We start from the raw sequence: 56,679 nt of genomic DNA, 5'->3' as shown, positions 1-56,679 counted from the left end.
TCCGCGAGGTCTGCGCTCCCGTAGACCTCCTTGGTGGCGGACGCCGTCTCGGTGCCCGCCGGGGCGTTCGCCTGCGCCCCCACCTCGGCCGCGTCGAGGATCGGCGCGTTGCCGGTGCCGGAGTAGGCCGGGAACAGCTCCGCCACGCGCGACGCGTCGTCCAGCGTGCTGTAGGCCAGCGCCCGGTCGAGCTCGTCGTCGTAGTTGCCGCGCAGGTCCCAGGCCATCGCCTTGAGCCAGGCCAGCGAGTCGATCGGGTCCCACGGCTCGGGCTCGTTCACCTCGACGCTGACGTCGAGCACCGTGTACTCCACGGCCGTCTCGCCCGGGCTGCGGTTCTCGAGGTAGGCGTTCACGCCGTCCGCGTAGGCCTGGAGGTACTGCCGGGTCTCGTCGTCGAGGATGTTGAACTCCTCCTCGGCGACGTGCCGCCAGCCGAAGGTGCGCGTGACCATGTCGGCCTGGATCGCGTCGGGGTTGTTGCCCACCAGCTCCGCCAGCCGGCCCGCGGTCACGTGGCGGCGGTAGTCCATCTCGAAGAAGCGGTCCTGCGCGTGCACGTAGCCCTGCGCGCGGAACAGGTCCTCAGCGGTGTCGGCGTAGATCTGCGGCACGCCCTGGGCGTCGCGGCTCACGCGAACGTCCGCGCTCAGCCCCTCGACCTGCACCTCCCCGGAGTGCTCCGGCAGCGGACGGCGGGCGGTGAGCCATCCGAAGGTCGTCACGGCGACCAGCGCCAGCAGGACGACGACCGTGGTTCCGACCAGGAACTGACGGACGCGGGTGGTGCGAGTCCGACGGCGTTTGGCGGGCCGTGCACCGGTGGACGGGGCTTTTTCGACGGGCTCTACTGGCTCGGCGGGAGTGGTCGCGGACACGCAGTGGAGACTACCGTCCGCCCCAGGGCTTGGGTGAACGCGCTTGGGTGAACAGCCTCGGGAGATCCTGGGACTATCCCCCGCCGCTCGACCGTTACTATTGGCACTCGGAAACCCCGAGTGCCAGGCGACGGTCCTGTGAGCGCGCGACGCCCCGGCCGCCCTGACGTCCCAGAGGAGTGCACGTGCCCACCTACGCGTACCGGTGTGCCGACTGCGGCCACGCGTTCGACATCCACCAGGAGTTCACCGACGAGTCGCTGACCGTCTGCCCGGAGTGCCAGGGCAACCTGCGCAAGGTGTTCAGCTCCGTGGGCGTCACCTTCAAGGGTTCGGGCTTCTACCGCACCGACTCGCGGAGCACGTCGACGAGCAGCACGGTGAAGGCGGGCAAGTCGGAGTCCTCGTCTTCTTCGTCGTCCTCGAGCTCGTCCTCGGACTCGGGCTCCTCCGGGTCGTCGTCGAGCTCGTCCAGCTCGTCGTCCACCGGGTCGAGCGGGTCCAGCTCGTCGAAGGCCGCCTCGGCCTGAGGCGGTCGGTCGACCGGCACGTCTGACGAGCTTCCAGGCGTGCGAGCCCGACCACAGGCGCGGTTTTCGCGCCTTCGTGCACAGGTTGCCCGACGGCGGCCGCGCGCCCCCGTCCGGGCTGCCTAACGTCGGCGGCATGGGACTTCTCGACACGCTCGCCGAACCGGCTGCACGCCACGGCGCACCGCGCGGCAGCGGACAGCGCACGCCGTGGGGCGCACGGGCCGCTCCGCACGACGCCGGCTCAGGCGCCTCGTGGAACCGGGCCGGCACGTCGCACCGGCCGCCGCGCGCCGGCCTCGCCGTCCTGCTGTCCCGGCCAGGCTCGTCTCGTCTGGGCCGACCCGGTTCGCCGGCGTCCCGGCGGGCCCGGCGCATCCTGTGGCGGTGGAGGTTCGCCCTCGCGGCCGCCCTGTTCGGCCTCGCCGTCGCCCTGACGGTCCATGTGTTGCGCCCGCCGCCACCGCCGACGGTCGACGTCGCCGTCACCGCCCGCGCCGTCGCGCCCGGAACCCTGCTGACCAGGGAAGACGTCGCGGTGCGCGCCGTCGCGGCCGACCTCGCCCCGCCCGGCGCCCTGCACTCGGCGCGGGAGCTGCTGGGCCGCGCCGCCGTCGTCGGGCTGCCGGAGGGCGCTCCGCTGCACGCCACCCTCGTGTCCGACGACGGAGTCTCCGCCGCCGCCCCGCACGGCACGGTGGTTGTGCCGGTCCGCCTGTCCGACGACGCCGTGGCCGCCCTGCTGCGCCCCGGTGACCGCGTGGACCTGCTCGCCGGGACGACGTCGGGCAGCGAGCCGGACGGCACGCCCCGGTACCTCGCCCGGGACGCCCGCGTGCTGCCCGTACCCGCCGGACGCGAGCCGAAGGACGCCGGCGGGCTGCTCGGCCCGGTGTCGGACGGCGAGGGGCCGGTCACGCTCGTCGCGGTGTCACCCGAGGAGGCCCCGCAACTGTCGGCGGTCTCCGGCTGGGGCTCGGTGACGGCGGTGCTGGTGCCGTAGACGAACTAGGTGGTCACCGCGGAAGGACGGCCAACAACGGCAGTGCTCCGGCGGAGCGAATGTCCGGTTGCACATGCGCTTAACCGGAATTTCCACCACAATCTCCGTCGAGGTTCCGGCCAACGCCGACCACACCGACTTGAGACACCCAGGGGGATCCATGCGTGACCTGTTCAACGGCTTCAAGGAATTCATCGCTCGCGGGAACGTGATCGACCTCGCGGTCGGCATCGCCATCGGCACCGCGTTCACGGCGGTCGTCACCGGCCTGCTCAACGGCATCATCAACCCGCTGATCGCGGCGATCTTCGGCCAGACGGACATCTCCGGCGTCGGCCATTTCGAGATCAACGGCGCCGACTTCAGCATCGGGATGTTCCTCCAGGCGGTCCTGAACTTCCTCATCGTCGCGGCGGCGATCTACTTCCTGGTGGTCCTCCCGATCAACAAGCTGAAGTCCCTGCGCAAGCCCGCGGAGGAGGAAGTCGTCGAGGAGGCCCTCGCCGAGGAGGTCGTGCTGCTCACCGAGATCCGCGATCTGCTCCGCGTCCAGGCCGGCGCGCGGTCGGGCGCCTCGTCGGACAACAGCCCCAACTGAGCGGGTCCGCCCGGCAGGCTCGAAGCAGATCAGGGCGGTCGGTAAAAGGTCAGGTGATCGGCACCTCGGGGTGCCGATCACCTGACCTCTTGCCGACCACGCGAATTGCCGACCACGCGACGAACCACCGATCTGGCGGGGTTGCCGATCACGCGGCACAGCGTCGGCGGACAGTCGGCCGGGCCTGTCAGCCCCAGTGCGGCGGGACGTCGCGGCGGAGCTGCTCGTCGTTGGAGCCGTGCCCGCCGTCGGACGAGCCGGGGCCGCCGTCGGCTCCCTCGCCCCAGCCGGCCGGACGCTCGTCGGCGCTCACGCCGAGCACGGCCTCCCGCTCGGTCCCGCGCCGCACGGCGCGCCGAGGCCCGCGCCGTCGGGCGGCGACCGCACTCACCGCGGGTGTGGCAGCCGCACTCATCGCGGGGGCGGCGTCGCTCGGCGCCGGACTGTTCTCGGACTCGCTCACACCACCATTGTGACCCCGCTCGCCTCGCGGTCTGTCATCGACGTGAGCCCGCAGCGCGGCAGGTCGGGGCGCCGGCACAAGACAGTGGAGCAAGGCACCGGCGGCCGGCGGACACGTGCTGCCCGGGCCGTGTCACGCAGCGTCGACAATGTCTACTCCCGGCAACAGAGCCCGAGCGCGTGCATCTTTCCCGGCCCGTCCGCTGAGCGAGCGGGGCCTCAGTCGTCCAGGACCTGCGGCACGATCAGCTCCGCCGCCGGCGCCACGCCCCCGGACAGCCCGACCCGGGCGTCCCGGACGGCCAGCACCACGCGGCGCACCCGTTCCGCCTCCGAGTCCGGGTCCAGGAAGGCCGCCGCGGACCACACCTGCGCCACCACCCAGCCCAGCCGTTCGAGCCGCTCGGCGAGCTGCCGGTCGCGCACGCGGATCGAGGGCTCGGCGACATAGGCGGCGTCGTCGGTCAGGACGGCCACCAGCAGCTCGCCCGGCAGGTCGGGGTGTCCCACGGCGAGCGGGATGCGGTCGCCGCCGGGCAGACCGTAGTCGGTCTCGACCACGAGGCCCGAGCGCCACAGCCGCTCCCCCAGGTCCACGACCAGCCGGTCCACGGACCGCGCGACGTCCACGCCGTTGCCGATCTCCACCTGGTCCGCGAGGCCGGAGCGCTCCTGGGCGAACGACAACACCCGCGCCAGCATCTGCGGCCCGGGGCCGCGCAGCCGCTCGGGATCCAGGTCGGAGGCCGGGAAGCACGACACGACGTGCAGCCGCTTGCGCGCCGCGCCCAACGAGCCGAGCAGCATCGCGTCGCCGCCGGCGTCGCCCAGCACGCCGAACCGGTGCAGCACGCGGCCGTGCGGCGTCCGCCCGAACCCGAGGGTGAGCACGATCGTGTCCCGCGCCAGACCGGCCACGCCGGTCACGTCGGCGACCACCACGGGCTCGGGGCGCGAGCCCGCGAAGAACGGCGCCAGCGCCGGGTTGGCACGGACCTCCGCGAGCAGCCGCTCGCGGATCCGGTCGGCGTGGGCGGCCGTGACCGTCACGATGCCGAAGGTCTCCTCGGGCCGGGTCATCGCGTGCTCGATCGCCAGGTCGACCACCCGCTCCACCTCGGCGCTCGTCGACTCGACGGTGCCGGAGACCGGGTCGGGCATGCCCGTCCCGTCCACGAGCGAGAAGTGCACCAGGGCCTCGGTCCGCGGCAGGGGCGCCGGCCGCATGATCCCCTCGTACCCGTGCTCGGCCAGCAGGGCCGTCAGCCGCGGGTCCCGCCGGGCGGGTTCCGGCTGCAGTGTCACGCGGGGCAGCAGCCGCGCGAGGTCGCGCACCGCGGTGCCCGACGCCGACCGCGGGTCGCCGACCACGACGATCTGCCGGCCACGTGCCAGCGCGGGGACCACGACCTCGACCGGCACGTGCTGCACCGCGTCGAGGATCACCAGGTCGGCACTGCGCTCGGGCGGCAGCAGGCGCGGCACCATCGTCGGCGTCGACACCCAGGTGGGCCGCAGCCGCCGCACGGTCGAGCCGTGCCCGGTCACCAGGTCGCGCATCGAACTCAGGCCGCCGCCGACCAGCGTCGCGTACAGGGCCTCGGCGTCCTCCCGCTCGTCGCGCATCGCCGCGCCGAGGTGCGCCCGCACCGCCGCCCGCACGGGCGCCGACAGCGAGTCGACGTGCCGCCGGTCGAGCTCGCGGAACCGGCCCGCGAGGGCGTCCAGGCCGGCACCGTCCTGCCCGGCGAGGTCCGGCTCGACGGCCAGGATCTGCTCGAACACGGACGACCACCACGTCAGCTCCAGCTCGGGGCCCACCAGGTCGGCCTCGACCCGGCGCTCACCGAGGTCGTCGACCAGCTCGCCGAGGCCGGACGCGCGCAGGCGCCTCAGCACCGCCGTCCGCTCGGGGAGCGGGGCCAGGGCGTCCTGCGTCTCGGACAGCGAGGCGAGCCGCTGGACCAGGGCGAACAGGTCGAGATCGAGCAGCTCGCCGCCCGCCTGCGAGGACCGCAGCACCGGTTCGAGCGCCTCGAGGTCGATGCGCACCGCCTCGTAGGTCTCCTCGACGCCCGCCAGCCCCTCGGGAAGGGTGGGCCAGCCGCCGCGCGGGCACTGTGCCTGCCAGACCTCGCGCTGCCGCTGCACCTCGACGAGCGCGGCGTGCATGTCCGGCACGCGCACGCCCGGCCGCACCATCTCGCGGGCCCGCCGCTTCAGCCGGCGCCGCTCCAGCCAGCCCATCTCGGCGCCCTGGTCGGCGCGCTGCTTGCGCGACGCCGTGGCCTGCACCATGTCGGCCGCGGTGCGCTCGAAGACCATCGGCTGGAACACGTCGAGCGTGCCCCGCATGCCGCCGAGCATCGCGAGCTGTTCGCCCCACTGCCGGGCGGTCGAGGCCTCGACCAGGCCCGTCACCTTGGAGACGTATTCGATCTGCTTGCGCAGCTCCGGCAGCGTGTGCTCGCCCAGGCGGGTGACGCGGGCAAGCGCGGCGCGCGCGTCCTCGTCGGTCAGGATGTGCGCGCCGAACCACGGGCTCGACGACGACTTGAGCGTGAACGCCCCCAGCTCGGCCGCCCGTTCGAGGTCGGCCGCGAGCTCGGCCCGACGCTCCGCGCCGAGGGCCAGCACCGACTCGGAGCCGAGCCGCACACGCGTGGCCGGCGCCGGCCGCTCGGACGTGAGCCGGGCCAGCGCCTGCAGCGCGTCGTAGGCCGAGACCCGCCACGGCTCACGCACCCGGTGCAGGGCCTCGATGTAGCCGGAGAGCTGCGCCCGAGACCCGATCAGGGCGTCCCGGACGCGCGCGACCTCGTCGGTGTCGATGCGCTCCTGCGCGGGCGCCATCGCCTCCAGCAGACGGCGCGACGTCGAGGTGCGCCAGGTCGGCACGGGCGCGATGTCCAGCAGCAGCCCGCCCAGGCCAAGCGTGTCCAGCCGGGCGGCCAGCGCGTCCGCAGCGCGGCGGTGCCCCGGCACGTACAGCACGGACCGGCCGCTCGCGTTCGCCTCGGCGACGACGGCGGACAGCGTGCCCGCGACGTCCGACCCGACGGGCGCGTCCACGAACAGGTGGCTGCCCGTCGCGAGCGCGTCCACGACGTGCCGCTGGTGCGGGTCCAGGTCGCCGACGCCGCGCTCGTGCGCCGGGTCGGCGTCCCCCACCCGTGACTCGGGGAGCTCCACCTTGCCGAGCTTGGTCACCGACGCGTCCACGCCGCCCAGCGCCGAGACCACCTCGTGGTCGCCCAGGCCGGACGCGAGCTCGTCGAGGTCGTCGACGAGCACCTGACCGGGGTGCACGAAGGTGCCCACGAGCACCCGCCGGTCCAGCCGGAACTCGCCCAGCACCGCGGAGCCGAGGCTCGCGACCCGGTCGAGCACGTCGGTCGGGTTGAAGCCCGCGAGGGTGAACGTCGCCTTGGCCAGCGCGACCGGGTCGAGCAGGGCACCGTGGGCGCGCAGCGTGCGCGCCACCACGGGGTTGATCTCAGCCGTGGGGTCGAGCGTGATGTCGTAGTCGCCCTCGCCGTCGCTCCGCGGCGTCAGCATGACCGGCCGCAGGATCACGGGCGCGCGCACCACGCGCGGCTCCTGGTCGTCCTCGTCCGACGCCGGGGCGGCGCCGCTCGCCGGCATCGCCAGCGTCACGATCGGCACGGACCCGGTCAGCGCCGGCGCGTCGGCCGGGCTGTCGGCCGAGTCCCCGCCCGCCTCTGCGGCGGACGAGGCCGACCCCGTGCCCGACGGGCCGAGCACCCGGGTCAGGGCCTCCATGTCGTCCGAGGTGGCGTCGGTGCCGCCCGCTGTGGGCCCCTCCGTCCAGGTCGCGACGCCGATCGCGAGGTAGGTGGGCGAGACCCCGTAGCGCTGCGCGTGCTCCGCGGAACGTGCGGCGACGGCCCGGGCCCGACGGCGGGCGGTCGGCAGCGCGCCGGCCTCGCGCACGAGGTTGGACAGGCGGGTGGGCCGGCCCGCGAAGAGCTGGGCGACACCCGACGGATGGGCGGCCGACAGGTCGATCACGGCCTCGCCGAGCAGTCCGACGTCGGCCAGGGAGGAACCCCCGGCGAGCCGGACGAGCCCGGCGCGCCACTGCGCGACCGACTCGGCCATGGGGTCCCGGACGGCGTCCGGCGTGGACCCCGGGGCCTCCGACGCGGCCAGCTCAGCGGCTGGGTCCACGTTCTCGTCCTTCAGCGCGGCCGAGAGCCCCTCGGACAGGTCGACCGAGATCTCGGGAGCGGCTGCGGTCTGGCGGCGTGCAGCGTTCACCCCAGCAAACTAACCGCGCGGCGTCCGCAAGGGCCGGACGCCACGCCGCGCGACACGCCGCACCACCGCCGTCCCCGGCGTGTCCGGCCCAGAAGTCACCCGGGTGAGCTGTGCGTCCGAACCTCGCGACGGGGTGGTCCGGGGCATGCAAAAGCCCCTCCGGCAGGGGGTCCGAAGGGGCTCAGCAGGTGCACCGAAGTCCACCGGGGTAATGACGGTGCGCACCGCGCAGGGGGCGGGCGATGCGCACCGTCTTGTGAGAGTCTGCACCTGTTCCAGGCGGACGTCAACACCGACTCGGACGATCGTCCAGGTTGCGGAAAACAGGTCACAAGAACGTTGTCGAGGTGCAAGTTTTCGCCTCGCGCGGGACCCTGCCAACCGCGACATCTCGCCGTTCCGGGGCCCTTCGGTCGGATCCGAAAAAAAGCCTGGACGGCGCCTCCTAAACTCGATCGTTTGTGAGCGCTCTCGTCGAGGCAGTCTTCCCCCGCAGGCTCGGCCGGCCGTTCCGCTGGCTCGTCTCCGCGTCGTGGACCAGCAACATCGGCGACGGCATCGCGCTCGCCGCCGGGCCCCTGCTGGTCGCGTCGCAGACCGACAGCGCCTTTCTCGTCGCCCTCGCCGCGATGCTCCAGCGGCTGCCGTGGCTGCTGTTCGGCCTCTGGGCCGGGGCGCTGGCCGACCGGCTGGACCGGCGCCGCGTCGTCATCGTCGCCAACGCGTTCCGGGCCCTGGTCATCGCCGTCCTGTGCGTCTTCATCGGGACCGGCACCGTGAGCATCGGCATGGTGCTCGCCGCGATGTTCCTCTACGGCACCGCCGAGGTCTTCGCGGACACCACCCAGCAGACACTCCTGCCCACCCTCGTGGCGCCCGCCGACCTCGGTGCGGGCAACCAGCGCATGCAGGCCGGATTCCTCGGCGCGAACCAGCTCATCGGCCCGCCGCTGGGCGCCTTCTTCTTCGCCGCGGGCATGGCCTGGCCGTTCGTGATCCAGGTGGTCTGCGTGCTGCTGGCGATCGTGCTCGTCTCCCGCATCGTGGCCCCGCCCGGCGTGTCGTTCGTCAACGTGCGCGACGCCGACACCCACGTCCGCAAGGACATCGCCGAGGGCCTGCGCTGGGTGTGGCACCACCCGCCCGTGCGCACGCTGTGCCTGGTCATCCTGGTCTTCAACATCACCTGGGCCGCCCCGTGGGGCGTGCTCGTGAAGTACTCGCTGGACCACCTGCACATGAGCGAGGTCGGCTACGGCCTGCTCACCACGGCGAGCGCGGTGGGCGGCGTCGTCGGCGTGCTGGCGTACGGCTGGCTGGAGCGGCACGTGAACCTGGCGACGCTCATGCGCGTCTGTCTGACGCTGGAGGTGCTCACCCACGGGGCGTTCGCGCTGACCACCACGGGCTGGGTGGCGATCGTGATCATGTTCGAGTTCGGCGTCTACGCCTTCGTCTGGGGCACGCTGTCCACGACGGTGCGGCAGCGCGCGGTGCCCAAGGCGTTCCAGGGGCGCGTCGCGTCGATCAACATGATCTGCGTGTTCGGCGGTCTCGTGATCGGGCAGGGCATCGGCGGCGTCATCGCCGAGCACTGGGGCCTCGTGGCCCCCTGGTGGTTCGCGTGTGCCGGAGCCGGGATCACCCTCGCGCTGGTCTGGCGCTCCCTGGGCCACGTGGCGCACGCCCAGGCCGCTGACTAGCAAAACGGCCGGCTCCCCCTCCCCTTCGAGGCCCGGGTTTCTTCTCTTTGGAGCGGTCCAAAGAGAAGAAACCCGGGCCTCAAAGGTGATCAGCTGGCAGCCGGGGCGGCCCCGGGCCACCGCAGGCTCAGCGGGCCTTCACGATCGGGATCGAGCCCGTCTCGGTGAACTCGCGCATGCGCTTGCTCACGGTCGACCGGCTGACGCCGACCTCCTCCGCGATCTCGCGGTACGTGCGGCCCTTGGTCCGCAGGTCGATCATGCGCTCGGCGTCCTGCGTACCGAGCTGGGTGTTCCGGCGCGGCGCCCGGCGCCGGGGAATCCCGTCGCGGACGTTCGCCGTGGCGCGGGCCGCCGCCTCGGCCGGCTCCACCGGCGCCTCCTCGGCGGCCAGGCCGTCCTCGTCGGTCGCCGCCTGGTCGAAGACCCCGTCCGGCTGCGGGGCCCGCTCCCGCACCTCGTCGCGCGGCGCCGCCAGGCTGGCGTACGCCACCCGGCGCTCCGCACCCTCCGGGACGCCGGCACCGGCGTCGGCAACTGCACCAGCACCGTTCCAGCCGCCGGGAGCGGCCTCCGCCCCGACGTCGCCGCGAGGTTCACCGGCGAACTCGGCCGCCACCGCGTCCGCGGCCCAGCGCTCGTAGTCGAGCGCTCCGACCTCCGAGCGCTCCCCGGTGTCCATCGCCTCGTCGACGAGGATCCCGGTGAGCCGCTGCCGGTCGGCCAGGTGCAGGCGGGCGACGTCGGCGGTCCCGTCGCCCACGGCCGCGAGCGCCTCGCACCAGGCGGCGACCTGCGCGCGCATCTCGGTGGGCGGCACGGTGCGCAGCGCCACGGAGCGGGCCCGACGGCGGCCGGCCTCGGCGCGGGCGAGCCGGCGGCGGGCGGTGCGCGAACCGTCGTTCAGGCTCTGTGCCCGGAACAGGTCCTCGGTGGTGAGGAACAGGGCGTGCATGCGGGCGGACTGGCGCAGCGCGGACCAGGACGTGCCGGTCGCCAGGTGGCGGTCGCCGATGAGGGCGAGGTGCCACATGAGCGCGGCGAGCAGGGGCACGATGAACCGGAACACGACGGCGCCGACAGGGTGGCCGATGTACGCCTCGTGCCAGGCGGCGAAGACGCCGGAGGCCGACGAGAGCGCCCAGGTCAGGGCGAGCAGGGTGCCGCCGGGCCGGTTGTCGCGGGCGGCCTCGCGGGCCAGGAGGGCGACGGTCACCAGCGAGAGCTCGAAGACGCCGGCGGTAGCGTAGGCGGTGCCCTGGCTCATCGCGAGCACGTCGATGCCGAACTGGACCATCGCCAGGTAGGCGGACCCGGTCGAGATGAGGGCGACGGACACCGCGCCCGTGAGCACCAGGTTGCGGGAACGGCGCGTGGGAACGGTCGTGACGGGGAACGCCCGGTCGGCGGGGGCCACGGTGATCTCTCCTTCGTCAGGTGCCTGTCGGACTGGATCCCGCGGCGGGACCGAACAACAGTTCGGATCGTCATACGGGCGGGCACGAAGATATCGGACAACTGTGACAACCCGGTATCGTCGGTCGCTCGGCTGCGCGTGCCACCGGCGCGGGGCACGATGGGCACGGCGCCGGGACCAGGCGCGTGGCGCGGACGCACGGGGAGAACACATGTCGCAGAGGACCTGGATCTGGGTGGCCGGCGTCGTCGCCGTCGTGCTCGTCGGGACGGCGGCCTGGTTCGGGTTGCGGGCCGGGCTCGATCCGGCCGAGGCCGCGCCGTCGGCGAGCCCGTCGGCGTCCGCCAGCCCGACCACCGCGAAGCCGACGCCGAAGGCGGCGGGCTACTCCCTCGCGGCCCTGCCCACGCCCGCCATCGACAAGCTGCTCCCCGGCGACCTGCCGCACACCAGGCTCGACACGCTCCGGGGCCTGCCCGGTTCGGTCGCCGAGCCGCGGAAGGCCCGGATCCCGGTCTGGGCGGCGCCCGACGTGACCAAGGCGCCGGTGCTCGCCCTCGAGTCCGACTACTACGACGCCGACGGCCGCTGGCTCGTGCTGGAGCGCCGGCCGGGCTGGGTCAAGGTGCTCGTCCCGTACGGGCGCGGCGCGCTGCCGTCGGACGACCCGGACCGGGTCAACGGCGTCTCGGGCTGGCTGCGCGGGAGCGACGTCGTGCTGGAGAAGGAGCGGCGCTCGGTGGTGGTCGACCTGTCGGACCGCACCGTGACCGTGAACCATGACGACGGCTCGCGGGACGTGCTCCCCGCCGGCGTCGGCGCGCCCGAGACGCCGACGCCGCGCGGTCTCACGCAGGTCTTCACCGTCACGGAGGCGGTGAACACCGGGATGTCGGTGTTCCTGTCGATGCAGAGCGAGTCCCTCGACGGCTTCTACGGCACCGACTACGCCGCCACCGCGCTGCACGTGGGCGAGGGCCAGGGCGGGACGGTCAGCAACGGCTGCATCCGGCTGACGAGCGCGGACTTCGAGCACCTCGCCGGCCTGGACCCGGGTGTACCGGTCCTGGTCCGGGCCTAGCGAGGCGTCCGCTTCACCGGCCGGTTCACCGTCCGGCTCAGCCCGCCGGGCAGTCCTCGTCCGCCGCCTTGCGGAAGCACCCCACGAAGTGGCCGGGGGCGTGCTCGACCAGCCCGAGGTCGTCAGCCGTGCCGCTCACCGAGCCCGCCTCGGCCTCCTCGCCCAGGGACCGCCCCTGGGCCGCGAGCGCCTCGTGGTACAGGCACCGTCCCGCCAGGCGCGCGGACCGCTGGGACTCCTCGGCCTCGACCTCCTCCCACGTGCGGTCCAGGTGCGGCACCGAGGCCAGCAGGTCGCGGGTGTAGGGGTGCAGCGGGTCGTCGAAGACGGCGCTGGTGACGCCGCGCTCCACGACGCGCCCCTTGTAGAGGATGACCACCCGGTCGGAGACGTAGTTGCCGAGCGAGAGGTCGTGCGTGACGAACAGGATCCCGAGGCCGCGCGACTTGAGCTCGCCCAGCAGGTTGAGCACGTCGATGCGGGTCGAGGCGTCGAGCATCGAGATGATCTCGTCGGCCACGAGCAGCTCGATGTCGAGGAGCAGGGCGCGCGCGATGAGCAGGCGCTGGAGCTGACCGCCGGAGAGCTGGTGCGGGAACTTGCCGAGGATGTCGCCGGGTTCGAGGCTGACCGCCCCCAGTGCTTCCTCCAGGCGGCCGCGCCAGTCGGCCTGGGACACCCGCGGGAAGTAGGAGCGCCGCAGCGTCTCGAACGTCCGGTCCACCTTGTAGATCGGGTTGAACGAGCTGAACGGGTCCTGGAAAACGCCCTGGACCTTGCGGTAGTAGTCGCGCCGGGCCCGGAACCCGAGCCGGGTGACGTCGCGCCCGTCGAACGTGATGCTGCCGCCCGTGGAGTCGAGCAGGTGGAGCACCATCTTGCCGATGGTCGACTTGCCGCTGCCGGACTCCCCGATGAGCGAGACCACCTCGCCCCGCTGGACGTCGAGGCTGACCTGACGCACGGCGTGCAGGTCGGAGGTGCCGAAGGTGCCGGTCTTGTAGACCTTGTCGAGCGCGTCGATCGTCAGCATCAGCTCACCGCCCAGCACGCGACCTGGTGCCCCTCGGCGACCTCGCGGAAGGGCGGGGCCTCGGCGCACCGGTCGTGCGCGAGGGGGCAGCGGTCGCGGAACCGGCAGCCGGCGGGCGGGTCGAGGAGCGACGGCGGCCGGCCCTCGATGCCTTCGAGCCGCTGCTCCTCGTACCGGTCGCCCACCTTGGGCAGCGCCCCGATGAGCATCTTCGTGTACGGGTGCAGGGGCGCGTCGATGATCGTCCGGGCCGGCGCCTTCTCGGCGAGGTGCCCGGCGTACATCACCAGGATCGTGTCGGCCACCTGGAACAGCACGGAGATGTCGTGGGTGATCACGATCATGGACCGGACGAACCCATGGTCGCGGAACTCGACGAGCGCCCGGGCGACGGCCTTCTGCGAGGACACGTCGAGCGCCGACGTCACCTCGTCGCCGATCAGCAGCGACGGGTTCAGCAGCGTGGACAGCACGAGCACCACACGCTGCTTCATGCCGCCGGACAGCTCGATCGGGTAGCGCTTCAGCACGTCGGTGTCGAGGCCGACGAGCTCCAGACGCCGTTCGAGCTCCGGCAGCACCTCCGCGTAGCGCACGTTGTGCGCCGCGAGGAGGTCACGGATCATCCGGCCGATCTTGCGGGTCGGGTTCATCGCCGACATCGCGTACTGCGGGATGAGGGACACCTCGCGGTAGCGGTGGCGGCGCATCGCGCCGTCGTCGCCGATGGGGAGCTTCTCCCCGTCGAGGGCGACGGTGCCGCCCACGTGCTCCATGCGGGTGTCGAGGCGGATCAGGGCCTTGCCGAGCGTCGTCTTGCCGCAGCCGGACTCCCCGGCGATGCCCATGATCTCGCCGTCGGCCACCTCGAAGCTGACGCCGTCGAGAGCCTTCACCGGGCCGCGCAGGGTGCGGTAGTGGACCCTCAGGTCGGTCACGGAAAGGGTCATCACATCTCCCGCAGCTTGGGGTTGAAGACCTCGTCGAGGCCGACGTTCATGATGTAGAGCGAGCCCACGATGAGCGTGATCCCCAGCCCCGGCGGGATGAACCACCACCACAGCCCCAGATGGAGCGCGCTCCACTGCACGGCCTGGTTCATCATCAGGCCGAGCGACATGGCGTTCGTGGGCCCGAGCCCGATGAAGTCGAGCGACGCGGCGGTCAGGATGGACCCGCCGAACAGCAGCACGAACGTCATGAACAGGTAGGAGTACATGTTGGGCGCCACCTCGCGCCGCAGGATCGTGCCCACCCCCACGCCGGACAGCCGCGCCAGGTCGATGAAGTCCCGCGAGCGCAGCGACAGGGTCTGCGCCCGCACCGCGCGCGCCACCCAGGGCCAGCTGAACACGCCGATGTACAGCGCCTGCATGGGCACGCTGCGCACGCCCAGGTAGGCGTTGATGATGATGAGCACCACGAAGCCGGGGATCACCAGCACCACGTTGGTCAGCATGTTGAGCAGCTCGTCGATCAGGCCGCCGCGGTAGCCCGCGACGAACCCGATGGTCATCCCGATGACGGCGGCCACGCCGCCGCCCAGCAGGCCCACGAGGAACGTGGACCGCAGGCCGGCGACGAACTGCGCGAAGACGTCCTGCCCGAACGTCGTCGTGCCGAACGGGAAGTCCGCGGACGGCGGCGCCATGGGCGGCCCCGCGTAGTCCATCGGCGCGAACCTGAGGAACAGCGGCCCGAGCAGGCCCAGCAGCAGGAACGCGAGCACCACCACCGAGCCGATCACGACCTTGGGATTGCGCAGCGCGAAGTACAGCGTCTCGCGTGCGTCTCCCCCGGGCTTGCGGCCCGACGGCGCCGGGGTCGCCCCCGGCTGCTCGGTCGCCTCGGTCCCGGGTCCCGCCGTCGTCGGTGTCGCCGTCATGAGGTGGCCCCCGTCAGTCCGGTCCGCGTGCGGGGGTCCACCAGCACGTAGACGATGTCGATCACGAAGTTGGCCAGGAGCACGCCGATCACCACGAACAGCAGGGTGCCCTGCAGCAGGAAGAAGTCCTGGTTCTGGATGGCGGACAGCACGAGCTTGCCCAGGCCCGGGTAGGCGAACACGATCTCCGTCACCAGGGCGCCGCCCAGGATCGTGCCGAGTTGCAGCGCCAGGCCCGTGATCTGCGGCAGCATCGCGTTGCGGAACGCGTACTGCCGCACGAGCCGCTTGGGCGCGCCGAGCGCGGACAGGTAGTTCGCGTAGTCGGACTCGAGCTCGTAGATGATCAGGTTCCGCATGCCGATCGCCCAGCCGCCCAGGGACACGAGGAACAGCGAGAGGAACGGCAGCACCCAGTGCTGCAGCAGGTCGCCGGCGAACGCCCACGACCACTGCGGCACCATCCCGAAGTCGTAGCCGCCCGCCACGGGGAACCAGCCGAGCGCGACGCCGAGGCCCCACGCGAGCAGGATCGCCAGCCACATGTACGGCATCGCCGTGATCAGGTAGCCGACGGGCAGGGCCACGTTGTCGAGCCAGCGGCTGCGCGCCGCCATGGCCCCCACGCTGTTGCCGATCACGAAGCTCAGCAGGATCGCGGGGATCATGATGCCCAGCGTGTAGGGCACGGCGTCGAGCACGACCTGGCTCACGGGCGCGGGGAACAGCCACACGCTCGTGCCCAGGTCACCGCGGAACAGCGCGGCCCAGTAGTTCAGGTACTGCTGCCAGAGCGGCAGGTCGAGCCCGAACGTCCGCTCGTAGTACGCGGTCATGGCCGCGATCGTCTCGGGGTGCTGGACGGCGGCGCGCGCCACCATCCGCTGGACCGGATCCCCCGGCATGAGCCGGGGGATCAGCCAGTTCAGCGTGACCGCGACGACGAACGTCAGGCCGTAGATCACGGTCTTGCGAGCGAGATAGCCGCGCATACGTCAGGAGGCCGGCTCGAGGGCGAGCAGCGTGTTGATGCCACCCATCTGCACGTACCCGTTCCACATGATCGGGAAGTACGCGTCCTCGCGACCCTCCTTGGGCCAGTTGGTCCACTGCGACTCGTTGTACTGGGCCCACGCGCCGTTGTACCAGAGCGGGATCGCCGGCAGGTCGGTCATGAACTTCTCCTGGACCTTCGACAGCGTCTCGGAGAACTCGGGCGTGCCGCTCTCGGTGCGCGAGAGGTCCTCGACGAGGTCCCACGCCTCCTTGTCCTCGTAGCGGCCGAAGTTGCCCGCCAGCATCTGCTCCTGGATCGGCTGGTAGAACGCGTAGTTGTAGTAGGTCCACGGCGTGTTGCTCACACCCGCGTTGCCGTTGATCACCAGGTCGAAGTCGCCGGTGGCCCGCGCGTCGTCGACGGCGCCCGCGTCGGGGAAGTCGGCGGTCACCTTGATGCCGACGGCGGAGGCGTCCTCCGCGATGACGCGCGCGGCCTCCATCCAGTCGGTCCAGCCGGCCGGGACGATCAGCTTCAGGTCGATCGCCTCGCCGTCCGGCGTCTCGACGAACCCGTCGCCGTCGGTGTCCTCGTACCCGGCGTCGGCCAGGATCGACTTGGCCTCGTCCGCGTCGAAGGTGAAGCCGTGCTCGGCCACGACGTCCTCGTCGTAGTACTCCTCGAACGCCGGCACCAGGCCGGACGGGTGCGCCTTCGCCACGAGACCGCCGTAGGCGTTCGTCACGATCTTGTCCACGTCGATCGAGCGCGCCAGGGCCTGCCGGAAGTCGACGTCGTCCATCGGCGGGCGCGTCTGGTTCGGGATCAGGTTGGCGGACGCCGCCGCCAGCATGTACGGCTCACCCTCGTAGTACGTGCTGACCTGGCCGGTGTCGACGAGCTGGTTGACGCCGGGCAGGAAGTTGTTGCTCAGGTCGAGGCCGCCGGACAGCATCAGGCCGAGCGCCACCTCGTTGGAGGTGTTCACGACGTCGACGATGTACTTCATCGGCATCTCGAGGCCGAGCTCGCCGCGCGCCCACCAGTCGTCGTTGCGCTCCCAGACCATGCGGTCCTGGGCGACGGCGGAGAACTTGAACGCGCCGGAGCCGATCGGGTCCTCGTTCGGGTTGGACAGCAGCTCCTCGTCCGACCAGTCGCCCATGATGTGCTCCGGGACGACCATCGTGCTGTAGAGCCAGTTGTCCCACTCCTGGTAGCGGGGGTCGGAGAACGTGAACTCCACCGTGGTGGGGCTGGTCGCCTCGACCTTGTCGAGCCAGGTCCACAGGTTGCTGTACGGCACGGCGTCGACCTTGCCGAGCTCGGTGGTGAAGACGACGTCGTCGGCGTCGAGCGTCTCGCCGTCCTGCCAGGTCAGGCCCTCACGGAGGGTGAGCTCGTAGGTCTTGTCGCCGGTCCACTCGCCGCCCTCGGCGAGCCAGGGCGTCAGCTCGAGGGTGATCGGGTCGAACTGGAACAGCGGCTCGTAGAGCAGGCCGCGCGCACCGGTGGCGTGCCCGGAGCTGGGGATCGGGTTCCACGACGTGGGCGGGCCCCACTGGGTGCCGCTCGTGAAGAGCGTCTCCTCGCGGGGGTACTCGGCCACGAGGGCGTTGGCCGAGTCCATGCCCTCCGCGGACGCGTACGGGTTGGACGTCGTGGGTGCGCTCCCACCGCCGCCGGAACAGCCGGCGAGCAGCACGCCCGCCGCGGTGGCAGCCACCAGGGCCAGCATGCCCCGGGACCTGGTCTGTCGAAGGAACATCGTCGATCCTCTCCGCCCGCACGGCCGTCGTGCGGACCAGGCGCGTCGTCGCGCCGGGTTGCTGAGCATCGTTGTGGGTCGGAGAGGGATTGGTCAAGGTTTGTCAGCTATGTTGCGCAATCGACACCTACGCCCGACCCGGGCGCTGAGCGCGCCGGGCCGGGCGGCCGGTAGGCTGTGTGCGGCGGTCGGGGCTGCACCCCGGCCGCCGCACGCGGTTCTCCTCCTGGAGAAGCGCGAGCGCCTGTAGCTCAGTGGATAGAGCACCGCTCTCCTAAAGCGGGTGTCGGCAGTTCGAGTCTGCCCAGGCGCACCTACTGCTCGGCGGGCGCCGCCGGGCGGTCGGGCGCCAGGCGCGCAGTACGTGCCTCGGCCCGTTCCCCGCCCCGCACCAGGGTGGCCACCACCATGACGACGAGCCCGGCCAGGGTCACGAGGGCGCCGGCCCACAGCGGCGACGTGTACCCGAGGCCGGCGGCGAGCGTCAGCCCGCCCACCCAGGCACCGAACGCGTTGCCGATGTTGAACGCCGCGATGTTCGCGCCGGAGGCGAGCGTCGGCGCCGCCGACGCGTGCCGCATGACCCGCATCTGCAGGCCCGGCACGGTCGCGAAGCCGACGGCGCCCATCAGCACCAGGCTGATCATGGTCGCGACCTGGCTGGTCGCGGTGAGCGCGAAGACGGCCAGCACCACGGTGAGCAGCACCAGCAGCGTCAGCAGGGTGGCCCCGAGGTTCTTGTCCGCGGCCTTGCCGCCCACCAGGTTGCCCACGAACAGGCCCGCGCCGAACAGGATCAGCAGCCAGGGCACGGTCGAGCTCGCGAACCCGCTGACCTCGGTCAGCGTGAACGCGATGTACGTGAAGGCGCCGAACATGCCGCCGTAGCCGAGCACGGTCACGGCGATCGACAGCCACACCTGCGGCGCGCGGAACGCCGCGAGCTCGCCGCGTAGGCCGGGACCGGGCTGCCCGCTCGGCCCCGCGGCGTCGTCGGGCACGCCTACCCGGGCCGGCACCAGCAGCGCGATGCCGATGAAGGCGAGCACGCCGATGCCGGTGATGGCCCAGAAGGTCGAGCGCCAGCCGGCCGCCTGGCCGAGCAGGGTGCCGAACGGCACGCCGAGCACGTTGGCGACGGTCAGACCGGCGAACATGATCGAGATGGCGGCGGCGCGCCGGTCGCGGGCGACCAGGTCGGCCGCGACGACCGCGCCGATGCCGAAGAAGGCGCCGTGGCACAGGGCCGCGACGACCCGGCCGAGCATCATCAGCTCGTACGTCGGTGCCACGGCGGACACCAGGTTGCCCGCGATGAACAGGATCATCAGGCCGAGCAGGGCCTTCTTGCGGTCCACCCGGGTCAGGGCGGCGGTGAGACCGACCGCACCGACCGCGACGGACAGCGCGTAGCCGGAGATGAGGTAACCGGCGACGGTCTCGGTGACGCCGAAGTCCGTGGCCACCTCGGGCAGCAGACCCATGATGACGAACTCGGTGAGGCCGATCCCGAAGCCCCCGATGGCGAGGGCCCACAGGGCGACAGGCATGACAGCGCTCCTTGAGGTGCGGGGTGGTGCGGGGTGGCCGGCTCGTGCGGGGTGGCCGGTTCGTGCCGGGCCGGCTCGTGCCGGCGGGGTGCTCGTCAGCCGTTGAAGCGGTCCGGGTGCGGGCCGGTGCGCCCGTCCCGGTCCAGGGCGTCGATCGCCGCGACCTGCTCGGCGGTGAGCTCGAACCCGAGGACGTCGAGGTTCGACGCGATGCGGGCCGGCGTGACCGACTTGGGGATCACGACGTTGCCGTGCTGCAGGTGCCAGCGCAGGACCACCTGCGCGGCGGAGACCCCGTGCGCGCGGGCGGCCTCGGTCACGGCCGCCTCGTCGAGCACCGCGCCCTGCGCGAGCGGGCTCCACGCCTCGGTGACGATGCCCAGCCCCGCGTGGTGGGCGCGCAGCTCGCGCTGCTGCAGGGCGGGGTGCAGCTCCACCTGGTTGACGACGGGGCGCACGCCGGTCGCGGCGACGATCGCGTCGAGGTGTGCCGGCTGGAAGTTCGAGACGCCGATCTCCCGGACCAGGCCGGCCTCGCGGGCCTCGACGAGCCCCTCCCAGGCGGCGACGGACTGCCCGCGCCCGGGCGCAGGCCAGTGGATCAGGTACAGGTCGAGGGCGTCGAGGCCGAGCAGCTCCAGGCTGCGCTCCAGGGCCGGGCGCACGGCGCCGCGCGCCATGGAGTCGGTCCACAGCTTGCTGGTGACGAAGAGGTCGTCGCGCGCGAGCCCGGACTCCGCCAGGGTGCGGCCCACGCCCGCCTCGTTGCCGTAGATGGCGGCGGTGTCGATGCTCCGGTATCCGGCTTCGAGCGCGTGGCCGACGGCGCGGGTGGTCTCGGCGTCCGGCACCTGGAAGACGCCGAACCCGACCTGCGGCATGGTCGCGCCCGGGCGGGCGGCGTTGGGGAGGGCGACGGCGGGGGTCTCGACGGGGGAAGACATGAGGGCTCCTTGCTGTTCTCCGAACGGTGCCCACTGTGCGTACGCGGACACCTGGCGGACGCGTTTAGTTGCACGCGCCTCCTAGATAGTTGCACGCGCGCACTAGTTGCACAAGCGCTATAGTTGGAGACAGGAATCACGCCCGACGAGGAGGGCCCATGGGAATCGCCGACGACGCCGTCGAGATCCGTGCCCAGGGCTGGCGAACGCTCGCCGCACTGCACGGCATGATCGACACCGCGCTCGAACGCGCGCTGCAGGCCGAGCACGGCCTGTCCGTCGTGGAGTACACGGTGCTGGACGCGCTGTCCCGGCAGGACGGCTGGCACATGCGCATGCAGCAGCTCGGCCGCGCGACCGCGCTCTCGCCGAGCGCCACGACGCGCCTGGTCAACCGCCTGGAGGACCGCGCGCTGCTCACGCGCGTGCTGTGCCAGGACGACCGGCGCGGGATCTACACCGAGCTCACCCAGGCCGGCGAGAAGCTGCTGGTGGCCGCGCGCCCCACGCACGACCGCGCGCTGCACGAGGCACTGCAGGAGGCGGAACAGGTGCCGGAGCTGGCCGGCCTCGTGGGCACGCTGGGTGGGGTGGGCGCGGGGGTCTGAGCAGGCCCACCCCCGGAAGCGCGCCGAATGCGACGGCGGGATCCCGCCAGCACCACGGAGTCCTGCGGCCGAGGCTTGAGCCATGACGAACACGTACGACGACAACTCCCCGATCGCCCTGGTCACCGGAGCGAACAGAGGACTCGGCCTCGCCGTGGCCAGAGAGCTGGCAGAGGCCGGCGCCACCGTGCTGGTGGGCGGGCGTGACACCGCACGGGCGGCGGCCGCGGCGACGACCCTGCGCGAGGCGGGGCTCCCCGCCCGGCCGGTGACGCTCGACGTGACCGACCCTGCCCAGGTGACGGCCGCCGTGGAACACATCGAGCTCCAGTACGGCCGCCTGGACATCCTGGTCAACAACGCTGGCATCCTGCCGGAGGCCACCGCACCCGACCAGGAGCACCCGCTGGACCTGACCATGTTCCGCTCGACGTTCGAGACCAACCTGTTCGGCGCTGCGGCGGTCACACAGGCGATGCTGCCGCTGCTGCGGCGGTCCGCCGCCGGGCGCATCGTGAACGTCTCGACCGCGATGGGCTCGCTGACCGAGCAGCTCGACCCGCGGTCGCCGTACTTCGGCCTGGTGCTGCCCGCCTACCAGGGCTCGAAGGCCGCGCTCAACGCCCTGACCGTGTCCCTGTCCAAGTCGCTGGCGGACACACCGATCCTCGTGAACTCGGTCTGCCCGGGCTGGGTCCAGACCGACCTGGGTGGTCCGGACAACCGGGCGGCGGCGCCGACGTCGCCCGAGGAGGCGGCACCGGTCGTGGCGCGCATGGCCCTGCTCGGGCCGGACGGCGCGACCGGGACCTTCGTGGACCAGGCGGGTCCCCTCGCCTGGTGACCTGATCGGACGGGCACGCCCACGGTGCGCCCGTCCGCAGGGACGGACGCGCCGTGGGCCAGGTCCGGTCAGAGGACCGCGCGGAGGAACTCCTGGGTCCGCTCGTGCTCCGGCGACGTGAAGATCGCCTCCGGGTGCGCCTCCTCGATGATCTTTCCGCCGTCGAACATCAGCACCCGGTTGGAGACCTCCCGGGCGAACTGCATCTCGTGCGTGACGATCAGCATGGTGATGTCCGTGGTCTCGGCGATGTTCCGGAGCACCCCGAGCACGTCGGCGACGAGCTCCGGGTCGAGCGCGGAGGTGACCTCGTCCAGGAGCAGGATCTCCGGCTCCATGGCCAGCGCCCGCGCGATGGCGACGCGCTGCTGCTGCCCGCCGGACAGCTGGGTGCAGCGCGCGTCGCGCTTGTCGGCCAGGCCCACCTTCTCCAGCAGGTCCTCGGCCCGGGCGACCGCCTGGGCCTTGGGGATCCCGAGCACGTGGACCGGGGCCTCGATGATGTTCTCCAGCACCGACATGTTCGGGAACAGGTTGAACTGCTGGAACACCATCCCGACCCGACGCCGCACGAGGCTGCGCCGCTTCTCCGAGATGGCGACGCGCTTCCCGCCGCGGATCTCGTGCGTGTACGGCTGCCCGTCCACGAGGATCAGGCCGTCGTTCGCCTCCTCCAGCGTCATGAGCAGCCGCAGGATGGTGGTCTTGCCGGAGCCCGACGGCCCGATCAGCGTGACGCGGTCCCCCTTGGCGACCGTGAAGTTCAGGCCGTCGAGCACGACGTTGTCGCCGAAGCGCTTGCCGACGCCCTGGAACTCGATCGCAGGGGTGGTGTCGTTGTCAGGCAAGGCGGTTCTCCATTCGGCGGACGAGCAGCGAGGTCGGGTAGCTCACCAGGAGGAAGAGCAGGCCGGCGAGGGTGATCGCCTCGATGTAGCGGAAGTTCGCACCTCCGTACGCCTGCGCGGCGGCGTACATCTCGACCACGTAGATGAAGGCCAGGAACGGCGTCTCCTTGAACATCGAGATCGCGTAGTTCCCCAGGCCGGGCAGCGTGTTCCGGATCGCCTGCGGCAGGATCACCGCACGCCACGTCCGGCTCCTCGGCAGGTCGAGCGCGACCGCCGCCTCCCACTGCCCCCCCGGCACCGCGTCGATGCCGGCCCGGTAGACCTCTGACATGTACGTGGCGTAGTGGATGCCGAGCACCACGCAACCGACGGCGAGCGACGGGAACTGCGTGAACATCAGGTTGGCGAACACGAGCTGCACCAGCAGCGGCGTGGACCGGATGAACTCGACCAGGAAGCCCACCGGCATGGTGACGGCCCGCACGCGGGACCGCCGCACGACGGCGACGACGAGTCCCAGCACCGCGGCGATGATCATGCCCACCACGGTCGCCAGGACGGTGATGCCCAGGCCCTTGACGAGGTCGGGGAACACCGCGGCGGCGTGGTCCCAGCTCCAGAAGTCGTTCATGACCGCACCTCCGTCCCTGCGGTCCGCGCGGGGGTCAGGCGCAGGATCTCGCGCAGCGACGGTCCCTGACCGACCTGGTTCTTGGCGCGGGCCTCGAGCGCGTTCATGATCAGCGTGAGCGCGTAGGCGAACACGAAGTAGAGCAGCAGGCCCACCGTGTAGGCGAACACCGTGTCGGTCGTGCCCTTGCGCAGCTCCCCGATGAAGAAGTTGAGGTCGTGCAGCGTGATGTAGGCCGCCAGCGCCGAACCCTTGACGAGCTGGATCAGCAGATTGGTGAACATGGGCATCATCAGAGGCCAGGCCTGCGGGAGGATCACGCGGCGCAGCCGGTGCACGCCACCCAGGTCGAGGGCCGTGGCCGCCTCCCACTGACCGGTGGGCACGGAGTTGATCGAGCCGCGCACCACCTCGGCGGCGTAGGCGCCGTAGTTGAGGCCGAGCGCGAGGATGCCGCAGGCCAGCGGGTCGAGCTCGACGTAGAAGGGCGGGAGCGGCAGCACGTAGTACAGCCAGAAGATCTGCACCACGAGCGAGGTGCCGCGGAAGAACTCCACGACCACCCGGGACGGCACCCGCGCCCACCTGGTCCGGGCCCGGGAGCCCAGCCCGAGGATGAACGCGATGATCAGCGCGAGTGCGGCACCGGCGATCGTGAGCTCGAGAGTGACGAGAATCCCTTCGCCGAGCTGCGGCAGCAGATCGACGAGTACGTGCATGTTGTCGGACACGTGCCGGGTCAGCCGTCCAGGCCGAGCTCCGGGGCCAGGTCCTTGGCCAGCGACTCGAGGTCGCCCTCACAGAGCTTCTCGGCGGTCAGGCCCTCGACGGGACGCTCGGCGGCAGTGAAGCCGAACGGGCCTGCGATCTCCATCCAGCGGTCCTCGTCGGAGACGATCTCGGCGAGCTTCTCGTTGTAGGCGTCGCGGAGGTCCTCCTCACCCTTCGGGAAGACGGTCGCACCGGCACCGATCTGGGGCACGCCGTCGATCACGGCGACGAAGGAGTCGGTGACCTCGACGTCGGCGTTCGAGCGGGCCACCAGCGCGTTGAGCGAGATGGCGGTCAGCGCCGACGCGTCGGCGCGCCCCGAGGTGACGGCGTCGAGCGCGTCCTGCGGCGAGCCGACCTTGACGGTCTCGATCCCGAGGGACTTGGTGTAGCCCTCCTCGATGGCGCCGCTGAGCACGGCGAGCTTCACGCCGGCGTCCTTGGCGGACTGCATGTCCGTCAGGTTGTCGGGATTGCCGGTCGGCGTCAGGAACGCGGTCGTGTACATGATCTCGGGCTCGGAGAAGATGGCCTCCGAGCAGCGCTCGGGGAGGATCGACATCCCCGCGCTCACGGCGTCGTACCGACCCGCGGTCAGGCCGGGGATGAGCGAGTTCCACTCGGTCTGCACGCCCTCGACGGTGTCGATGCCGAGCTCGCCGAAGATCGCCTCGTTGAGCTTGATGGTGGCTCCGGTCAGCTCGCCGCCGTCCTCGTAGGAGTACGGCTCCTCGCCGTTGAACGCGACGGTGATGGCGCCGTCGTCCTGGAGCTGCTGCAGGGCGCCACCGGCATCCTCCGGGGCTGTCGACGTGCACGCGGCCAGCGCGACCAGGGTGAGTACGGACCCTGCGGCGACGACGGCTCGGCGGAGCGGGCGGACGCTTGATCTAGACATGGTTCCCTTCACGCCACCCGGCGGATATGGCAAAGGCCGGGTGGGCTGGAGTTCACGGACGACTCGCCACCGTAGCGGGATGGCGACGTTCAGACAATCTAGCGTTCGACATTAGGATTGTCTACAATCTGCAAGTTCACCCGGCCGGCGCCACCCCTGCTACCGCCGTGGCCACACAGATGTCCGCGCACCGGCGATGATGGTCGTCATCGACGTTGCGCTCACGGAAGGAGCACTGATGTCCCACCCGCCACGGGCCTCCCTGGCGACCGCGCCGTCCTTCTCGCGTGTGACGCGTCCCTCGACCGTCGACCTGATCCAGACCGAGCTGCGCAACGCGGTGTACGCGGGCGTGCTCGCCGTCGGCTCGCCGATCCGGGAGGTCGAGGTCGCGACCCAGCTCGGCGTGAGCCGCGGGCCGCTGCGGGAGGCCGCCCAGCGCCTCGTCCAGGAGGGGCTGCTGGTCGCCACTCCCGGCCGCGGCATGCGCGTGGCGACCATCTCCCGGGAACGGCTGCCGGCCCTCTACGAGGCCCGCAAGTCGGTGGAGATCACCGCGGCCCGCCTGCTCGTCCGGTCGGGGGACGACGCCGCGCTGGCCACCGTGCGTCGGGCCCATGACGAGCTCGTGGACGCGAACCGGACGGGTGACGCGCGCCGCGTCGGCGGCGCCGACCTGAACCTGCACTGGGCGCTCGTCGCCGCGACGGGCAACCCGTGGCTCACCCGCTGGATGACCACGCTCATCGTCGAGGTGCGGATGGCCACGTTCTCCGTGAGCGACGAGTACGTGGTGCGCAAGGACACGGCCGACGCACACGCGGTGATCGTCGAGCGCCTGGCGGCGCGCGACGAGGACGGCCTGGTCACGGTCATCACCGAGATGCTCGACGGCGCCGTCGCCCGGCTGCTGGGCCGCGAGGACGAGCCCGTCGAGACGCTGGAGGAGCCCGCCGACGCGCCGGCGATCACGCTGGGCCCGATCGACGCCCCGGACGAGCTGTAGGGGTCGAGCCGCCTCGCTGGTCGAGCCTGTCGAGACCCGGCCCGCTGGTCGAGCCTGTCGAGACCCGGCTCCCCGGACGACCGCCTAGACCCAGGCCGCCGGGTCCGCGAGGACGGCACGGAGCACCTCGCGCGCCCCGCCCGTGAGCGCGGCCTGCGGACCGGCCTGCGCGGCCCGCACCTCCAGGTCCACGAACGGCGCCGCGAGCACGCGGTCGGCCAGCACGGCCTCGACGTCGGCCCGGAGCCACGGCAGCAGCTCGGTGTAGGCGCCGCCCAGCACGATGGTGGACACGTCGAGGAGGTTCACGAAGTCCGCGAGCGCCGAGCCGAGGGCCCGGCCGGCGGGTATCGCGGCGGCTCCTGCCTGGGTGCCCGCGGCGGGTGTGGTGGCGTCCCGCTCGGTGAGCAGGGCGACGAGCGCGCCGAGGGGCGCGTCCGGGGGCAGGCCCGCGGCGCGCATCATCGCCTCCTTGCCGGCGTACTGCTCCAGGCAGCCGAACGCGCCGCAGGAGCAGCGCGGCCCGGCGGGGTCGACGACGACGTGCCCGATCTCGCCGTTCCAGCCCCGCTCCCCCAGGAAGAGCGCCCGGTCGACGACGATGGCGGCGCCGATGCCGACGTCGCCGGAGACGAAGACGAACGAGTCCGGGGCCGCGACGTCGGAGCCGCCGGCGAGCTCCGCGAGCGCGGCGAGCTTGGCCTCGTTGGCGATGCGGACGGGCAGCTCGCCGAGGCCGAGCAGCGGGACGGGGTCGAGCGAGGACCAGCCCAGGTTGGGCGCGACCTCCAGCAGGCCGGTGCGCGGGTCCACCAGGCCGGGAAGGGCGAGCCGCGCGCCCGCGACCGTCATGCCGGCGGCGGCGACACCGTCGGACACCTCGCGGGCGAGCTCGCCGAGCTGCCGCAGCACCACGGCCGGGTCGCTGTCGTGGAGCGCGCCGGGGACCACGCGGTCGACCACGACGTCGCCGGTGAGATCGAGCACACGCACGCCGAGGTAGTCGACGTTCACCTCGAGCCCGAGGCCCACCACGGACCGCGGCGCCGGGACGAGCGGGACGGCGGGCCGTCCCGCGCGGCCGCCGGTCACGGCGGGCAGCTCACGCACGAGCCGGGCGGCCACGAGCTGGTCCACCAGCGTGGACACCGTCGCGCGGGCCAGACCGGTCGCGGCGGCCACCCCCGCGCGTGAGAGTGGTTCCGGCACCTCGAACACGGCGCGGGCGACGAGCTCCAGGTTGTGCTCGCGCAGGGAGTGCTGTCGGGCCGCGACGGAGCCCGCTCGCGTCGTGGTCTCGTGTGCGGTCCCGGCGGTGGTCACGCCTTGACTGTAGCCGAGGCTCGCGTAATAGTTCATCCGTACAACAAATGCGGCGCCGCATGCCGGGGCCGCCCTCGACGAGGAGACCCCGTGAGCGACATCAAGTACTCGTTCGGCCTGTGGACCGTCGGCTGGCCTGCCGCCGACCCCTTCGGTACGGCGACCCGCCCCGACCTGGACCCGGCCGAGTCGGTCCGCAAGCTCGCCGACCTCGGCGCCTGGGGCTTCACGTTCCACGACAACGACGTCTACCCCTTCGGCTCGGACGACGCCGAGCGTCAGAAGCACATCGACTCCGTCAAGAAGGCCTCCGCCGACACCGGCCTGGTCTGCGAGATGGTCACCACCAACACGTTCACGCACCCCGTGTTCAAGGACGGCGCGTTCACCTCCAACAACCGCGACGTGCGCCGCTTCGGCCTGCGCAAGGTGCTGCGCAACGTGGACCTGGCGGCCGACATGGGTGCCTCCACGTTCGTCATGTGGGGTGGCCGCGAGGGCACCGAGTACGACAACTCGAAGGACCTCAACGCCGCGCACGCGCGCTACGCCGAGGGCATCGACACCGTCGCCTCGTACATCAAGGAGAAGGGCTACGGGCTCAAGATCGCCCTCGAGCCCAAGCCCAACGAGCCGCGCGGCGACATCTTCCTGCCGACGATCGGCCACGCCATCGCGCTGATCGACTCGCTCGACAACGCCGACATCGTGGGCCTCAACCCCGAGGTGGGCCACGAGCAGATGGCCGGCCTGAACTACACGCACGGCATCGCGCTGGCGCTGCACGTCGGCAAGCTCTTCCACATCGACCTGAACGGTCAGCACGGCCCCAAGTACGACCAGGACCTCGTGTTCGGTCACGGCGACCTGCTCTCCGCGTTCTTCACGGTGGACCTGCTGGAGAACGGCTTCCCGAACGGCGGCCCCCGCTACGAGGGCCCGCGCCACTTCGACTACAAGCCCTCGCGCACCGAGTACCTCGACGGCGTGTGGGAGTCGGCCGCGGCCAACATGAAGACCTACGACCTGCTCGCCGCCAAGGCGAAGCAGTACCGCGAGGACCCCGAGGTCCAGGCCGCCTTCGAGCACGCCGGGATCTTCGAGCTGGGTCAGTCGACGCTGGCCGAGGGCGAGTCGTTCGACTCCTTCCTCGCCGAGACCGACCCCGACGTCGACGCCCTCGCCGAGCGGGACTACGGCCTGGTGCGCCTGCACCAGCTCGCCCTGAACCACCTGATCGGCTGACCTGCCCGATCGCATGCCGCCGGCTCCCCTTTGAGGCCCGGGTTTCTTCGCTTTGAGCCACGTCAAAGCGAAGAAACCCGGGCCTCAAAGGGGAGTCCCAGCCAAGAGACCGACGCGGTAGCGTGTCAGTCGCCTTCCCTCTCGAACCACCCCCTGGAGCACCGATGCCCCTCGTCGCCGGTGTGGACACGTCCACGCAGTCCTGCAAGATCGTCGTGCGCGACGCCGAGACCGGCGCGCTGGTCCGGACCGGTTCCGCCAAGCACCCCGACGGCACGGAGGTGGACCCGCAGCACTGGTGGGACGCCTTCCAGGAGGCGGCGGCCGCCGCGGGCGGCCTGGCCGACGTCGCCGCGATCTCCGTGGGCGGCCAGCAGCACGGCATGGTCACCCTCGACGCCGACGGCAACGTCGTGCGCCCGGCGCTGCTCTGGAACGACACCCGCTCCGCGCCGTCCGCCGAGGCCCTGATCACCGAGCTGGGCGACGGCAGCCGTGACGCCGGCGCCCAGGCCTGGGCCGACGCCGTCGGCTCGGTGCTCGTCGCCTCCCTCACGGTCACCAAGCTGCGCTGGCTGCACGACAACGAGCCTGAGAACGCGGCCCGCGTCGCCGCCGTCGCGCTCCCCCACGACTGGCTGTCCTGGCGCATCGCGGGCTACGGCCCCGTGGGCGACCCGACGGCGCCGCTGGGCCCGCAGCTCGACAAGCTGTTCACCGACCGCTCGGACGCCTCGGGCACCGGGTACTACGACGCCGCCGTCGGCGAGTACCGCCCCGACCTGCTGGAGCGCGCCCTGGGCCGCACCGACGTGGTGCTGCCGCGCGTCGTGGGCGTGGCCGAGGCGGGCGCCGTCGCGCACCCGACGATTGCGGGCTCCGACCTCGACCCTTCGACAGGCTCAGGGACCGGTTGCCTCATCGGGCCCGGCGCGGGCGACAACGCCGGCGCCTCCCTCGGGCTCGGCATGACGCCGGGCGACATCGCCATCTCGATCGGTACGTCGGGCGTGGTGTCCGCCGTCGCGCCGAAGCGCACCGCGGACGGCACCGGCGCGATCAACGGCTTCGCCGACGCGACCGGCAACGCGCTCATGCTCGCCGTCACGCTCAACGCCGCGCGGGTGCTCGACGCCGCCCGCGAGGTGCTCGGCGTCGACTTCGACGAGCTGGCCGAGCTCGCGCTGCAGGCCCCGCCCGGCTCCGACGGCCTCGTGCTCGTGCCGTACCTGGAGGGTGAGCGCACGCCCAACCGGCCCGACGCGACCGGCACGCTGCACGGCATCCGCCTGGCCACCTCGACCCGCGCCCACCTGGCCCGCGCCTACATCGAGGGCATGCTCTGCGGGCTCGCCGACGGCCTGGACGCGCTGCGCGCCCAGGGCGTCTCCGTGGAACGCGTGATGCTGATCGGCGGGGCGGCCCAGTCCCCGGCCGTGCAGCAGATCGCCCCGCAGGTCTTCGGGCTGCCCATCGGCATCCCCGAGCCGGGCGAGTACGTGGCCGACGGCGCGGCGCGCCAGGCGGCGTGGACGCTCGCGGCGGCCCCGGGCGGGGCGGACGCCGTCGCCGCGCCGGCCTGGTCGACGACGATCGCGACCACGCTGGCGGCCGACCCGAAGCCCGTGGTGCGCGAGCAGTACGCGGCGGTACGCGACCTGGTCTGACCTGTTGGCGTGCCCGGCCGACCGGGGAAACCACCACGAACCCGGGGTGTGTTGCGCTGCGTGGACAAGATCGACGCAGCGCACACACCCCGAATTCGTACGGTCACCCGGGAGAGCCGGGGCGGGTGTACCGCAGGTGCCGGAACCGCAGCCCGGAGGACGACGTCGTCCACTCCGTCGCGGAGGCGAGCGCCCACTCCGGGCCGATCTCCGGGGCGAACACGTCGCCCTCGACCTCCGTGTTGATCTCGCTGACCTCCAGGACGTCGGCGACGGGCATCGCCTCGTGGTAGACCTGCGACCCGCCCATCACCCAGATCTCGTCCCCACCCGGTGCGTCGGCGGCGACCGTGAGCGCCTCGCCGAGCGTCCCGGCCGCCACGACGCCGTCGCCGGCGTCCGGCACCCCGTGCGGGCCGCGCGACGACACCACGATGTTGGTCCGGCCCGGCAGCGGGCGCCTGGGCAGCGACTCCCAGGTGAGCCGGCCCATGACGACGGGGTGCCCCGCCGTGGTCCGCTTGAAGTGCGCGAAGTCCTCCGGCACGTGCCACGGGATGTCGCCGCCCGCGCCGATGACGGGCCGGCCTGCGGCGTCGCGTGCCTGTCCCCAGATGAGCCCGATCATCAGACGGCGATCGGGGCCTTGATGGTGGGGTGCGACACGTAGCCGAGCACCTCGACGTCCTCGTACTCGTAGTCGAAGATCGAGTCGCGCGGGGCGAGCCGCAGCGACGGGTACGGGTACGGGTCGCGCGCGAGCTGCGTCTCGACCTGCTCCACGTGGTTGTCGTAGATGTGCACGTCGCCGCCGGTCCACACGAACTCGCCGACGTCGAGCCCGGTCTGCGCCGCGACCATGTGCGTGAGCAGCGCGTAGGACGCGATGTTGAACGGCACCCCCAGGAACAGGTCCGCCGAGCGCTGGTAGAGCTGGCAGCTCAGCTTGCCGTCGGCCACGTAGAACTGGAACAGGGCGTGGCACGGCGGCAGGGCCATGTCGTCCACCTCGGCCGGGTTCCACGCCGTGACGATGTGCCGCCGCGAGTCCGGGTTGGTGCGGATCTGCTCGACGACCTTGGCGATCTGGTCCACGTGCCCGCCGTCGGGCGTGGGCCAGGAGCGCCACTGGACGCCGTACACCGGGCCCAGCTCGCCGGACTCGTCGGCCCAGTCGTCCCAGATCTTCACGCCGCGCTCCTGCAGCCAGCGCACGTTGGAGTCGCCGCGCAGGAACCACAGCAGCTCGTACACGACCGACTTGAGGTGCACGCGCTTGGTGGTGATCAGCGGGAACCCCTGCGCCAGGTCGTACCGGATCTGCCGCCCGAACACGCTGCGGGTACCCGTGCCGGTCCGGTCGCCCTTGCGGGTCCCGGTGGCGAGCACGTCGCGGAGCAGGTCCTCGTACGGGGTGTCGATCTCGGTCATGGGGGCAAGCCTACGTCCGCCGCCGCCGGGCATCCCGGAGCGGCACGGGGTCAGCCCTGCTTGGCCCGGAGCTCCTTGAGGTGGGCCCCGCGCCGGCGGTAGAGCACGGTCATCGTCACGATCACGAGCGCCACGACGCCGCCGGCCACCGCGCCCCACGCCGACCCGCCGCGGAACGCGGGACCGTTCACGTCGAGGATCCGCTCACCCGCGTGCGCCGCCGCCGACGTGCCCAGGACGATGCCGAGGGTCATCAGGTTCGGCACCGCGAACACCACCGCCGCCACGAGCAGCGCGCTGCGCACCTGCCAGGACCGCCGCGTGACCACCGCCTGCGCGAGGAGCAGCACCGGGACCAGCGTGAACACCGCGCCGACCATCAGCCCCCACCAGGCGCCCGCGGCGAACGACCCGTCCACGGCGTTGCCGATCACCTGCGCCCACCAGCGCGGCAGGAAGGCGTCGAGGAACTGGTAGACCAGCCACACGGCCAGGATCACGCCCGCCACACCGAGCAGCCGCTTGCCGATGTCCCGCCAGTCCGCCGTCCACCGGCCCTTCCCGCCGTCCGGCGTCGTGCTCCCGTTCTCCCCCATCGCAGAATCGTCGCAGCGCAGGGGCCGGTCTGCGCGCCGAACGGTCCCGTCCGCGGGGCGCCCGGGAACGCCGCGGGCGCCGTTCGCGTTGACCACGAGGCCGACCGACCGGGACCCGAAGCGCCCAGCTCCGTGACCGTGTCGGTGACCAGTGGAAGGATTACCCCCATGACGGAGCAGACCACGACCCCGGACGCCGCGCGCAGCGAGGACGCCGTGACCCCCTCGCCCACCGACCCGCTGTGGGTGGAGCGCAACGGCACGCGGACGTACACGGGCTTCTCGGCCCGCGGTGCCCGCGTCGAGATCGGGCCGGCCAGCGCCGGCGCGGTGTTCACGCCGGGCGAGCTGCTGAAGGTCGCGCTCGCGGCGTGCGCCGGGATGAGCAGCGACCGGGCGTTCGCGCGCCGTCTGGGCGACGACTACAAGACCACCATCCGGGTCGAGGACCCGAAGGACATGGCGGAGGACCGGTACCCGGTGCTCACCGAGAAGTTCGAGATCGACCTGTCCGCCCTCGACGACGAGGACCGGGCAAAGCTCCTGACGATCGCCCAGCGATCGATCGACAAGGCATGCACCGTGGGCCGCACGCTCAAGGCGGGCGCCCAGATCCCGGACGCGCAGTTCAACCAGCCGGAGGGCTGACATGACGGACGACAAGAGACTGACCGCGGCCGAGTCCAACGGCCGCGCCACGCCGGGCGACGCCCTGGTCAAGCCGGACGACTCGCTGCAGGTCACCAGGGCCGACTGGCTCAACTACAAGCCGGACGGGCCGCTGGACCACCTGGTCGACAAGGCGGTGACCATCCCGTCGGCGACCATCCACAAGCATGTGGACAAGGTGCGCGCACGCAACCCGAACGCCACGCCCGCGGAGATCATCCGGCTGCTGGAGAAGGAGTACCTGCGGGTCATCCAGACCACGGGCAGCGCGGTGGGCGCGGCCGCCGCCATCCCGGCGGTCGGCACGGCGGCGAGCGTCGCGCTGTCGACGAGCGACGTGGCGACGTTCTTCGCGTCGTCCGCGGCGTTCTCGCTCGCGGTGGCCGACGTGCACGGGATCGACGTGCAGGACGTCCCGCGCCGCCGGGCCCTGCTGCTCGCCACGGTGCTCGGTGACAAGGGCGCGAAGGACGTCGAGGACGCCATCGGCGGTTCAGGCGTCGCCTGGGGCAAGGTGCTGCTCACGAGCATGCCGCGCGGCACGCTCCAGCGCGTGAACAAGGCGCTGACGCACCAGTTCATCAAGAAGCAGATCGCCAAGCAGGGCAGCCTGCTGCTCGGCCGCATCCTGCCGTTCGGCATCGGCGCCGTGGTCGGCCTGGTCGGAGCCCGAGCGCTGGGTCACACCGTGATCGCGCAGTCCCGCGCCGCGTTCGGTCCCCCGCCGGAGCGGTTCCCTCGCGTCATCGAGCAGAAGTAGGCCGTCCGGGGCGCCGTGCGGCCAGGTGTCAATATCCGCCAGCGGACCGGCAGGATTCCGGGAGCCGACCTAGGCTGCGGGTCATGGCGGACACGACGCACGGCGCACTCGCCCCGACGTACCATCCCCTGCCGGTCACGATCGCGCGGGCGCACGGTACACACGTATGGGACACGGACGGCAACGAGTTCCTCGACTTCCTGTCGGGGTACTCGGCCCTGAACTTCGGGCACCTGCACCAAGGACTGGTGGCGGCTGCGATGACGCAGCTGCGCCAGGTCACGCTCACCTCCCGTGCGTTCGACCACGACCGGCTCGAGGAGTTCGCCCAGCGGCTCGTCGAGGTCGTGGGGCCGCTGACGACCGGCGGCGAGGACAGCCTCGTGGTGCCGATGAACTCCGGCGCCGAGGCCGTGGAGACCGCGATCAAGGCGGTCCGCAAGTGGGGGTACGACGTGCGCGGCGTGCCCGCGGACCAGGCGACGATCGTGGTCGCCGGCGGCAACTTCCACGGCCGCACCACCACGCTGGTCGGTCTGTCGGACGACCCGGCCGCCCGGGACGGGTTCGGCCCGTTCGCCCCCGGTTTCGTCCGGGTGCCCTTCGGCGACCTGGCCGCGGTGGCCGACGCCGTGGACGACACGACGGTGGCCGTGCTGATGGAGCCGGTGCAGGGCGAGGCCGGCGTCGTCGTGCCCCCGGACGACTTCTGGCCCGGCCTGCGCGCCCTCACCGCGGAGCGGAACATCGCGCTGGTCGCCGACGAGATCCAGTCGGGCCTCGGCCGCACCGGCACCACGCTGGCCTGCGAGCTCTGGGACGTGCGGCCGGACCTGGTCTGTCTGGGCAAGGCGCTCGGCGGCGGGATCGTCCCGGTCTCGGCCGTGGTCGGCAAGCCGGAGATCCTGGGCGTGCTGACGCCGGGCACGCACGGCTCGACGTTCGGCGGCAACCCGCTGGCCTGCGCGGTCGGCGTCGCGGCCCTCGACCTGCTCTCGACGGGGCAGTACCAGGCGCGCGCGGCGGCGTCGGGCCGGGTGCTCAAGGACCGGCTCGACGCCCTCGTGGACCAGGGCCTGCTGACCGGGGCCCGCTGCGTGGGGCTCTGGGCGGGGATCGACGTGGACCCGTCGCTCGGCACGGGCCGCGAGCTGTGCGAGGCCCTGCTGGAGCGCGGCGTCCTCGCGAAGGACACGCACGACGCGACGATCCGCCTGTCGCCGCCGCTGTCGATCGTGCAGCCCGAGCTGGAGATGGCGCTGGACATCCTCGAGGAGTCTCTGGTGGCGCTGCGGGACGGCGGCCCCGGGGGCGGCCCGGACGAGGGCTCCGACGACGACGGCTCGGACGGGGAGGCCCCGGCGGAGGAGCCGGCCACCGAACCGCCGTCCGACACCGGCAAGGACGCGACGGAGCAGACCGACGCCGCCGTCGAAACCACCCCGTCCACGGACACGGCAGACATCCCGGACGACAAGCCGGACGAGAAGCCGGCCCCGCCGCGAAAGCGACGCCGGTCCAGGCTGTCACCGGCCGCCGGCTGAGCGTAGGCTCCCGGGGGTGACCACCACGACGTCGTCCCACAACACCGCGACACTGCCCGAACTCGCGGAGCTCCAGCAGGCCTACGCCGAGCTCCAGGCCAAGGGCCTGAAGCTGGATCTCACGCGCGGCAAGCCGTCGGCCGAGCAGCTCGATCTCGCCGAGCCCATGCTGGCCCTGCCGGGCGTCGGCGTGCATGCCGACGAGTCCGGCACGGACACGCGCAACTACGGCGGGCTGGACGGCGGCATCACGATCCGCCGCATCTTCGCCGAGCTCCTCGACGTGCCCGTGGAGCAGCTCCTTGCGGGCGGGAACGCCTCGCTCACGTCGATGCACGACGTCGTCGCGTTCGCGGAGCTGTTCGGCTTCCCCGACTCGCCGAAGCCGTGGTCGCGCGAGGAGAAGGTGCGCTGGATCTGCCCGGTGCCGGGCTACGACCGGCACTTCACGATCTGCGAGGCCTTCGGCATCGAGATGATCCCCGTCCCGATGACCGCGGACGGCCCGGACGCCGAGGCCGTGGCCGCGCTCGTCGCCGCGGACCCCACCATCAAGGGCATGTGGGTGGTCCCCACCTACTCCAACCCGGACGGCGCGGTCATCAGCGCCGAGGTCGCCCGCGCGCTGGTCTCGATGCCCGCGGCCGCGCCGGACTTCCGGATCCTGTGGGACAACGCCTACGCCGTGCACCACCTCACCGACGACGAGGTGACCAGCCCGAACGCCATCGCGCTGGCCGCCGAGGCCGGGCACCCGGACCGCGTGCTGCTGTTCGCGTCCACGTCCAAGATCACGTTCGCGGGCGCGGGCGTCGCGTTCCTGGGCAGCTCGCCGGCCAACATCGCCTGGTTCAAGAAGCACCTGTCGGTCGCCTCGATCGGCCCCGACAAGATCAACCACCTGCGGCACGCGATGTTCTTCGGCTCGGCCGACGGGGTGCGCGAGCACATGCGCAAGCACCGCGCGATCCTGGCACCGAAGTTCGAGGCGGTGGTCGAGATCCTGACCGAGCGGCTGGGCGGCTACGGCATCGCGTCGTGGACCGAGCCCAAGGGCGGCTACTTCGTGTCGCTCGACGTCGCGCCCGGCACGGCGGCCCGCGTGGTCCAGCTCGCCAAGGAGGCCGGGATCGCCCTGACCCCCGCCGGGGCGACCCACCCGTACGGCAAGGACCCGCAGGACAAGAACGTGCGCCTCGCGCCGTCGATGCCCCCGCTGGACGAGGTCCGGACGGCGATGGACGGCGTCGCGACCTGTGTGCTCCTCGCGGCCGCCGAGGCCGCGCACGCCTGACCGACCCGCCGACGTGTCAGACCCTCAGGTCACCCGGGTGACCTGAGGGTCTGACTCGTTCCGGGACCGCGCGGTCACTCCGGGCAGTGCTTGTTCACCACGAGCACCGGGCACGCCGCGTGGTGCAGCACGGCCTGGCTGGTCGAGCCCAGCAGCAGCCCGCGGAAGCCGCCGCGCCCGCGCGAGCCCACGACCACGAGGTCCGACGCCGTCGAGAACTCCGTCAGCAGCTCGGCGCCGGTGCCGTCGAGCACGATCCGCCGGATCCGCAGCCCCGGGTTCAGGGCCTCGTACCGGTCGATCAGCACGTCCATGCCCGCCCCGATGTCCGCCAGCACCTGCTCCCGGTCGATCGAGGACGGCAGCCACGCCAGCATCCCGGCGTTGCCCACGGGCACACCCGTGACGGCGGTGAGCTCCGCACCCCACGCGTTGGCCTGCACGATCGCGTGCTGCAGCGCACGCTCGGCCTGCGGCGACCCGTCCACGCCGACGACGATGCGGCGCACCTCCCGGATCTCCGCGACCCCGCCCGCCTCGACGTCCGGGACGTCCGGCGCGGCGGCGGGCTCGTCCGCCCCGAGGTCCGGCGGGGTCCAGGAGACGCCGCGGTTGGTCTCGGCGCGCAGCGGAACCACGACCACCGGGCACTTCGCGTGCGCGGGGAGCGCGGACGACACCGTGCCCAGCAGCCGCTCCGTGAACCCGCCCCGGCCCCGGGTCCCGACCACGGCGAGCCCGTAGTCGGCGGACAGCTCCACCAGCACACCAGCGGCGTCACCGGTCGCGACCTCCGTCGTGGCGCGCACCCCGGCGTCGGCCACACGGTTCTCCGCCTCGACCAGGACCGCCTTGGCGCCCTCCTGGATCGTGGTGTCGTCCAGCGCGGCGTACCCGCCGTCGAGCGACGCGGCGGTGAATGACGGCAGTGAATAGCTGCACACGATGTGCAGCGCCCAGCCCACGCGGTGCGCGTAGGCGGTAGCCCAGTCCAGCGCGTGCAGACTCGCGGCCGATCCGTCCACCCCGACCAGTACGACCTCGGATCGAGTCATCGCCAGTCCTTTCCTCAGCAGTGCATCTTTGCCCTCCAACGCTACCGGCGGGGCGCCCGTCGTGGGTATCCGGAGGCAAAAAGACGGCAGAAAGATGGCAAAGCAGAGCGCCCGCCCGGATCTCCCGGACAGGCGCTCTGCTGCGGTACTGCGTGCCTGCGGTCAGCCCAGGCGGATGAACGTGGGGTTCGACTGCCAGATGGTGCGGAAGTCGACCACGGTGCCCGGCTTGGACGCGTCGATCATGGTGTTGCCACCGGCGTAGATCGAGACGTGACCGGGGGTCCACATCAGGTCGCCCGGCTGGGCCTGCGACGCCGGCACCTGCGTGCCGTAGCCGGCCTGCGCCGACGAGGAGTGCGGCAGCGAGATGCCGAGCTGCGCGTAGACGTACGACGTAAAGCCCGAGCAGTCGAAACCGCTCGGGCTGGAGCCGCCGGAGACGTACGGGACGCCGATGTAACGGCTGGCGATGGAGATCACGGAGTTGCCGATGGCCGACGCCGGGACGTCGACGGACGAGGAGGCGGTCGACACGGCGGTGGCCGCGGCCTCTGCTGCCTCGGCGGCGGCCGCCTCAGCGGCCTCCTCGGCTTCCTGGGCGGCCAGCTCGGCCTGGTAGTCCTCGTTGTCGGCGGCCGAGACCACCGAGACGGCGGACTTCTCGACGCTCAGCTCGGCGTCGGGCGCGACGGTCACGACAGGGGCGTTCGACAGGGACTCGCGGGCCTGGGACGTCAGCGCGTTGAGGTCCACCGAGTTCATCTTGGCGTGGCCGGTCTCCATCGGAGCGGCCTGCGCTGCCATCGCGCCACCGAACGTGGAGACCAGGAGCGCGCCACCCGCGGCGGCGACCGCGGTACGACGACCGACGGCGGCGTTCTGAGCAAGCTCGGTGAGCGGAGTCACGGGGCGTCGCGCAGCACGATGGCGTGCGCGGGTGGTACGTGCGGTCACGTAGTACCTCTCCTTGTACGCCTTCGAGGTCAGCTGTCGGGTTCGGGTGGGAGAAATCACCCGGCCGTGCACTCCCGAAGGATTACCCGGCTTCACCCCGAGGACGCACCCTGGCGCCCGATGGTGGGTCCCCCGCCTCTGTCATGCGGTCGTCTTGGGGCCCCGGCCGGTGACAGAGTTCGGCGTCCGTCCGGAGACTCCCTCGGAATAAACTCCGCGGGAGCGGTCCGAACGTACCCGACGTCACCCCCGATGTCACGTTCCGGCAACGAATGTCATGCCGTGTCGGACACAGGGTGACACCTTTCCGACAAAACTGCCCATTTCATGCCTCTTCGCCCCGGTAGTGGGGCGGCCGGGATCAGGCCGTCGCGACGAAGAGGTGGCGCGCCAGGTCCTCGCCGAGCTCCAGCGCGGTCCCGGCGCCGTCGACGGTCACCGTGTAGGTCCCGTCGCTGAGCTCGGCCGTGATCCGCGAGCCGGGCACAAGGCCGGCGTCGGACAGGCGGGCCAGCAGCTCGACGTCCGTCTGCAGCGGCTCCGCGATCCGGGTGAGGGACGCCGCGAGCGGCTCGCCCTTCACGCCCTTCTTGGCCGCCGCCTCGAACGCGGAGGGCAGCGAGATCACCCCACTGAGGAAGGGGACGTCCGTGTAGGCCTCGCCGAGCTCCGAGAGGCCGGGGATCGGGTTGCCGTACGGGTCGTGGTGCGGGTGGTCGAGCAGGCCGACGAGGCGCTTCTCCACGAGGTCGCTCATCACGTGCTCCCAGCGGCAGGCCTCGACGTGCACGTGCTCCCAGTCGAGCTTGATCACGTCGGTCAGCAGGCGCTCCGCCAGGCGGTGCTTGCGCATCACGCGCATCGCCTTGTCGTGCCCGAGCTCGGTGAGCTCCAGGTGGCGGTCCCCGGTCACGATCACGAGCCCGTCGCGCTCCATGCGCGCGACCGTCTGCGACACCGTCGGGCCGGAGTGCCCCAGGCGCTCCGCGATGCGCGCGCGCAGGGGGGTGATGCCCTCCTCGTCGAGCTCGTAGATCGTCTTGAGGTACATCTCGGTGGTGTCGATCAGATCCGTCACGTCAGCTCCCGTCATGCGCGCAGCCGTCCAGTCGCCCTGGGCTCGGCGCCCCGGGCGTCGGCCCAGGTTCTAGTCTAGTTCTGTGCCACTGACAATCCCGACACACCTGTTGCCCACCGACGGCCGTTTCGGCTCAGGCCCCTCCAAGGTGCGCCCGGTACAGGTCGATCATCTCGTGGCGAACGCCCACGTGCTCGGTACCTCGCACCGCAAGGCGCCCGTCAAGGACGTGGTCCGCCGCATTCGCGAGGGTGTCACGGAGCTGCTCGGCGCGCCCGACGGGTACGAGGTGGTCCTCGGCAACGGCGGCGCCACGGCCTTCTGGGACATCGCCACGCTGTGCCTCGTGGAGCGCAAGGCGCAGCACGCGGCCTTCGGCGAGTTCGGCGCCAAGTTCGCCACCGCCACGTCGCGGGCGCCCTTCCTCGAGCCGTCCCAGGTGATCGAGGCGGAGCCGGGCACGGTCGCCTACCTCGAGGCCGCCGACGACGTCGACACCTACGCCACCCCGCACAACGAGACCTCCACGGGCGCGATGGCCCCGGTGCTGCGCCCGTCCGGGCCGGACGGCGCCGTCGTGCTCACCGACGGGACGTCCGGGGCAGGCGCGCTGCCGGTCGACCTGCGCCAGACCGACGCCTACTACTTCGCCCCGCAGAAGGTGTTCGCGGCCGACGGCGGCCTGTGGCTGGCGGTCCTCTCCCCCGCGGCCGTCGAGCGCGCGGCGCGGATCGAGGCGTCGGGACGCTGGGTGCCGGAGTTCCTGTCGCTGACCACCGCGATCCAGAACTCGCGCCTGGACCAGACCCTGAACACGCCGGCGGTCGCGACGCTGCTGCTCCTCGCCGACCAGGTGGAGTGGCTCCTGGAGCAGGGCGGCCTGAAGTGGTCGGCCGAGCGGAGCGCGACGTCGGCCGAGACCCTCTACTCCTGGGCCGAGGCCCGCCCGTGGGCGACGCCGTTCGTGCAGCGCCCGGAGGAGCGGTCGACGGTGGTCGGCACCATCGATCTGGCCGACGAGATCGACGCCGGACGGGTACTCTCCGAGCTGGGCGCCAACGGCGTCCAGGACGTGTTCGCCTACCGGAAGCTCGGGCGCAACCAGCTCCGCGTCGGCATGTACCCCGCCGTCGAGCCCGACGACGTCGCCGCGCTCACCGCGTGCATCGACTATCTCGTCGAACGCTTCTGACCAGCCTGATCACGTCCGCAATACCCCTTCGACGGGGAGTTCTGCCTATTGTCCGGTACACAGGGACTCTGTAACGTTTCCGCAACAGAGGGAACCATTCTGAGGGGCTGTTCAACAAGATGCCAGTGATCGACCACTTCACCTTCGGGATCGTGACGCCCATCCTGGCGTACGCGATCTCGTGCACCGGCGCAGCGACGGGCCTTGCGTGCACGTCCCGAGCCCGAGCGGCTTCGGGCGGCGCACGTGCGGCGTGGCTCGTCTTCGGCGCCATCGCCCTCGGCGGTACCGGGATCTGGGTGATGCACTTCGTCGCCATGCTCGGTTTCTCCGCCTCGGGCGTGACCATCCGGTACAACATCCCCGAGACCCTCCTCAGCGCGGCGATCGCGATCGTCGTCGTCGGCGCCGGCCTGTTCATCACCGAGCTGGGCAAGCGCAAGCTGCCGGCGATGCTCGTCGGCGGCGCGCTCGCCGGCTCCGGCGTCGCGGCCATGCACTACATGGGCATGGAAGCCATGGAGATGTCCGCGCAGGTCGTCTACAACCCGGTCTACGTCATCGCGTCGGTCGCCATCGCGATCGTCGCGGCGACCGCGGCGCTGTGGTGCACCGTCCACATCCGCGGCACGCTCGCGACCATCGTCGCCACCCTGGTGATGGGGATCGCGGTGACCGGCATGCACTACACGGGCATGGCCGGCGTCTCCGTGGTCAACCCCGTCGACACCGTCCCCGCCGGTGCGTCCACGATGCAGCTGCTCGTGCCGCTCGTGATGGCGGTCAGCGTGGTCACGTTCCTGCTCATCCTCGGGATCGGCCTCTGGCCCACCGAGGACGAGCTGCGCACGCAGGCCGAGTTCGAGAACCGGCTCAAGGCGCACAGCGAGCAGGGGCAGCGGTTCGAGAGCGTGCAGCAGGAGCTCCAGCCGAGCGTCGCACAGTTCGCGCAGTCCGACCGCGCGCGCTGACCCTCGGCCGCCCAGGCTTCGGAGCGCCCGCCCCCACGGGGTCGGGCGCTTCGTCGTTCCCGGCGTCGTTCGGCGCGTCGTTCGGCACGCTCTTCGGCACCGTGCGGTGCGCTTTTCCCGCCGTCGGACGACGCCGTCGGACGCCGCTGGTGTGACCGCACCCACGTACCGTTAGCAAGGCTAATGATCTAGACTGTCGTGGGTGCCGTCGAGCTCCCGCAGGTCCAGCCGAAGCCCGGCGACCGTCGGGGGCGACCTCCGCGTCGCCCTCACCCGAGTATCCCGTCGCCTGCGCGCCGAGCGCGGCGAGGCCGACCTCCCCGAGGGGCAGTTCGGGATCCTGACGGTGCTGCACAAGCACGGCGAGATGTCCCCCGGCTCCCTTGCCGAGCACGAGCGCGTCCGGCCACCGTCGATGACCCGAGCAGTGAACACCCTGGCTGAGCTCGGCCTCGTCGAGAAGGTGGAGCACGCGACCGACAAGCGACAGGTCGTCGTCCGCCTCACCGCGGCGGGCGAGCGCGAGGTCGCCGAGACCCGACGTCGTCGCGACGCCTGGCTCACCAAACAGCTGTCCACCCTGACCGTAGAGGAGAGAGAGATCCTTGCAGGAGCCAGCGAGCTCCTGATCCGGATCGCCGCTCGATGAGCGCAACCTTCGCCAGCCTTAAATATCGTAACTATCGTCTCTGGTTCGCCAGCGCTCTCGTCGCCAACATCGGCACCTGGATGCAGCGCGTGGCGCAGGACTGGGTCGTACTGACCGTCCTCACCAACAACTCCGGCGTCGCCGTGGGCATCGTCACCGCGCTGCAGTTCATCCCGCACATCTTCCTGTCCGCGTGGGCCGGCCTGCTGGCCGACCGCGTCGACCGCCGCAAGCTCCTGATGATGACGCAGGGCGGCATGGGCGTACTGGGCCTCGGGCTCGGTGCGCTGGTGCTGTCCGGCGCGGCCGAGCTGTGGCACGTCTACGTGTTCGCCACCCTGCTGGGTGTGGTGAGCGCCATCGACGGGCCCGTGCGGCAGACCTTCGTCGCCGAGCTTGTGCCCACCAAGCGCCTCGCGAACGCCGTCGGGCTCAACTCGACCAACTTCAACGCGGCGCGTCTCATCGGTCCCGGCGTGGCGGGCCTGCTCATCGCCGCCGTCGGCACGGGGTGGGTGTTCATCATCAACGGCATCGCGTTCGGTGCCGTGATCCTGGCGCTGACCCGGATGCGCGACCTGCGAGTGCAGCCCACCGCCTCGCGCGCCAAGGGCCAGATCCGCGAGGGGCTCGCCTACATCCGCGGGCGCAGCGACATCGTGGTGATCATGGTCGTGATGGGCGTGGTCTCCACGTTCGGCCTGAACTTCCAGCTCACGTCGGCCATGATGGCGCGCGTCGAGTTCGGGCGGGGCGCCGGCGAGTACGGGATCCTCGGATCCGTGCTGGCCATCGGCTCGCTCGCGGGCGCCCTCCTGGCGGCCCGGCGGGAGCGGCCGCGGGTGCGGCTCGTGCTGGGCGCGGCGTTCGCGTTCGCGATCGCCATGGGCGTCCAGGCCGTCATGCCGACGTACCTTGGCTACCTGATCATGTGCATCCCCGTCGGCTTCGCGTCGCTCACCATGCTGACGTCGGCCAACGCGGCGATCCAGCTCTCGGTGGCGCCCGAGATGCGGGGTCGTGTCATGTCGATCTACATGATGGTGCTGCTCGGCACCACGCCCCTGGGCTCGCCCGTGGTCGGCTGGATCGGCGAGACGTTCGGCCCGCGGTACGCGGTGCTCATCGGGGCCGTGGCGACGCTGCTGGTCGCGGCGGTCGCGACCGTCTGGGCGTACCGGACGTGGCACGTGCGCGTCCGCGCGCGGCTCTCCCGCGACCACCGCATCCCGCGGCCGTACCTCCAGGTGGACTACCCCGCGCTGGCGGCGACACCCGCCCCGGAGAAGCAGGCCCTGGCGGCGTAGCCGCCCCCGCGCGGGTGCGGCGTGCACGCCGGCCACCATGGTGCGCTTCTACCCAGTCATCGGGCCCGGAATCAGCGTGATTCCGGGCCCGATGACTGGGTAGGAGCGCACTTCTCCGTTGGGCCGGCCCGCCAGGGTCAGATGCCGACCGCCGCGCGGATCGGGCCCATCAGGAAGTAGACGACGAACAGCGCCGCCGCGACCCACAGCAGCGGGTGGACCATGCGCACCTTGCCGACGGCGATCTTGAGCAGCACGAACGAGATCACGCCCGCCCCGATGCCGACCGTGATCGAGTAGGCGAACGGCATGAGCACCATGGTGAGGAACGCCGGGATGGCGACCTCGAGCTTCTTCCAGTCGATGCCGGTCACCTGGACCACCATGAGGAAGCCGACGATCACGAGCGCGGGCGTGGCCGCCTCGTGGGGCACCACCTTGACGAGCGGGGCCAGGAACGTCGTCAGCAGGAAGGCCACGCCGGTCGTGATGGCGGCGAGGCCGGTCCGGGCGCCGTCGCCCACGCCGGACGCCGACTCGACGTACGCCGTGTTGGACGACACCGAGCCCATGCCGCCCGCGGACGCGGCGATCGAGTCGACGATCAGGATCTGGGTGGTCCGCGGCGGGTTGCCCTTCTCGTCGAGCAGGCCTGCCTCGCCGCCGATGGCGACCATCGTGCCCATCGTGTCGAAGAAGTCGGCGATGAGGAGCGTGAACACCAGCAGGATCACGGCCAGCGGGCCGATCTTCTCGAACGAGCCGAAGAGCGAGAACTGGCCGATGAGCGAGAAGTCAGGGAGCGCCACCACGGAGTCGGGCAGCGCGGGGACGTTGAGCGACCAACCACTCGGGTTGTCGTCGGTGCGCTTGCCGATCTGCGCGACGGCCTCGATGACCACCGCGAGCACCGTCGACGCGATGATCGCGATGAGGATGCCACCGCGCACCTTGCGCACCATCAGGACGGCGGCCAACAGCACGCCGAACGCGAAAACGAACAGCGGCCAGGCGCCGAGCGAGCCGCCCATGCCGAGCTCCGTGGGCGTCGACAGGGAGGCCGGGATGCGCACGAAGCCGGCGTCGTACACGCCGATGAACGTGATGAACAGGCCGATGCCCACGCTGATCGCGATCTTCAGCTCGCGGGGCACGGCCTTGAACACCGCCTCGCGGAAGCCGGTGACCACCAGGATCAGGATGACGATGCCTTCCAGCACGACGATGCCCATGGCGTCCGCCCACGTCATGCCGGGCAGGGCCGCGACCGAGAAGGCGACGACGGCGTTGAGCCCGAGCCCCGCCGCGAGCGCCAGCGGGAAGTTCGCGATCGCGCCCATGAGGATCGACATGATGCCGGCGACGAGGGCCGTGGCCGCGGCGATCGCCTCGAGGTCGCCGCCGTCGGTACCGCCCCCGAGAAACTGCCCGGTGCCGTCGGCCACGTTGCCGAGGATGAGGGGGTTCAGCACCACGATGTAGCTCATGGTGAAGAAGGTGACGAGACCGCCGCGGACCTCCGTCCACACCGTCGACCCGCGTTCGCTGATCTTGAAGAACCGGTCGACGGCGCCTCGCGCCTGGGCCTGGTCGTGAGCCATGGGTCCGATGTTCCCCTTCGTTACCTGGTGTTGCCCGGCTACATGCCGCGCACCGCAGTCTGGAGCATCTTCTCCACGGAGCGCACCTTGGTCAGCACGTATTCGGCACTGAGGTGGTGGAAGTCACGGTAGACGGGGTGACTGACATCACCGACGCGACAGGTCTGCGTGTCGCAGGTCTCGGACCAGACGCCGTCCCACACCTGGACGTCGTACCTGTCCCAGACCTCGGCGCTGATGCGGGGCAGGTCGCCGTTGGAGCGTTCGGCGTCCGCACGCGGCATGCCGCAGTCGCCCAGCGCAGACCAGGGCCGGGTGAGGCACTCGAGCGGGTCGACGTCGAGCTGCGGGTTGTCCTTGACCGCCACCACGGACGGGGAGACCTCGGTGAGGTGCGCGAAGAGCTCGTCGTTCGCCCGTTCCCAGGTGCTGCGCACCTCGTCCTCGGTCATCAGGGTGCCGTCCTCGTGCTGCATGCGGTCGCCGTAGATCTGCGCCTGGCTGACGACGACGGCGTCGGGCCGCAGGTCGTCCACGACACGCAGGGACTCGGCCTGGAAGCCGGCGCACGGGCCGCGGTCCGTGGGCTGCTCGACCTTGACCTCGGCGGCGGGGCAGCCGTGCCGCCAGCGGACGGCGAGCCGCAGGCCGGCGTCCGCCGCGGCAACGTCGAAGGCGGGGATCCAGTGCATGGTGTGGGAGTCGCCGAGCAGCAGCACGGTGGTGTCGGCGTCGACGTCGCCGAGCAGGCAGACCTCGGTGCCCGACGTCGTCTCGGTGGTGTCGGTGCACCCGTAGGACGCGGGCTCGGCGCGGGTCGCGACCGCGCTGGCGTACGGTTCGCGCTCCAGCACGGCGCTGGTCGCGACCCGTGTGCCGACCGTGAGGCCGCCCACCGCGAGGCCGATCACCAGGGTCACCGCGGCGGTGCGGCGCCAGGACCGCATGGCGCTGCTGAACCGGATCGGGTTCTCGACCCAGCGGTAGGTCGCGAACGCCGCGCCGAGGGCGGCGACCGAGGCGAGCACCTTGATCCAGACCGCGTCGTCCTGCACGGCCGCCGTCGTGAGCACCACGAACGGCCAGTGCCAGAGGTACCAGGAGTAGGAGACGTCGCCGAGCCGCTGCAGCACCGGCAGGTCGAGCACGCGGTCCACCCAGGTGCCGGGCGCGGAGACGCTGCCCGCCGCGAGCACGAGCAGCGCGCCGCCCACCGGCAGCAGGGCGACCGTGCCGGGGAACGGGTCGGTCTCGCGCACCACCGCGAACGAGAGCGCGAGCAGCGCGAACCCCGCGGTGCCGAGGAGCGCCCGCAGCAGGGCCGGACGCAGGCGGGAGACCTCGGAGAGCCGGCCCCACGGCAGGGTCGCGACGAGCGCGGCACCCGCGAACTCCCAGGCACGGGTGGGCAGCACGTAGAAGGCCCACTCGGGGACGGCCGCCGTGAGCCACACCGACGTGGCCAGCGAGACCACGAACGTCCCCGCGAACAGGAGCTGCAGCATGCGGCGGGCCGGGATCCGGGTGCGCCGGGCGACGGCGACGGCCAGCAGGATGAGCAGCGGCCAGAAGATGTAGAACTGCTCCTCGATGCCGAGCGACCAGGTGTGCAGATACGGGCTCGGCGTGACGGAGTCGGAGAAGTAGTCCTGCCCCTGGTACGGGAAGAGCAGGTTGGAGACGAACAGCATGGCCGACGCGCCGTGCCAGGCGAGGCGCCCCCACACCAGGGGCGACAGGATCAGGAGGCACGCGGCCAGCGTGACCGTGACGACCAGCGCGAGGGCGGGGACGAGGCGGCGCATGCGCCGGGTCCAGAACTCGACGAGGTCGACGGACCCGCTGCGGTCCACCTCGCGCAGCAGCAGCGAGCTGATGAGGTAGCCCGAGATCACGTAGAAGACGTCGACGCCGGTGAACCCGCCGGGGATCGCGATCCCCGCGTGGTAGACGACGACGGCGAGCACGGCGACCGCGCGCAGCCCGTTGATGTCGGTACGGAAGGCGTGCCCCGTGCCCGGGGCGGCGGGGGCCCGGCCTGCCCCTCCGCGGGGCTCGGAGGGTGGTCCGGAAGGTCGGTCGACGGCGGTCGTCGCCTGGGCCATTTTTCTCCTGCTGTCGTTCCGGGCGGGTGCTCCGCACTCATGCGCGCGTCACACCATAACGGGCGCATCTGGCCAGGTTGCCCCGGTATCGGGGAGGGTCTGAGGAGAGTGCTCGGCTCTCCGGCCGGCTCAGTCGAGGAACAGGTGCGAGCAGACCAGCACCGGCGCCGTGGCGGTGCCACCGTCGACCACGCATCCCATCGCCCCGCGCCGCAGCTCCGCGTTGACAAGGTTCTCCTGGTGCGACGGCGAGTCCAGCCACGCCTGCACCACGGTCTGCGGCGGGTTGGCGGTCCGGCTGAGGTTCTCGGCCACGAGCCCGCCCGGGCAGCTCTGCCGTACGGGCGGCAGCGGGGCGTGGGTGAGCTCCGGCGCGCCGATCAGCGCCGCGGCCCGCTCGACCGCCACCGGCTGCAGGCAGTCGTCGTGCTCCAGCTCGGCCACACCCACCTGCGCACGGGCCGCGTTCACGCCGTCCTCCAGGGCGGCGGCGTACTGCGCCGGGTCGGTGAGGTCGACGTCGCCGGGCGCGGTCCAGGTCGCCTGCGGCGTCGCCGTGAGCTCCGGGGTGGCGTCCCGCCCGGACAGGTCCGAGCAGGCCGTGAGCAGTGCCCCGGCGGTCAGGAGCGAGACGGCGAGGCGGATCGGGTGGGGGAGCACGAGGCGATTCGACACGACGCGCGGGCCGACCACAACCGCAGCCGGCACCGGGGCCCGGGTGCCCCGCGATCAGGCCAGGAACACGTGCGCACAGATCATCACGGGTGCGGCGGGCTCGCCGCCGTCGGGCACGCACGCGATCGCGCCGCGGGTCAGGTCGCCGTTCAGGATGTTGGCGCGGTGCCCCTCCGAGTCCATCCAGCCCTGCGCCGCCTCCGCGGGCGTCCACCCGCCCTTGGCGAGGTTCTCCGCGACGGCCGTGGTCGGGCAGACGTCGAAGATCGGGCCGAGCGGCGCGTGCGCCAGCTCCTGGCCGACCAGCGCCTGGGCCCGCTCCAGCGCCACGTCGTACGCGCAGTCGTCGTGGACCAGCGCGGCCAGGCCGTTCGCCGTCCGGTGGCCGTTGACCGCGTCCTCCAGGGCCTGGGCGTACTGCACGGCGTCGGTCAGGTCGGGGGCCGCGCCGCCGCCACCCGTGCCGCCGGAGCCACCCGTGCCGCCGGAGCCGGCACCTGACCCGTCCCCGGTCCCGGAGCCGGTCCCGTCGCCCGCTCCCGGGAGCGGCTCGCGGTCCTCGCCGCGCGACGCGGAGTCGCTGGGCGCCGGCTGCACGTCCACCGCCGCGGACTCCTGGGCGTGCTCCCCGTAGATGGCCCCCACCGAGGTCGGGTGCGGCGACGGCGCCCGCTCGACGGGCACCGCCACGCCGACCACACCGGGCGCGATCCCCGGCGCCGGCATCGGCTCGGCACCCGGGACGAGCAGCCCGGCGCACGCCGTCAGGCAGAAGCCCACCGTCACGGCCAGCGCGCCACGCGCCAGAAGCCGGGGCACCAGCGAACCGGGCGCCGAGAACCGGGGCGTCAAGGCCCCACGCGGAGCGCGCCCGGGCGGAGCCACGGACGACGTCGGACGGGGTGCTGGGGACACAAGCCGGGACAATACCGGCAATCACGATGGTAGGGAATGCCTGAAAAGTCTTATCAGTACCGACAATGGCCGGGCACGCGCCATCACCGCTCACACAATGCGCCAAACCCGCCCGGATGAATTCCTTGCCGCATATCCTGCGATCGGCCGATTCGGGTCGCACGCGGTACATTCATCGCATATTTTTGCGGGGCACACAGCGACCACTTGTCAGTCGAGCAGCTGAGGTTTCCCCACATGTCCGGAACGAGTACGACTGGCGCGCCCTGGAACGACCATCGCCTCGCCTTCGTGGGCGGGCTCCACCGCAGCGGCACCACCCTTGTCGCCCGCATCATCAGCTCCAGTCGCGACGCCTCCGGACTCACCGGAACGGGCGCCCCCATGGACGAGGGACAACACATTCAGGACGCTTATGTCGGCGGTCTGGGTAATACGTCCCAATGGTCGTTTCATCCGCAGGCGCACCTGACCGAAGAAGACGCACAACGCACCCCGGAGGCGGCGACCCGTCTCTGGCAGAGCTGGTCGCCCTACTGGGACCTGGACCGCAGGGTGCTCGTCGAGCGGTCCACGCCCAACCTCACGAAGATGCGCTACCTCCAGGAGGTCTTCCCACGGGCGCGCTTCGTGGTCGTCACCCGGCATCCCGTGGTGCAGGCGCTGGCGGTGCGCAAGTGGGCCACCCGGACCAGGGGCCGGTTCACGTACGGGTTCCCGCGGCTCGTCGAGCACTGGGTGCACGCCCACGACGTCTTCGCGCAGGACGCGCTGCACATCGAGAACCTGCTGGTGCTGCGGTACGAGCACCTGATGCGCGAGCCCGCGCGGGAGCTCGACCGGGTCGCGCGGTTCCTGGACCTGGAGCTCCCGGGAGGCGGCGTCCGTGCGGTCGACACGGACCGCGGCCACCGCTACGCCGAGCTGTGGGAGACCGGCGGCCGCGGCCACCTGGCGGGCCGGGTCCGCAACCACCTCGCGCACATCGGGTCGCGGCGCGGCACGCCGCGGGGCGACCTGGTGCGCGACGTCACCGACGTCGCGCTGCTCCCCCGCTACCGCAGCGTCGTCAGCGAGCACCTCGGCGAGCGGATCCGCGCCCACGGCTACGACCTGGACGTGCTGGACCGGGCGGCCCCGTGGGCCCCGGCGCAGGTGGGCCCGACGGCGGACGCCGCCCGATGACCGGCGCTCCCCGCGTCGTCTTCGTCACCGGCCCCGAGCGCAGCGGCACGAGCACGCTCGCCGGTGCGCTGCGCCAGTTCGGGCTCACCGTGCCGCGCCCGGAGGTCGAGCCGGACGCCGCCAACCCCCGGCGCCCGTCCGAGTCCCGGTGGGTGGTGGACCTCCACGAGGCACTGCTCCAGGCGGCCGACGTGCAGGCCACGGACCCACGTCCCCTCGCCTGGCACCTGGTGGACCGGGCGGGCACCGAGGCGGACGCGTCCGGCGGGATCGCGGCCTGGCTCGCCGCCCGCACCGCGGAGCACGGCGACCTGGTGATCAAGGACCCGCGGTTGCTCTGGTTCCTCGAGCACTGGCAGCGGGCGGCGGCCGCCGCGGGCGCCACGGCGTCGTGCCTCACCGTGCTGCGCCCGCCCGGGGAGATGGTGGGCAGCATGGTCACGGACCACCGGGACTGGCTGGTGGACCGGCTGGCCGGGTGGGTCAACGTGATGCTGGGCACCGAGCTCGCGACCCGGGCGACCCCGCGGTCCTTCGTGCGCTACTGGGACCTGATCCACGACTGGGACGGCCCGGTGTTCGACGCCGCCACCGCGCTCGACCTGCCGATGATCGACCCGCACGACACGAGCGCCGTCGAGCGGGTGGACGCCTTCATCGACCACACGCTGCACCGGGTCGAGGTGCGGTGGGACGACATGCCGGTCCCCGCCCCGCTGCGGGCCCTGGCGGACGACACCTGGGCCGCCCTCGACTCCCTTCCCGACCACGACGACGCCGTGACCCGGGCGGAGTTCGACCGGCTCCGCGCGCTGTACCCCTACGTGCACCGGAAGGTGACGGCGTCGCCCGCGCGGCGGATCGCGCGGATCGTGCCGCCCGCGGTGGTCCCGCCGTCGGTCCGGGCGAGCGTGGCGGGCATGCTGCGGCGCGCGCCGTACGCGGGCTGACGACGACGCCGGCTGACGACGGCCTTGCCTGCCGGCGCGGCGCTGGTCACATGGCGAAATAACCGCCGGATCCCACCGCCCTGAGGGGCTGGTTCGCCCGGCGGCGCCCTGGCGAACGACGTAATCTCAACGGAGATGAAGCCTGTTCAGATCCCCTCGGTTCGGTCTCGTTGCCGCACGATGCCGTGGTGACGGCAGGCGCCGCCGGGCCTGGCCTCGGCAGCCGGGCGGCGCGCGGCGGCGTCGTCACCCTCACAGGCCAGGCCCTGCGCTTTCTGGTCCAAGCCGTGGCGCTGGTCGTCCTGGCCAGGCTGCTGCCGCCGGACGACTTCGGCATGGTGGCCATGGTGCTGGTCATCGTCGGCATCGGCGAGCTCGTGCGGGACTTCGGCCTGTCGAACGCCGCGGTCCAGGCCCCGTCGCTCTCCCGGGCGGAGCGGGACAACCTCTTCTGGCTGAGCCTGCTGCTCGGCGTCGTGCTGGCCGCTGCCGTCGCAGCTCTGGCGCCGCTCGTCGCCGTGCTCTACGGCCAGCCCGAGCTGCAGGAGGTTACGCGGTGGCTCGCGATCACGTTCGTCCTCAACGGGTTCGCGGCGCAGTTCCGCGCGGGTCTCACCCGGGACCTCAGGTTCGGCGCGGCGGCAGTCGTCGACGTCGTGGGGCCGCTCGCCGGACTGTCGACGGCGATCCTGATGGCCGTCGGCGGCTGGGGCTACTGGGCGCTGGTGGGCCAGGAGCTCGTCAAGGCTCTCGTGCTCGGCGTCGGCCTGGTCGTGGCGGCACGATGGTGGCCGGGCCTGCCCCGGCGCGGCGTGTCGGTCCGGCCGTTCGTGCGCTACGGCAGCTATCTCATGGGCACCCAGATCCTGGGGTACGCGAGCCGGAACATCGACACGCTCGTCGTCGGGGCACGGTTCGGAGCGGCGATGACGGGCCTCTACAGCCGCGCGTACCAGCTCATGGCACTCCCCGTGACCCAGCTGAGCTACCCGACGACGAAGGTGGCGCTGCCGGTCCTGTCCCGGCTCAACGACGATCCCGACCGCTACCGCACATACCTGCTCCGCGGCCAGCTGCTCCTGCTGCACGCGGTGGTCCCGCTGTTCGTGCTCACGGGGGTGCTCGCCGAGCCCGTGATCCGGCTCGTCCTGGGTGCTCAGTGGGACGAGGCCGTGCCGATCTTCCAGGTGCTCGCCATCGGCGGTGTCTTCGACGGGGCGGCGCTGGCGACGATGTGGGTGTTCCTGTCCACGGGCACGACGCGGGCGCAGCTGTTCCTCGCCCTGACCACCCGGCCGCTCATGATCGTCGCGGTGCTGGTCGGGTCGCACTGGGGCGTGGTCGGCGTGGCAGCCGGCTACGCCGTCTCCACCGCGCTCTGCTGGCCCGTCGGGCTCGTCTGGATCGCCCGGGCGACGACGGCCCCGGCCCGGGACCTCTTCTGGAACGGGGCACGCGCGATCGCGGTCCATGCCTGTGCCGGAGCAGTCGTGTGGTGGACGCTCGGCCGGACGGGCCTGCCCGCCCCCGTGGTCCTGGGCCTCGGGGTGCTCGTCATGGCCGCCTGGTTCGCCCTGGTCTGCTGCGTCTGGCCTCTGCTGCGCCGGGACGCCCGGGACCTCTGGGCGACGAGACGACAGCTCGCCCGGGTCGCACGCCCGGCGACGACGAGGAGTGTGCTTGCGCCATGACGATCGTCGACCGCGCGCGTCGTCTGCGCCGCCTGCTCGGCGCACGCGCCTACCCGGTCCGGTGGGCCGACCTGCTGATCGCGCGGGCGGCCGGGCTCGGGCGCGACGCCCGCGGGCACGAGCGCGCCCACGTCCTTGTCGCGCCCCCTCGAGCCGCGAACATCGGCGACCAGGCCATGGTCGAGAGCTTCGCCGCGCTGCTCGACGGCCCGCTCGTCGTGGTCGATCGTGAGGACGCCCGGGCCCTGCCTGACGTCCCCGCCGCAGGTCCCGTGCGTCTGGTCCGGCTCCCCGCACTGCTGTACGGGCTGGGACCGCGCCACCTCGTCGACGTGTGGCGCTTCGGCAGGCTGGTCGCGGACGCACGGTCGGTCTCCGTCTTCGGCGCCGACACCATGGACGGCGCCTACGCCGCGCGCTCGTCGGTGATGCGGTCCCGTTGCGTGGAGATCGCCGCCCGGGCAGGCCGGCCGGCCCGGGTGCTGGGCTTCAGCTGGAACGCTGCTCCCCGCCGCGCGGCCCTGCGTGCGCTCCGCGCCGCCGACGCCGCGGGCGCGCGCCTGATGTCCCGGGACCCGGTGTCGGCCGCCCGGCTCCGTGCGCACGGGTTGCGCCACGTCGAGGACGTGGCCGACCTCGTGTTCGCCGACGAGCGGCTGGAACCCGGTCCTGCGGACCGGCTGCTGGCCGGGCTGGGGCCCCGGCCGGTCGCGCTCGTCAACGCCAGCGGCATGATCGGGTCGTGGTTCGACCAGGTCCCGGACTACCGGGAGATCGTGCAGCACCTGGTCGACGCCGGCATGTCCGTCGTCCTGGTCCCCCACGCACACCGGGTGTCCGGCGACGACGTCGCCATGGGCGCCGCGGTGGCGGGTCTGTTCCCCGACGAGCGGGTCGTCGCCATCCCCGAGCTGTGGAGCCCTGCGGCGGTCCGGGCCCTCGCGGCCAGGGCGTCCGTCGTCGTGAGCGGCCGGATGCACCTGTCCGTCCTCGGTCTCTCGCAGGGGGTCCCCGTCGTCGTCATGTCGACGCAGGGCAAGGTCGCCGGCCTCCTGCGGCTGTTCGACCTCGAGGACAACGCCATCGAACCGCGTGCGGGCATGGGCGGGGCGGTCAACGACGTGGTGAAGCGGGTGCTCGTGGAACGCGACCAGGTGGCGGGGGCCATCCGGGGACGCCTGCCCCAGATCCGGGAGCTCGCGCGGAGGAATGCCGCGGACCTGTGAGGACGCCTAGCCGACCCGGCCCAGGACGTGCCGGTACACCTCCGCGTGGCGCTCCCCCACCGTGGCCCAGTCGCGGTCCCGGAGATCCGGTGCCGCGCCCAGGGCGACGATCTGGGCGGCCCGGTCGATCGCGGCCTCCAGCACCTGCGGCGTGAGCTCGCCGTCGAACAGCAGCACCCAGTCGGGCCCGGCTTCCTCCTGGAGCGCCTCCGACGCCGGGGTGCGCGGCACCAGGATCGGCCGGTCGAGCGACAGGGCCACCAGCGCGACCCCCGAGTTGTGCAGCTCGCGGTAGGGCAGGACGACGAGCTGAGCCGCGGCGACCTCACGGGCGAGCTCGTCGTCGGGCACGAACGCGAGCGACAGGCTCACGCGGGAGTCTCCCGCGGCGCGGGCCTCGACCGTGCGACGCATCACGTCGTCGACGGGCCTGCCCACGACGCGCAACGAGAGGTCCGCACGCGGCGACGCCCGGAACGCCTCGATCAGGCCCTCGACACCTTTGTACGGCCGGATCAGCCCGAACTGCAGGACGCGGCCCGGCACCGGCGGCCCCTCGATCGCCGCGAACCGACCGCGGTAGTGGCCGTGCAGGATCACGGATCCCTCGGCCCCGAGCGGCAGGACCGTCGTCGGGTTGAGCGCGATCCAGTAGGCGCTGCGCCGGTCGACCGCGTCGAGGAGCCGACGCTCCGCCGGGTCGCCCGACTCGTGCGGGGCGAGGTTGTGCGCCGTGCGCACCACCGGCGTGCCCGTGACACGGAGGCGGAGCAGCAGCAGCCGGGTCAGGCCCCGCTTCACGAGCGAGCCGAGCCGGGTCCGGTGCCGGACGAGGAACTCCGGCCAGTGGACCTGGAACACGTCGTACGCGCCGAGGAGCGCGCGGGGCCACGAGAAGGTCCGGACCGACACCTGCGGGGGTGCTCCGGCGATCATCTGGTCGACGTACCTGGTCCGCCCGTCCGGCGGACGGAGGGTGTGCAGCACCCTGATCGCGGTGCGCGGCTCCACGGGGGCGGACGAGCTCACCCGTCGTCCTCCGTGTCGCTCCGGCCGACCGGCGCGCCCACGGTCACGGACGTCCCTCGCTCGACCGGCAGCAACCGACGCCGGGCACCCTCGACCGCTTCCCCGGCAGGCGTCGCCGTGCCCGCGTCCCGCCCCGGACCGGGCCACAGGCGGGACCGGACGTGCCGGGGCGGTGCGCCGCCGACCTCGTCGACGGGCGGCGCACTCGGTTCCGACCCGTAGCCGTAGTAGCGGTAGTCCCCCTGCTCCTCGAGGGGCAGCCGGTTGACGATGACGCCGTGCGCCCCGGTGCCGGCCTTCGCGAGCGTGTCGAGCGCCTCGGCCAGCTGGTGCCGGTGGGTCAGGCCCGCGCCGACCACGATCACCGCCCCGCCGGCCAGCTTCGCGAGCACGGCCCCGTCCGTGACGGGCAGCAACGGCGCGGTGTCGATGATGACGGCGTCGTAGCGCCGCTCGAGCTCGCGCAGCAGGTCCGCCATCGCCGGGGACCCGAGCAGCTCGCTCGGGTTCGGGGGGACCTGTCCCGAGGCCAGGACGCTCAGATTTCGGTTGCCCCAGGTCTGGACGGCGTCGTCGAGCGTCGTGCGACCGATGAGAACCGTCGTGAGGCCCACGGCTCCTTCGAGACCCAGGTACCTCGAGACCGACGGGCGACGCAGGTCGGCATCGACGACGACGACCCGGGAGCCCATGTCCGCCAGCGTGATCGCCAGATTGATGCTGGTGGTCGACTTGCCCTCACCCGGCAGGGCCGACGAGACGACGAAGGTCGACGAGCTGCCGCCGGCCTCGAGGAACTGCAGGTTCGTCCGCAGCCTGCGGAATGCCTCGGCACGCGGGCCCTGGGGACTGCCCTGGATGATCAGCGGATGCTCGACGGCCTCCTCCTCGAAGGCGATCGCCCCGATCACCGACGCGTCGGTCAGCGCGTCCACCTGCGCCACCGAACGGATCCGGGTGTCCAGCAGGTCACGCAGCACGGCGACCCCGACCCCGACCAGCAGGCCGAGTGCCAGCCCGAGCGCGAGGTTGAGCGCCACGCGGGGCGAGACCGGTTGTGTCGGCACGACGGCTTCCCGGACGGTGCTGATCTGGACGGGCGACTCCTCTGCCTCCCCCGTCTGCTCCAGCTCCTGCACCACCGCGGCCAGGCTCTCGGCGACGGCGTCGGCGACCCGGGCGGCGCGATCGGGTGACTCGTCCGTGACGGTCAGGGTGATGAGCACCGTGTCCGGCGGCTGATCGACGACGACGCCGCGCGCGAGCTCCTGCGGCGTCACCCCGAGGCCGAGCTCCTCGATGACCGGCGACAGCACCCGCGGACTGGTCGCGAGCGCCGCGTAGGACTGCACCTGCCGACCGGTGTAGGCGCTGCCCTGCACGAGGTCGTCCACCGACGCCCCGCCCCGCACGGACACGTACACCTGCGCCACCGCCTGGTAGGTCGGTGTGGCCAGCACGGAGGCCAGCGCGGCGACGCACAGGCCCACCACGACCGCCGCGGCGATCGAGAGCCACCGCTTCCGCAGGATCCCGATGTACTCCGTCAGTCCCATGGGCAAGCCCCCTGGTAATCGGGTCGAGATGAACAGGTGAAAAGGAATGAATGCGCAGCGAGCATATGGAGAGTAACCCGCTGTTCTCCGCCGCGCGCCCTGAGCGAGCATCATGACCCGACCCTTATTAGGGTGGCGTCCATCTGGTTGCGGAGGGATATTTACGGCTCGCCGCACCCCATGATTAACGATGCATTTCTCAGAGGTTCCGCAGACCGAAAACGGAGGTGTCGAATGGGTCCCGCTCCGAGCGACACCCGCCGCGTGTC

50 protein-coding genes, 1 tRNA gene, 1 pseudogene and 1 riboswitch (2 of these 53 running past the window's edge) are annotated in these 56,679 nt (G+C 72.1%); of the genes and pseudogenes, 24 read left to right on the top strand and 28 right to left on the bottom strand.

Going from position 1 to position 56,679, the window contains the following annotated elements; all coding sequences use genetic code 11:
- Positions 1–743 carry the beginning of a penicillin acylase family protein gene (locus tag ACZ7LE_RS23305; protein WP_470405729.1) on the bottom strand. 1,792 nt of this gene lie to the left of the window's left edge, so the window shows 743 of its 2,535 coding nt (coding positions 1–743); its start codon is at positions 741–743; its stop codon lies off the left edge, out of view.
- 320 nt (positions 744–1,063) lie between these two features.
- On the opposite strand from ACZ7LE_RS23305, the gene ACZ7LE_RS23300 reads away from it, so the two are divergent.
- The 3 genes from ACZ7LE_RS23300 (at position 1,064) to mscL (ending at position 3,009) form a co-directional block, all read left to right on the top strand.
- Positions 1,064–1,408: an FmdB family zinc ribbon protein gene (locus ACZ7LE_RS23300; protein ID WP_470405597.1), complete on the top strand. Its 345-nt coding sequence runs from the start codon at positions 1,064–1,066 to the stop codon at positions 1,406–1,408.
- Positions 1,409–1,544: 136 nt separating this feature from the next.
- Complete coding sequence (gene cpaB, locus ACZ7LE_RS23295) at positions 1,545–2,411, top strand: Flp pilus assembly protein CpaB (RefSeq protein ID WP_470405596.1); 867 nt, start codon at positions 1,545–1,547, stop codon at positions 2,409–2,411.
- A 160-nt stretch (positions 2,412–2,571) separates the two neighbouring features.
- The gene (gene mscL, locus ACZ7LE_RS23290) at positions 2,572–3,009 is read left to right on the top strand and encodes a large conductance mechanosensitive channel protein MscL (RefSeq protein ID WP_470405595.1); all 438 of its coding nucleotides are present in this window, start codon (positions 2,572–2,574) and stop codon (positions 3,007–3,009) included.
- A gap of 187 nt (positions 3,010–3,196) precedes the next feature.
- On the opposite strand, the gene ACZ7LE_RS23285 is transcribed toward mscL, so the two are convergent.
- Positions 3,197–3,472, bottom strand: a complete 276-nt coding sequence (locus tag ACZ7LE_RS23285) for a hypothetical protein (protein WP_470405594.1) — start codon at positions 3,470–3,472, stop codon at positions 3,197–3,199.
- A 218-nt stretch (positions 3,473–3,690) separates the two neighbouring features.
- Positions 3,691–7,752, bottom strand: coding sequence for a hypothetical protein (locus tag ACZ7LE_RS23280; RefSeq protein ID WP_470405593.1), 4,062 nt, complete (start codon positions 7,750–7,752; stop codon positions 3,691–3,693).
- A gap of 461 nt (positions 7,753–8,213) precedes the next feature.
- On the opposite strand from ACZ7LE_RS23280, the gene ACZ7LE_RS23275 reads away from it, so the two are divergent.
- A complete protein-coding gene (locus ACZ7LE_RS23275; RefSeq protein ID WP_470405592.1) occupies positions 8,214–9,455 on the top strand; it encodes an MFS transporter in 1,242 nt (413 codons plus the stop codon).
- 127 nt (positions 9,456–9,582) lie between these two features.
- On the opposite strand, the gene ACZ7LE_RS23270 is transcribed toward ACZ7LE_RS23275, so the two are convergent.
- Entirely contained in the window at positions 9,583–10,872 is a 1,290-nt protein-coding gene (locus tag ACZ7LE_RS23270) for a winged helix-turn-helix domain-containing protein (RefSeq protein WP_470405591.1), read from the bottom strand.
- Positions 10,873–11,083: 211 nt separating this feature from the next.
- Here ACZ7LE_RS23270 and ACZ7LE_RS23265 point away from each other — a divergent pair, with 211 nt between their 5' ends.
- The gene (locus ACZ7LE_RS23265) at positions 11,084–11,953 is read left to right on the top strand and encodes a L,D-transpeptidase (protein WP_470405590.1); all 870 of its coding nucleotides are present in this window, start codon (positions 11,084–11,086) and stop codon (positions 11,951–11,953) included.
- A 37-nt stretch (positions 11,954–11,990) separates the two neighbouring features.
- Here ACZ7LE_RS23265 and ACZ7LE_RS23260 read toward each other — a convergent pair whose 3' ends face one another.
- From ACZ7LE_RS23260 to ACZ7LE_RS23240, 5 genes are read right to left on the bottom strand one after another with little or no spacing between them, the layout of a single operon-like run.
- Positions 11,991–12,986 (bottom strand): ABC transporter ATP-binding protein, encoded by a 996-nt coding sequence (locus ACZ7LE_RS23260; RefSeq protein WP_470405589.1) that lies wholly within the window; start codon positions 12,984–12,986, stop codon positions 11,991–11,993.
- Positions 12,986–13,924: an ABC transporter ATP-binding protein gene (locus ACZ7LE_RS23255; protein ID WP_470405588.1), complete on the bottom strand. Its 939-nt coding sequence runs from the start codon at positions 13,922–13,924 to the stop codon at positions 12,986–12,988. Before ACZ7LE_RS23255 ends, ACZ7LE_RS23260 begins: the two co-directional genes overlap by 1 nt.
- A gap of 11 nt (positions 13,925–13,935) precedes the next feature.
- On the bottom strand, positions 13,936–14,871 hold the full coding sequence (locus ACZ7LE_RS23250; protein WP_470405587.1) for an ABC transporter permease: 936 nt from the start codon (positions 14,869–14,871) through the stop codon (positions 13,936–13,938).
- Positions 14,868–15,863 (bottom strand): ABC transporter permease, encoded by a 996-nt coding sequence (locus ACZ7LE_RS23245; protein ID WP_470405586.1) that lies wholly within the window; start codon positions 15,861–15,863, stop codon positions 14,868–14,870. Before ACZ7LE_RS23245 ends, ACZ7LE_RS23250 begins: the two co-directional genes overlap by 4 nt.
- A 3-nt stretch (positions 15,864–15,866) precedes the next feature.
- Positions 15,867–17,636 carry an ABC transporter substrate-binding protein gene (locus tag ACZ7LE_RS23240; protein ID WP_470405585.1) on the bottom strand — a complete coding sequence of 590 codons (1,770 nt, stop codon included), beginning with the start codon at positions 17,634–17,636 and terminating at the stop codon, positions 15,867–15,869.
- A gap of 240 nt (positions 17,637–17,876) precedes the next feature.
- Here ACZ7LE_RS23240 and ACZ7LE_RS23235 point away from each other — a divergent pair.
- Positions 17,877–17,949 (top strand) — tRNA-Arg (locus ACZ7LE_RS23235).
- 1 nt (position 17,950) lies between these two features.
- Here the strand turns inward: ACZ7LE_RS23235 and ACZ7LE_RS23230 are convergent.
- Together ACZ7LE_RS23230 and ACZ7LE_RS23225 are read right to left on the bottom strand one after the other, a co-directional pair.
- Positions 17,951–19,186, bottom strand: coding sequence for an MFS transporter (locus tag ACZ7LE_RS23230; RefSeq protein WP_470405584.1), 1,236 nt, complete (start codon positions 19,184–19,186; stop codon positions 17,951–17,953).
- 95 nt (positions 19,187–19,281) lie between these two features.
- Positions 19,282–20,130 carry an aldo/keto reductase gene (locus ACZ7LE_RS23225; protein ID WP_470405583.1) on the bottom strand — a complete coding sequence of 283 codons (849 nt, stop codon included), beginning with the start codon at positions 20,128–20,130 and terminating at the stop codon, positions 19,282–19,284.
- A gap of 158 nt (positions 20,131–20,288) precedes the next feature.
- Here ACZ7LE_RS23225 and ACZ7LE_RS23220 point away from each other — a divergent pair, with 158 nt between their 5' ends.
- Both ACZ7LE_RS23220 and ACZ7LE_RS23215 read left to right on the top strand, forming a co-directional pair.
- Entirely contained in the window at positions 20,289–20,738 is a 450-nt protein-coding gene (locus ACZ7LE_RS23220; RefSeq protein WP_470405582.1) for a MarR family winged helix-turn-helix transcriptional regulator, read from the top strand.
- An 82-nt stretch (positions 20,739–20,820) separates the two neighbouring features.
- Positions 20,821–21,582 (top strand): SDR family oxidoreductase, encoded by a 762-nt coding sequence (locus ACZ7LE_RS23215; protein ID WP_470405581.1) that lies wholly within the window; start codon positions 20,821–20,823, stop codon positions 21,580–21,582.
- 68 nt (positions 21,583–21,650) lie between these two features.
- Here ACZ7LE_RS23215 and ehuA read toward each other — a convergent pair whose 3' ends face one another.
- Genes ehuA through ACZ7LE_RS23195 form a run of 4 tightly spaced genes read right to left on the bottom strand, consistent with a single transcriptional unit; the run spans position 21,651 to position 24,733 of the window.
- Positions 21,651–22,430 carry an ectoine/hydroxyectoine ABC transporter ATP-binding protein EhuA gene (gene ehuA / locus ACZ7LE_RS23210; RefSeq protein ID WP_470405580.1) on the bottom strand — a complete coding sequence of 260 codons (780 nt, stop codon included), beginning with the start codon at positions 22,428–22,430 and terminating at the stop codon, positions 21,651–21,653.
- Entirely contained in the window at positions 22,423–23,064 is a 642-nt protein-coding gene (ehuD, locus tag ACZ7LE_RS23205; RefSeq protein ID WP_377230018.1) for an ectoine/hydroxyectoine ABC transporter permease subunit EhuD, read from the bottom strand. The genes ehuA and ehuD overlap by 8 nt, the downstream gene beginning before the upstream one ends.
- Complete coding sequence (ehuC, locus tag ACZ7LE_RS23200; protein WP_470405579.1) at positions 23,061–23,795, bottom strand: ectoine/hydroxyectoine ABC transporter permease subunit EhuC; 735 nt, start codon at positions 23,793–23,795, stop codon at positions 23,061–23,063. Before ehuC ends, ehuD begins: the two co-directional genes overlap by 4 nt.
- Positions 23,796–23,803: 8 nt before the next feature.
- Complete coding sequence (locus ACZ7LE_RS23195) at positions 23,804–24,733, bottom strand: transporter substrate-binding domain-containing protein (protein ID WP_470405578.1); 930 nt, start codon at positions 24,731–24,733, stop codon at positions 23,804–23,806.
- A gap of 238 nt (positions 24,734–24,971) precedes the next feature.
- Here ACZ7LE_RS23195 and ACZ7LE_RS23190 point away from each other — a divergent pair, with 238 nt between their 5' ends.
- Positions 24,972–25,739, top strand: coding sequence for a GntR family transcriptional regulator (locus ACZ7LE_RS23190; protein WP_470405577.1), 768 nt, complete (start codon positions 24,972–24,974; stop codon positions 25,737–25,739).
- Between the two features lie 84 nt (positions 25,740–25,823).
- On the opposite strand, the gene ACZ7LE_RS23185 is transcribed toward ACZ7LE_RS23190, so the two are convergent.
- Entirely contained in the window at positions 25,824–27,062 is a 1,239-nt protein-coding gene (locus tag ACZ7LE_RS23185) for an ROK family transcriptional regulator (RefSeq protein WP_470405576.1), read from the bottom strand.
- Between the two features lie 90 nt (positions 27,063–27,152).
- On the opposite strand from ACZ7LE_RS23185, the gene xylA reads away from it, so the two are divergent.
- Together xylA and xylB are read left to right on the top strand one after the other, a co-directional pair.
- Positions 27,153–28,307 carry a xylose isomerase gene (gene xylA, locus ACZ7LE_RS23180; protein ID WP_470405575.1) on the top strand — a complete coding sequence of 385 codons (1,155 nt, stop codon included), beginning with the start codon at positions 27,153–27,155 and terminating at the stop codon, positions 28,305–28,307.
- A gap of 164 nt (positions 28,308–28,471) precedes the next feature.
- A complete protein-coding gene (xylB, locus tag ACZ7LE_RS23175; protein WP_470405574.1) occupies positions 28,472–29,974 on the top strand; it encodes a xylulokinase in 1,503 nt (500 codons plus the stop codon).
- Between the two features lie 103 nt (positions 29,975–30,077).
- Here the strand turns inward: xylB and ACZ7LE_RS23170 are convergent, their stop codons facing one another.
- The 3 genes from ACZ7LE_RS23170 to ACZ7LE_RS23160 are packed head-to-tail and all read right to left on the bottom strand — an operon-like array spanning position 30,078 to position 32,001.
- Complete coding sequence (locus ACZ7LE_RS23170; RefSeq protein WP_470405573.1) at positions 30,078–30,602, bottom strand: dihydrofolate reductase; 525 nt, start codon at positions 30,600–30,602, stop codon at positions 30,078–30,080.
- Entirely contained in the window at positions 30,602–31,405 is an 804-nt protein-coding gene (locus ACZ7LE_RS23165) for a thymidylate synthase (RefSeq protein ID WP_470405572.1), read from the bottom strand. Before ACZ7LE_RS23165 ends, ACZ7LE_RS23170 begins: the two co-directional genes overlap by 1 nt.
- Positions 31,406–31,455: 50 nt before the next feature.
- Entirely contained in the window at positions 31,456–32,001 is a 546-nt protein-coding gene (locus ACZ7LE_RS23160) for a hypothetical protein (protein WP_470405571.1), read from the bottom strand.
- Positions 32,002–32,169: 168 nt separating this feature from the next.
- On the opposite strand from ACZ7LE_RS23160, the gene ACZ7LE_RS23155 reads away from it, so the two are divergent.
- From ACZ7LE_RS23155 to ACZ7LE_RS23140, 4 genes and pseudogenes are all read left to right on the top strand, one after another.
- The gene (locus tag ACZ7LE_RS23155; protein ID WP_470405570.1) at positions 32,170–32,649 is read left to right on the top strand and encodes an OsmC family protein; all 480 of its coding nucleotides are present in this window, start codon (positions 32,170–32,172) and stop codon (positions 32,647–32,649) included.
- Position 32,650: 1 nt separating this feature from the next.
- Positions 32,651–33,430, top strand: a complete 780-nt coding sequence (locus tag ACZ7LE_RS23150; RefSeq protein WP_470405569.1) for a hypothetical protein — start codon at positions 32,651–32,653, stop codon at positions 33,428–33,430.
- A gap of 83 nt (positions 33,431–33,513) precedes the next feature.
- Positions 33,514–34,719, top strand: a pseudogene (gene rocD, locus ACZ7LE_RS23145) (ornithine--oxo-acid transaminase); the annotation flags it as partial.
- A gap of 271 nt (positions 34,720–34,990) precedes the next feature.
- The gene (locus tag ACZ7LE_RS23140; protein ID WP_470405568.1) at positions 34,991–36,268 is read left to right on the top strand and encodes an aspartate aminotransferase type Ic; all 1,278 of its coding nucleotides are present in this window, start codon (positions 34,991–34,993) and stop codon (positions 36,266–36,268) included.
- 74 nt (positions 36,269–36,342) lie between these two features.
- On the opposite strand, the gene ACZ7LE_RS23135 is transcribed toward ACZ7LE_RS23140, so the two are convergent.
- The 3 genes from ACZ7LE_RS23135 to ACZ7LE_RS23125 form a co-directional block, all read right to left on the bottom strand.
- Positions 36,343–37,323, bottom strand: a complete 981-nt coding sequence (locus tag ACZ7LE_RS23135; RefSeq protein ID WP_470405567.1) for a universal stress protein — start codon at positions 37,321–37,323, stop codon at positions 36,343–36,345.
- A 162-nt stretch (positions 37,324–37,485) separates the two neighbouring features.
- Positions 37,486–38,232, bottom strand: coding sequence for a C40 family peptidase (locus tag ACZ7LE_RS23130; protein ID WP_470405566.1), 747 nt, complete (start codon positions 38,230–38,232; stop codon positions 37,486–37,488).
- A 50-nt stretch (positions 38,233–38,282) separates the two neighbouring features.
- Positions 38,283–38,475, bottom strand: a riboswitch (cyclic di-AMP (ydaO/yuaA leader).
- A 166-nt stretch (positions 38,476–38,641) separates the two neighbouring features.
- On the bottom strand, positions 38,642–39,358 hold the full coding sequence (locus tag ACZ7LE_RS23125) for a metal-dependent transcriptional regulator (RefSeq protein WP_397398072.1): 717 nt from the start codon (positions 39,356–39,358) through the stop codon (positions 38,642–38,644).
- 82 nt (positions 39,359–39,440) lie between these two features.
- Here ACZ7LE_RS23125 and serC point away from each other — a divergent pair, with 82 nt between their 5' ends.
- The 4 genes from serC (at position 39,441) to ACZ7LE_RS23105 (ending at position 43,477) form a co-directional block, all read left to right on the top strand.
- The gene (gene serC / locus ACZ7LE_RS23120) at positions 39,441–40,550 is read left to right on the top strand and encodes a phosphoserine transaminase (RefSeq protein WP_470405565.1); all 1,110 of its coding nucleotides are present in this window, start codon (positions 39,441–39,443) and stop codon (positions 40,548–40,550) included.
- A 119-nt stretch (positions 40,551–40,669) separates the two neighbouring features.
- Positions 40,670–41,521, top strand: coding sequence for an MHYT domain-containing protein (locus tag ACZ7LE_RS23115; protein WP_470405564.1), 852 nt, complete (start codon positions 40,670–40,672; stop codon positions 41,519–41,521).
- A gap of 193 nt (positions 41,522–41,714) precedes the next feature.
- Positions 41,715–42,170, top strand: coding sequence for a MarR family winged helix-turn-helix transcriptional regulator (locus ACZ7LE_RS23110; protein WP_397398626.1), 456 nt, complete (start codon positions 41,715–41,717; stop codon positions 42,168–42,170).
- Complete coding sequence (locus ACZ7LE_RS23105; RefSeq protein WP_470405563.1) at positions 42,167–43,477, top strand: MFS transporter; 1,311 nt, start codon at positions 42,167–42,169, stop codon at positions 43,475–43,477. Before ACZ7LE_RS23110 ends, ACZ7LE_RS23105 begins: the two co-directional genes overlap by 4 nt.
- A 137-nt stretch (positions 43,478–43,614) precedes the next feature.
- Here ACZ7LE_RS23105 and ACZ7LE_RS23100 read toward each other — a convergent pair whose 3' ends face one another.
- The 4 genes from ACZ7LE_RS23100 to ACZ7LE_RS23085 form a co-directional block, all read right to left on the bottom strand.
- Positions 43,615–45,078: an NCS2 family permease gene (locus ACZ7LE_RS23100; RefSeq protein ID WP_470405562.1), complete on the bottom strand. Its 1,464-nt coding sequence runs from the start codon at positions 45,076–45,078 to the stop codon at positions 43,615–43,617.
- Between the two features lie 38 nt (positions 45,079–45,116).
- Positions 45,117–47,183, bottom strand: coding sequence for an acyltransferase family protein (locus tag ACZ7LE_RS23095; RefSeq protein WP_470405561.1), 2,067 nt, complete (start codon positions 47,181–47,183; stop codon positions 45,117–45,119).
- A 129-nt stretch (positions 47,184–47,312) separates the two neighbouring features.
- On the bottom strand, positions 47,313–47,843 hold the full coding sequence (locus tag ACZ7LE_RS23090) for a CAP domain-containing protein (RefSeq protein WP_470405560.1): 531 nt from the start codon (positions 47,841–47,843) through the stop codon (positions 47,313–47,315).
- A gap of 69 nt (positions 47,844–47,912) precedes the next feature.
- Positions 47,913–48,677: a CAP domain-containing protein gene (locus tag ACZ7LE_RS23085; protein WP_470405559.1), complete on the bottom strand. Its 765-nt coding sequence runs from the start codon at positions 48,675–48,677 to the stop codon at positions 47,913–47,915.
- Positions 48,678–49,010: 333 nt separating this feature from the next.
- On the opposite strand from ACZ7LE_RS23085, the gene ACZ7LE_RS23080 reads away from it, so the two are divergent.
- The 4 genes from ACZ7LE_RS23080 to ACZ7LE_RS23065 all read left to right on the top strand — a co-directional run bounded on the left by ACZ7LE_RS23080 (position 49,011) and on the right by ACZ7LE_RS23065 (position 53,825).
- Positions 49,011–49,958, top strand: coding sequence for a sulfotransferase family protein (locus ACZ7LE_RS23080; RefSeq protein ID WP_470405558.1), 948 nt, complete (start codon positions 49,011–49,013; stop codon positions 49,956–49,958).
- Positions 49,955–50,908, top strand: coding sequence for a hypothetical protein (locus tag ACZ7LE_RS23075; RefSeq protein WP_470405557.1), 954 nt, complete (start codon positions 49,955–49,957; stop codon positions 50,906–50,908). The genes ACZ7LE_RS23080 and ACZ7LE_RS23075 overlap by 4 nt, the downstream gene beginning before the upstream one ends.
- Before the next feature lie 188 nt (positions 50,909–51,096).
- A complete protein-coding gene (locus ACZ7LE_RS23070) occupies positions 51,097–52,599 on the top strand; it encodes a lipopolysaccharide biosynthesis protein (protein ID WP_470405556.1) in 1,503 nt (500 codons plus the stop codon).
- Positions 52,596–53,825 carry a polysaccharide pyruvyl transferase family protein gene (locus ACZ7LE_RS23065; RefSeq protein WP_470405555.1) on the top strand — a complete coding sequence of 410 codons (1,230 nt, stop codon included), beginning with the start codon at positions 52,596–52,598 and terminating at the stop codon, positions 53,823–53,825. Before ACZ7LE_RS23070 ends, ACZ7LE_RS23065 begins: the two co-directional genes overlap by 4 nt.
- 6 nt (positions 53,826–53,831) lie before the next feature.
- Here ACZ7LE_RS23065 and ACZ7LE_RS23060 read toward each other — a convergent pair whose 3' ends face one another.
- Both ACZ7LE_RS23060 and ACZ7LE_RS23055 read right to left on the bottom strand, forming a co-directional pair.
- A complete protein-coding gene (locus ACZ7LE_RS23060) occupies positions 53,832–54,854 on the bottom strand; it encodes a glycosyltransferase (RefSeq protein ID WP_470405554.1) in 1,023 nt (340 codons plus the stop codon).
- The gene (locus ACZ7LE_RS23055) at positions 54,851–56,410 is read right to left on the bottom strand and encodes a tyrosine-protein kinase domain-containing protein (RefSeq protein WP_470405553.1); all 1,560 of its coding nucleotides are present in this window, start codon (positions 56,408–56,410) and stop codon (positions 54,851–54,853) included. Before ACZ7LE_RS23055 ends, ACZ7LE_RS23060 begins: the two co-directional genes overlap by 4 nt.
- 234 nt (positions 56,411–56,644) lie before the next feature.
- Here ACZ7LE_RS23055 and ACZ7LE_RS23050 point away from each other — a divergent pair, with 234 nt between their 5' ends.
- On the top strand, positions 56,645–56,679 hold the start of the coding sequence (locus ACZ7LE_RS23050) for a glycosyltransferase family 2 protein (protein ID WP_470405552.1). It continues 754 nt past the right edge of the window; the window shows 35 of its 789 coding nt (coding positions 1–35); the start codon lies at positions 56,645–56,647; the stop codon falls past the right edge of the window.

The organism is Promicromonospora sp. NPDC110617 (genome assembly GCF_055598465.1).
This window is presented reverse-complemented; position numbering and strand designations above follow the sequence as displayed.

What these genes read in the sequence shown, in the direction of transcription:
- ACZ7LE_RS23250 (WP_470405587.1), bottom strand. Translation starts at nt 14,871, where the DNA reads ATGACGGCGACACCGACGACGGCGGGACCCGGGACCGAGGCGACCGAG.
- ACZ7LE_RS23265 (WP_470405590.1), top strand. Translation starts at nt 11,084, where the DNA reads ATGTCGCAGAGGACCTGGATCTGGGTGGCCGGCGTCGTCGCCGTCGTG.
- ACZ7LE_RS23220 (WP_470405582.1), top strand. Translation starts at nt 20,289, where the DNA reads ATGGGAATCGCCGACGACGCCGTCGAGATCCGTGCCCAGGGCTGGCGA.
- ACZ7LE_RS23105 (WP_470405563.1), top strand. Translation starts at nt 42,167, where the DNA reads ATGAGCGCAACCTTCGCCAGCCTTAAATATCGTAACTATCGTCTCTGG.
- ACZ7LE_RS23075 (WP_470405557.1), top strand. Translation starts at nt 49,955, where the DNA reads ATGACCGGCGCTCCCCGCGTCGTCTTCGTCACCGGCCCCGAGCGCAGC.
- ACZ7LE_RS23155 (WP_470405570.1), top strand. Translation starts at nt 32,170, where the DNA reads ATGACGGAGCAGACCACGACCCCGGACGCCGCGCGCAGCGAGGACGCC.
- cpaB (WP_470405596.1), top strand. Translation starts at nt 1,545, where the DNA reads ATGGGACTTCTCGACACGCTCGCCGAACCGGCTGCACGCCACGGCGCA.
- ACZ7LE_RS23055 (WP_470405553.1), bottom strand. Translation starts at nt 56,410, where the DNA reads ATGGGACTGACGGAGTACATCGGGATCCTGCGGAAGCGGTGGCTCTCG.
- ACZ7LE_RS23195 (WP_470405578.1), bottom strand. Translation starts at nt 24,733, where the DNA reads ATGTCTAGATCAAGCGTCCGCCCGCTCCGCCGAGCCGTCGTCGCCGCA.
- ACZ7LE_RS23215 (WP_470405581.1), top strand. Translation starts at nt 20,821, where the DNA reads ATGACGAACACGTACGACGACAACTCCCCGATCGCCCTGGTCACCGGA.
- ACZ7LE_RS23260 (WP_470405589.1), bottom strand. Translation starts at nt 12,986, where the DNA reads ATGCTGACGATCGACGCGCTCGACAAGGTCTACAAGACCGGCACCTTC.
- mscL (WP_470405595.1), top strand. Translation starts at nt 2,572, where the DNA reads ATGCGTGACCTGTTCAACGGCTTCAAGGAATTCATCGCTCGCGGGAAC.
- ACZ7LE_RS23150 (WP_470405569.1), top strand. Translation starts at nt 32,651, where the DNA reads ATGACGGACGACAAGAGACTGACCGCGGCCGAGTCCAACGGCCGCGCC.
- ACZ7LE_RS23100 (WP_470405562.1), bottom strand. Translation starts at nt 45,078, where the DNA reads ATGGCTCACGACCAGGCCCAGGCGCGAGGCGCCGTCGACCGGTTCTTC.
- ACZ7LE_RS23240 (WP_470405585.1), bottom strand. Translation starts at nt 17,636, where the DNA reads ATGTTCCTTCGACAGACCAGGTCCCGGGGCATGCTGGCCCTGGTGGCT.
- ACZ7LE_RS23080 (WP_470405558.1), top strand. Translation starts at nt 49,011, where the DNA reads ATGTCCGGAACGAGTACGACTGGCGCGCCCTGGAACGACCATCGCCTC.
- xylB (WP_470405574.1), top strand. Translation starts at nt 28,472, where the DNA reads ATGCCCCTCGTCGCCGGTGTGGACACGTCCACGCAGTCCTGCAAGATC.
- ACZ7LE_RS23170 (WP_470405573.1), bottom strand. Translation starts at nt 30,602, where the DNA reads ATGATCGGGCTCATCTGGGGACAGGCACGCGACGCCGCAGGCCGGCCC.
- ACZ7LE_RS23065 (WP_470405555.1), top strand. Translation starts at nt 52,596, where the DNA reads ATGACGATCGTCGACCGCGCGCGTCGTCTGCGCCGCCTGCTCGGCGCA.
- ehuD (WP_377230018.1), bottom strand. Translation starts at nt 23,064, where the DNA reads ATGAACGACTTCTGGAGCTGGGACCACGCCGCCGCGGTGTTCCCCGAC.
- ACZ7LE_RS23225 (WP_470405583.1), bottom strand. Translation starts at nt 20,130, where the DNA reads ATGTCTTCCCCCGTCGAGACCCCCGCCGTCGCCCTCCCCAACGCCGCC.
- ACZ7LE_RS23165 (WP_470405572.1), bottom strand. Translation starts at nt 31,405, where the DNA reads ATGACCGAGATCGACACCCCGTACGAGGACCTGCTCCGCGACGTGCTC.
- ACZ7LE_RS23135 (WP_470405567.1), bottom strand. Translation starts at nt 37,323, where the DNA reads ATGACTCGATCCGAGGTCGTACTGGTCGGGGTGGACGGATCGGCCGCG.
- ACZ7LE_RS23115 (WP_470405564.1), top strand. Translation starts at nt 40,670, where the DNA reads ATGCCAGTGATCGACCACTTCACCTTCGGGATCGTGACGCCCATCCTG.
- ACZ7LE_RS23245 (WP_470405586.1), bottom strand. Translation starts at nt 15,863, where the DNA reads ATGCGCGGCTATCTCGCTCGCAAGACCGTGATCTACGGCCTGACGTTC.
- ACZ7LE_RS23095 (WP_470405561.1), bottom strand. Translation starts at nt 47,183, where the DNA reads ATGGCCCAGGCGACGACCGCCGTCGACCGACCTTCCGGACCACCCTCC.
- ACZ7LE_RS23190 (WP_470405577.1), top strand. Translation starts at nt 24,972, where the DNA reads ATGTCCCACCCGCCACGGGCCTCCCTGGCGACCGCGCCGTCCTTCTCG.
- ACZ7LE_RS23230 (WP_470405584.1), bottom strand. Translation starts at nt 19,186, where the DNA reads ATGCCTGTCGCCCTGTGGGCCCTCGCCATCGGGGGCTTCGGGATCGGC.
- ACZ7LE_RS23160 (WP_470405571.1), bottom strand. Translation starts at nt 32,001, where the DNA reads ATGGGGGAGAACGGGAGCACGACGCCGGACGGCGGGAAGGGCCGGTGG.